The sequence below is a fragment of the Rhizobium sp. H4 genome, from assembly GCF_003013335.1.
In the GTDB taxonomy this organism is placed as follows: domain Bacteria; phylum Pseudomonadota; class Alphaproteobacteria; order Rhizobiales; family Rhizobiaceae; genus Rhizobium; species Rhizobium sophoriradicis.
The window spans coordinates 1-56,706 of record NZ_PSOW01000020.1 but is presented as its reverse complement, the minus strand read 5'-3'; the positions used below and the strand labels follow the sequence as shown (position 1 = coordinate 56,706).

At 62.6% G+C, this 56,706-nt stretch carries 54 protein-coding genes and 1 pseudogene (1 of these 55 only partly in view); 34 read left to right on the top strand and 21 right to left on the bottom strand.

Annotation, left to right across the window (positions count from 1 at the left end; translation table 11 throughout):
* The 4 genes from C4N04_RS26410 to C4N04_RS26395 all read right to left on the bottom strand — a co-directional run.
* Window positions 1-7, bottom strand: the start of a protein-coding gene (locus tag C4N04_RS26410; RefSeq protein WP_096762649.1) for a copper uptake system-associated protein. 446 nt of this gene lie to the left of the window's left edge; the window shows 7 of its 453 coding nt (coding positions 1-7); its start codon is at window positions 5-7; its stop codon lies beyond the left edge, outside the window.
* 13 nt (window positions 8-20) lie between these two features.
* Complete coding sequence (locus C4N04_RS26405; protein WP_106797423.1) at window positions 21-1,394, bottom strand: PepSY domain-containing protein; 1,374 nt, start codon at window positions 1,392-1,394, stop codon at window positions 21-23.
* An 85-nt stretch (window positions 1,395-1,479) separates the two neighbouring features.
* Window positions 1,480-1,887: a hypothetical protein gene (locus tag C4N04_RS26400; RefSeq protein WP_096762647.1), complete on the bottom strand. Its 408-nt coding sequence runs from the start codon at window positions 1,885-1,887 to the stop codon at window positions 1,480-1,482.
* A 91-nt stretch (window positions 1,888-1,978) separates the two neighbouring features.
* Window positions 1,979-3,793 (bottom strand): monovalent cation:proton antiporter-2 (CPA2) family protein, encoded by a 1,815-nt coding sequence (locus tag C4N04_RS26395; protein ID WP_106797422.1) that lies wholly within the window; start codon window positions 3,791-3,793, stop codon window positions 1,979-1,981.
* Window positions 3,794-3,911: 118 nt separating this feature from the next.
* Here C4N04_RS26395 and C4N04_RS26390 point away from each other — a divergent pair, with 118 nt between their 5' ends.
* From C4N04_RS26390 to lpxK, 6 genes are all read left to right on the top strand, one after another.
* Entirely contained in the window at window positions 3,912-5,258 is a 1,347-nt protein-coding gene (locus C4N04_RS26390) for a TldD/PmbA family protein (protein ID WP_077991081.1), read from the top strand.
* Window positions 5,259-5,287: 29 nt separating this feature from the next.
* Window positions 5,288-6,097: a 3'(2'),5'-bisphosphate nucleotidase CysQ gene (locus tag C4N04_RS26385; RefSeq protein WP_106797421.1), complete on the top strand. Its 810-nt coding sequence runs from the start codon at window positions 5,288-5,290 to the stop codon at window positions 6,095-6,097.
* 61 nt (window positions 6,098-6,158) lie between these two features.
* Window positions 6,159-6,407: a DUF4170 domain-containing protein gene (locus C4N04_RS26380; RefSeq protein ID WP_038687129.1), complete on the top strand. Its 249-nt coding sequence runs from the start codon at window positions 6,159-6,161 to the stop codon at window positions 6,405-6,407.
* Between the two features lie 180 nt (window positions 6,408-6,587).
* A complete protein-coding gene (gene waaA, locus C4N04_RS26375) occupies window positions 6,588-7,907 on the top strand; it encodes a lipid IV(A) 3-deoxy-D-manno-octulosonic acid transferase (protein ID WP_039618116.1) in 1,320 nt (439 codons plus the stop codon).
* 9 nt (window positions 7,908-7,916) lie between these two features.
* On the top strand, window positions 7,917-8,639 hold the full coding sequence (locus C4N04_RS26370; protein ID WP_106797420.1) for an HAD family hydrolase: 723 nt from the start codon (window positions 7,917-7,919) through the stop codon (window positions 8,637-8,639).
* Between the two features lie 115 nt (window positions 8,640-8,754).
* Window positions 8,755-9,801 (top strand): tetraacyldisaccharide 4'-kinase, encoded by a 1,047-nt coding sequence (lpxK, locus tag C4N04_RS26365; protein WP_039618119.1) that lies wholly within the window; start codon window positions 8,755-8,757, stop codon window positions 9,799-9,801.
* A 174-nt stretch (window positions 9,802-9,975) separates the two neighbouring features.
* Here the strand turns inward: lpxK and C4N04_RS26360 are convergent.
* The 3 genes and pseudogenes from C4N04_RS26360 to mutL form a co-directional block, all read right to left on the bottom strand.
* Window positions 9,976-10,856 (bottom strand): annotated as a pseudogene (locus C4N04_RS26360) (AraC family transcriptional regulator).
* A 135-nt stretch (window positions 10,857-10,991) separates the two neighbouring features.
* A complete protein-coding gene (locus C4N04_RS26355; RefSeq protein ID WP_010059623.1) occupies window positions 10,992-11,222 on the bottom strand; it encodes a DUF2093 domain-containing protein in 231 nt (76 codons plus the stop codon).
* Between the two features lie 67 nt (window positions 11,223-11,289).
* Entirely contained in the window at window positions 11,290-13,107 is a 1,818-nt protein-coding gene (gene mutL / locus C4N04_RS26350) for a DNA mismatch repair endonuclease MutL (protein ID WP_106797419.1), read from the bottom strand.
* Window positions 13,108-13,290: 183 nt separating this feature from the next.
* Between mutL and C4N04_RS26345 the strand changes: the two genes are divergently transcribed.
* Together C4N04_RS26345 and C4N04_RS26340 are read left to right on the top strand one after the other, a co-directional pair.
* Complete coding sequence (locus C4N04_RS26345; protein ID WP_106797418.1) at window positions 13,291-15,021, top strand: response regulator; 1,731 nt, start codon at window positions 13,291-13,293, stop codon at window positions 15,019-15,021.
* A gap of 167 nt (window positions 15,022-15,188) precedes the next feature.
* Window positions 15,189-16,553, top strand: a complete 1,365-nt coding sequence (locus C4N04_RS26340) for an EAL domain-containing protein (protein WP_106797417.1) — start codon at window positions 15,189-15,191, stop codon at window positions 16,551-16,553.
* Window positions 16,554-16,766: 213 nt separating this feature from the next.
* Here C4N04_RS26340 and C4N04_RS26335 read toward each other — a convergent pair whose 3' ends face one another.
* The 5 genes from C4N04_RS26335 to C4N04_RS26310 form a co-directional block, all read right to left on the bottom strand.
* On the bottom strand, window positions 16,767-17,372 hold the full coding sequence (locus tag C4N04_RS26335; protein WP_038687143.1) for a PRC-barrel domain-containing protein: 606 nt from the start codon (window positions 17,370-17,372) through the stop codon (window positions 16,767-16,769).
* A gap of 220 nt (window positions 17,373-17,592) precedes the next feature.
* Window positions 17,593-18,480, bottom strand: coding sequence for an SMP-30/gluconolactonase/LRE family protein (locus C4N04_RS26325; protein WP_096762637.1), 888 nt, complete (start codon window positions 18,478-18,480; stop codon window positions 17,593-17,595).
* A 4-nt stretch (window positions 18,481-18,484) separates the two neighbouring features.
* Entirely contained in the window at window positions 18,485-19,117 is a 633-nt protein-coding gene (locus C4N04_RS26320; protein WP_106797415.1) for a 2-dehydro-3-deoxy-6-phosphogalactonate aldolase, read from the bottom strand.
* Between the two features lie 13 nt (window positions 19,118-19,130).
* Window positions 19,131-20,045: a 2-dehydro-3-deoxygalactonokinase gene (locus C4N04_RS26315; protein WP_106797414.1), complete on the bottom strand. Its 915-nt coding sequence runs from the start codon at window positions 20,043-20,045 to the stop codon at window positions 19,131-19,133.
* A complete protein-coding gene (locus C4N04_RS26310) occupies window positions 20,045-20,815 on the bottom strand; it encodes an SDR family oxidoreductase (RefSeq protein ID WP_106797413.1) in 771 nt (256 codons plus the stop codon). Before C4N04_RS26310 ends, C4N04_RS26315 begins: the two co-directional genes overlap by 1 nt.
* Window positions 20,816-20,918: 103 nt before the next feature.
* On the opposite strand from C4N04_RS26310, the gene C4N04_RS26305 reads away from it, so the two are divergent.
* The 3 genes from C4N04_RS26305 (at window position 20,919) to C4N04_RS26295 (ending at window position 24,435) form a co-directional block, all read left to right on the top strand.
* Window positions 20,919-21,716 carry an IclR family transcriptional regulator gene (locus C4N04_RS26305; protein ID WP_106797460.1) on the top strand — a complete coding sequence of 266 codons (798 nt, stop codon included), beginning with the start codon at window positions 20,919-20,921 and terminating at the stop codon, window positions 21,714-21,716.
* A gap of 225 nt (window positions 21,717-21,941) precedes the next feature.
* The gene (locus C4N04_RS26300) at window positions 21,942-22,676 is read left to right on the top strand and encodes an autoinducer binding domain-containing protein (RefSeq protein WP_106797412.1); all 735 of its coding nucleotides are present in this window, start codon (window positions 21,942-21,944) and stop codon (window positions 22,674-22,676) included.
* A 574-nt stretch (window positions 22,677-23,250) separates the two neighbouring features.
* Window positions 23,251-24,435: an Mrp/NBP35 family ATP-binding protein gene (locus C4N04_RS26295; protein WP_106797459.1), complete on the top strand. Its 1,185-nt coding sequence runs from the start codon at window positions 23,251-23,253 to the stop codon at window positions 24,433-24,435.
* Window positions 24,436-24,500: 65 nt separating this feature from the next.
* On the opposite strand, the gene C4N04_RS32300 is transcribed toward C4N04_RS26295, so the two are convergent.
* Complete coding sequence (locus C4N04_RS32300; protein WP_225882569.1) at window positions 24,501-24,875, bottom strand: hypothetical protein; 375 nt, start codon at window positions 24,873-24,875, stop codon at window positions 24,501-24,503.
* Between the two features lie 14 nt (window positions 24,876-24,889).
* Here C4N04_RS32300 and C4N04_RS26285 point away from each other — a divergent pair, with 14 nt between their 5' ends.
* The 8 genes from C4N04_RS26285 to C4N04_RS26250 all read left to right on the top strand — a co-directional run bounded on the left by C4N04_RS26285 (window position 24,890) and on the right by C4N04_RS26250 (window position 32,198).
* Window positions 24,890-25,864, top strand: coding sequence for a magnesium transporter CorA family protein (locus tag C4N04_RS26285; RefSeq protein WP_106797411.1), 975 nt, complete (start codon window positions 24,890-24,892; stop codon window positions 25,862-25,864).
* A gap of 18 nt (window positions 25,865-25,882) precedes the next feature.
* On the top strand, window positions 25,883-27,781 hold the full coding sequence (locus C4N04_RS26280) for a potassium transporter Kup (protein ID WP_106797410.1): 1,899 nt from the start codon (window positions 25,883-25,885) through the stop codon (window positions 27,779-27,781).
* 264 nt (window positions 27,782-28,045) lie between these two features.
* The gene (locus tag C4N04_RS26275) at window positions 28,046-29,281 is read left to right on the top strand and encodes a cell wall hydrolase (RefSeq protein WP_106797409.1); all 1,236 of its coding nucleotides are present in this window, start codon (window positions 28,046-28,048) and stop codon (window positions 29,279-29,281) included.
* A 272-nt stretch (window positions 29,282-29,553) separates the two neighbouring features.
* Window positions 29,554-29,892 carry an AtpZ/AtpI family protein gene (locus tag C4N04_RS26270; protein WP_038687161.1) on the top strand — a complete coding sequence of 113 codons (339 nt, stop codon included), beginning with the start codon at window positions 29,554-29,556 and terminating at the stop codon, window positions 29,890-29,892.
* Window positions 29,893-29,954: 62 nt separating this feature from the next.
* On the top strand, window positions 29,955-30,707 hold the full coding sequence (locus C4N04_RS26265; RefSeq protein WP_038687163.1) for a F0F1 ATP synthase subunit A: 753 nt from the start codon (window positions 29,955-29,957) through the stop codon (window positions 30,705-30,707).
* Between the two features lie 67 nt (window positions 30,708-30,774).
* Window positions 30,775-31,002, top strand: coding sequence for a F0F1 ATP synthase subunit C (locus C4N04_RS26260; protein ID WP_010026583.1), 228 nt, complete (start codon window positions 30,775-30,777; stop codon window positions 31,000-31,002).
* A 77-nt stretch (window positions 31,003-31,079) separates the two neighbouring features.
* Entirely contained in the window at window positions 31,080-31,703 is a 624-nt protein-coding gene (locus C4N04_RS26255; RefSeq protein ID WP_038687167.1) for a F0F1 ATP synthase subunit B, read from the top strand.
* 3 nt (window positions 31,704-31,706) lie between these two features.
* Window positions 31,707-32,198, top strand: coding sequence for a F0F1 ATP synthase subunit B (locus C4N04_RS26250; RefSeq protein ID WP_038687169.1), 492 nt, complete (start codon window positions 31,707-31,709; stop codon window positions 32,196-32,198).
* Window positions 32,199-32,493: 295 nt separating this feature from the next.
* Here the strand turns inward: C4N04_RS26250 and C4N04_RS26245 are convergent, their stop codons facing one another.
* On the bottom strand, window positions 32,494-33,183 hold the full coding sequence (locus tag C4N04_RS26245) for a ribonuclease HII (RefSeq protein WP_096762629.1): 690 nt from the start codon (window positions 33,181-33,183) through the stop codon (window positions 32,494-32,496).
* A 166-nt stretch (window positions 33,184-33,349) separates the two neighbouring features.
* Complete coding sequence (locus C4N04_RS26240) at window positions 33,350-34,507, bottom strand: PA0069 family radical SAM protein (protein ID WP_106797408.1); 1,158 nt, start codon at window positions 34,505-34,507, stop codon at window positions 33,350-33,352.
* Between the two features lie 139 nt (window positions 34,508-34,646).
* On the opposite strand from C4N04_RS26240, the gene C4N04_RS26235 reads away from it, so the two are divergent.
* Together C4N04_RS26235 and C4N04_RS26230 are read left to right on the top strand one after the other, a co-directional pair.
* The gene (locus C4N04_RS26235; RefSeq protein ID WP_106797407.1) at window positions 34,647-35,165 is read left to right on the top strand and encodes a glycosyl transferase; all 519 of its coding nucleotides are present in this window, start codon (window positions 34,647-34,649) and stop codon (window positions 35,163-35,165) included.
* A gap of 358 nt (window positions 35,166-35,523) precedes the next feature.
* A complete protein-coding gene (locus C4N04_RS26230; RefSeq protein ID WP_038692270.1) occupies window positions 35,524-35,838 on the top strand; it encodes a hypothetical protein in 315 nt (104 codons plus the stop codon).
* A 26-nt stretch (window positions 35,839-35,864) separates the two neighbouring features.
* On the opposite strand, the gene moaB is transcribed toward C4N04_RS26230, so the two are convergent.
* The 4 genes from moaB to C4N04_RS26210 form a co-directional block, all read right to left on the bottom strand.
* Complete coding sequence (gene moaB / locus C4N04_RS26225; protein ID WP_038687175.1) at window positions 35,865-36,416, bottom strand: molybdenum cofactor biosynthesis protein B; 552 nt, start codon at window positions 36,414-36,416, stop codon at window positions 35,865-35,867.
* Window positions 36,416-37,309 carry a 4-(cytidine 5'-diphospho)-2-C-methyl-D-erythritol kinase gene (locus C4N04_RS26220; RefSeq protein ID WP_096762626.1) on the bottom strand — a complete coding sequence of 298 codons (894 nt, stop codon included), beginning with the start codon at window positions 37,307-37,309 and terminating at the stop codon, window positions 36,416-36,418. The genes moaB and C4N04_RS26220 overlap by 1 nt, the downstream gene beginning before the upstream one ends.
* A gap of 12 nt (window positions 37,310-37,321) precedes the next feature.
* Window positions 37,322-39,157 (bottom strand): tetratricopeptide repeat protein, encoded by a 1,836-nt coding sequence (locus C4N04_RS26215; RefSeq protein ID WP_096762625.1) that lies wholly within the window; start codon window positions 39,155-39,157, stop codon window positions 37,322-37,324.
* A gap of 131 nt (window positions 39,158-39,288) precedes the next feature.
* Window positions 39,289-40,305 carry a polyprenyl synthetase family protein gene (locus C4N04_RS26210; RefSeq protein ID WP_106797406.1) on the bottom strand — a complete coding sequence of 339 codons (1,017 nt, stop codon included), beginning with the start codon at window positions 40,303-40,305 and terminating at the stop codon, window positions 39,289-39,291.
* Between the two features lie 108 nt (window positions 40,306-40,413).
* Between C4N04_RS26210 and C4N04_RS26205 the strand changes: the two genes are divergently transcribed.
* Window positions 40,414-40,641 carry a DUF2007 domain-containing protein gene (locus C4N04_RS26205; RefSeq protein WP_004672609.1) on the top strand — a complete coding sequence of 76 codons (228 nt, stop codon included), beginning with the start codon at window positions 40,414-40,416 and terminating at the stop codon, window positions 40,639-40,641.
* A gap of 6 nt (window positions 40,642-40,647) precedes the next feature.
* Window positions 40,648-41,445: a methyltransferase gene (locus C4N04_RS26200; protein ID WP_106797405.1), complete on the top strand. Its 798-nt coding sequence runs from the start codon at window positions 40,648-40,650 to the stop codon at window positions 41,443-41,445.
* 102 nt (window positions 41,446-41,547) lie between these two features.
* On the opposite strand, the gene C4N04_RS26195 is transcribed toward C4N04_RS26200, so the two are convergent.
* Window positions 41,548-42,888 carry an Nramp family divalent metal transporter gene (locus C4N04_RS26195; RefSeq protein WP_106797404.1) on the bottom strand — a complete coding sequence of 447 codons (1,341 nt, stop codon included), beginning with the start codon at window positions 42,886-42,888 and terminating at the stop codon, window positions 41,548-41,550.
* Between the two features lie 185 nt (window positions 42,889-43,073).
* Here C4N04_RS26195 and C4N04_RS26190 point away from each other — a divergent pair, with 185 nt between their 5' ends.
* The 11 genes from C4N04_RS26190 (at window position 43,074) to C4N04_RS26140 (ending at window position 55,928) form a co-directional block, all read left to right on the top strand.
* Window positions 43,074-43,934, top strand: coding sequence for a S49 family peptidase (locus C4N04_RS26190; RefSeq protein WP_038687187.1), 861 nt, complete (start codon window positions 43,074-43,076; stop codon window positions 43,932-43,934).
* A gap of 18 nt (window positions 43,935-43,952) precedes the next feature.
* Entirely contained in the window at window positions 43,953-44,144 is a 192-nt protein-coding gene (locus C4N04_RS26185; protein ID WP_038687190.1) for a hypothetical protein, read from the top strand.
* A gap of 257 nt (window positions 44,145-44,401) precedes the next feature.
* Entirely contained in the window at window positions 44,402-45,358 is a 957-nt protein-coding gene (locus C4N04_RS26180) for a glycine--tRNA ligase subunit alpha (RefSeq protein WP_038687193.1), read from the top strand.
* Window positions 45,355-45,906, top strand: a complete 552-nt coding sequence (locus C4N04_RS26175) for an AAA family ATPase (RefSeq protein WP_106797403.1) — start codon at window positions 45,355-45,357, stop codon at window positions 45,904-45,906. Before C4N04_RS26180 ends, C4N04_RS26175 begins: the two co-directional genes overlap by 4 nt.
* Window positions 45,907-46,077: 171 nt before the next feature.
* On the top strand, window positions 46,078-47,823 hold the full coding sequence (locus tag C4N04_RS26170; RefSeq protein WP_106797402.1) for a DUF2207 domain-containing protein: 1,746 nt from the start codon (window positions 46,078-46,080) through the stop codon (window positions 47,821-47,823).
* A 114-nt stretch (window positions 47,824-47,937) separates the two neighbouring features.
* A complete protein-coding gene (locus C4N04_RS26165) occupies window positions 47,938-48,489 on the top strand; it encodes a LemA family protein (RefSeq protein WP_106797401.1) in 552 nt (183 codons plus the stop codon).
* 86 nt (window positions 48,490-48,575) lie between these two features.
* Entirely contained in the window at window positions 48,576-49,838 is a 1,263-nt protein-coding gene (locus C4N04_RS26160; RefSeq protein WP_096762622.1) for a 3-phosphoshikimate 1-carboxyvinyltransferase, read from the top strand.
* 39 nt (window positions 49,839-49,877) lie between these two features.
* Window positions 49,878-51,839: a DUF2207 domain-containing protein gene (locus tag C4N04_RS26155; protein ID WP_106797400.1), complete on the top strand. Its 1,962-nt coding sequence runs from the start codon at window positions 49,878-49,880 to the stop codon at window positions 51,837-51,839.
* Between the two features lie 66 nt (window positions 51,840-51,905).
* A complete protein-coding gene (purD, locus tag C4N04_RS26150) occupies window positions 51,906-53,177 on the top strand; it encodes a phosphoribosylamine--glycine ligase (protein ID WP_096771261.1) in 1,272 nt (423 codons plus the stop codon).
* A gap of 105 nt (window positions 53,178-53,282) precedes the next feature.
* Window positions 53,283-53,744, top strand: a complete 462-nt coding sequence (locus tag C4N04_RS26145) for a plant virulence effector HPE1-like domain-containing protein (protein WP_096762619.1) — start codon at window positions 53,283-53,285, stop codon at window positions 53,742-53,744.
* Window positions 53,745-54,104: 360 nt separating this feature from the next.
* Window positions 54,105-55,928, top strand: a complete 1,824-nt coding sequence (locus C4N04_RS26140; protein WP_106797399.1) for a methyl-accepting chemotaxis protein — start codon at window positions 54,105-54,107, stop codon at window positions 55,926-55,928.
* Window positions 55,929-56,010: 82 nt separating this feature from the next.
* On the opposite strand, the gene C4N04_RS26135 is transcribed toward C4N04_RS26140, so the two are convergent.
* The gene (locus C4N04_RS26135) at window positions 56,011-56,499 is read right to left on the bottom strand and encodes a DUF523 domain-containing protein (RefSeq protein ID WP_096771259.1); all 489 of its coding nucleotides are present in this window, start codon (window positions 56,497-56,499) and stop codon (window positions 56,011-56,013) included.
* Window positions 56,500-56,706 lie beyond the last annotated feature (207 nt).

The window sequence follows — 56,706 nt, the reverse complement described above, 5'->3', positions numbered from 1 at the left end:
TCTTCATCGAATGGTCTCCCTCAAGCGAGAACGCGTTTCAACACGGGTACGAAGCGCACGACGATCTGGTCGAAGGCGATCATGGCAACAATGGCGAGCCCGCTCATCGGGAAGGCGACTGCGAAGATGGTGGTAATCACCCACAGGCCGTAATAGACCGAGCGCTTCGGCGGCATGGGCGGCACGCCGAGTCGGCCGGCCGGGCGCCGTTTCCACCACATGATGACACCAGTCACGCAGCTGAGCACGATTGCCAGGCAGGTTGCGAGCATCAGCGACTGGTTGAAACGCCCCCATTCCTGTCCCTGGTGGACATTGATGCCCCATTCGATCATCTTTCCGAGGAACGGATATTGGTTGAAGCCGATATCGATCAGCGGTTTGCCGGAATACTGGTCGATATGGATGGTGCGTTCGTCGGCGAGATCGTCGGGAAAGAGCGAGGCGGTATAGACACCGGTCTCGTCGGAGGGGATCGCCATGTCGAAGCCCGGCGCCATGCCCAGGCGCCTGGCGATCTCCACGGCTTTGTCGAGACCGATTGGCTTGGCCGATTGCGCTCTGGCAATATCGGAAAGCGGAACCGGCGCCTTCTCGATGATCCAGCCGCTTTTCGGCAGGATGTCCTCGGTGACCTTCAGCGATTTCGGCACGTCATCCCAGAGCTGGACGGGATAGCCGAGGCCGTGTTCGGTCAGCCAGGCATTGGCGTTCGCGCCCCAGTAGCCCGACCACGGCATGCCTGTGATCGCCAGGAAGAAGATCAGCACACCGGCGAAGGCGCCCGTCACCGCATGCAGGTCGCGCCAGAAAACCCGGCGGCCCGGCGTTCCCCGCACACTGACGACACCACCCGTCTGGCGGCGCGGCCACCAGAGATAGATGCCGGTGACGACGAGCACCATGGCAAAGCCGCCGGTGATCTCAATCAGCCGGTTCGTTGTACCGCCGAAAAAGGCCAGGCTGTGGATGCGCTTGACGACATAATTGAACTCGTCGGTCGATCCGACCACATCGAGCACCTTGCCGTCATAGGGGTTGACGAAGACCAGCGTGGCGCCGGCATCGCTCGCGACGGTGACGATGGCCGATCGCTCGGGTCCGGCCGGGTCCTTGTAGGAGGTCGCCGTCGAGCCCGGCACGGCGGCGGCGGCGATCTCAGCAACCTGCTCCGCCGGCAGCGCCTGGCCGGCCGGCTGGACGATGTAGCGGTAGCCGAAGACGCTGTTGTTGATCTCCTCCTTAAAGAGATAGAGCGATCCGGTCACAGCCAGATTGAGCATGAAGGGGATGACGAGAAGCCCGGCAAAGAAATGCCAGCGCCAGATAGCGCGGTAGAGCGAAACGCCGCTGGCGGCGTCCTCCGCCGGTCCAGCGGCAGTAATGGTCGACATGAGGATGGATCCTATCCGCGGCTGACTGCGGGACGCAACTCGGCCGGCGTTGAAAGGCGTCACGGCGCCTGCCGCAACACGAGGTTCAGGCGAGGATAGGATCGGAAGGGGGAGCGCGCGGACCGCTATTGGGCGGGAAAAGCCGGCGAGGGAAGCTTTCGGCTCGGATCGGCAGTTCGACCGCGACCGCAAAGGGTATCGGAGCACCGGCGACATCGGCCGGCGCCGGCAGCAGGATCGAGGCGCCGATCCGGCAGGCCTCGCAACCATGCGTATGGCTCTTGTCGTGCCGGCCTTGATCGGACTTGTCGCTGACGGTGACGCAAAGCGTCGGCAGCGTTCCATCGGGAAGCACATATTGGGCGATTTCAGCCGGACCGGCCTCGCCGGCGGCTACGATGGGAGCCTGATGAGCGAGCCCGACAAACACCAGCGCGACGGCGCACAGGATGCGCAGTGCCCAGTGTTCCATCTGTCTCGCCCGTCTGATCAAGTCTGCCTCTTGGATTGCTCCGATCGCCCGGTTGATAGACGCCGGCGAGCGGATATTCAATGCGTCAATTTAACAAACCGGCCAGCGGCGATCAGGCCTCCGCCGTCGCATCCGCGGTGCCCGCCAGCGGATCATCCTCGAAGGGATCGGCGGCGCGTTTCGGCTTGACCAGCGGTTCGGGGCGAACCGGGTGGGAAAACAGCATGTCGCGCCCGGCTTGCAGCCCCTCCGAAACCTGCAGGGCGAGCCGCGCCTCGTCGCGTTTGCGGATATCCTCGCCGATCTCATGGGCGTCGACCTCGGGAACGCCGAGCGCTTCCAGCGTCCGCCGTCCGAAGAGCAGGCCGGATTCCAGCGTTTCGCGCAGCTCGTAATCGACGCCCTTGTTGCGCAGTTCGATCGAATGGATGCGGTCGTAGGAACGCACATAGAGCCTGGTGTGCGGATAATCCGCCTGCACCAGCTCAACCACCTTGTCGGTGACCTCCTTCTTCTGCGTGCAGACGAGCACGATCTTTGCCCGGTCGATGCCGGCGGAGCGCAGCACGTCCTTGCGGGTGCCGTCGCCGAAATAGATGCGGAAGCCGAAGGAGGAGGCCTGGCGGATGCGGTCCGCCGAAAACTCGATGACGGTGACGCTGCGCCCGCCGGCCAGCAGGATCTGCGCGGCAATCTGGCCGAAACGCGAGAAGCCGACCATCAGCACGTCGGCGCCGGCGCCCTCGAAGTCCTCGTCCAGCTCCTCATGTTCGTCGCCGTTGAGCAGCCGCTTCGACAGCGCCGCCCCGATCGGCGTCAGCGCCATGGAGAGCGTGACGATCGCCACCAGCAGCGATGCCGTGCTAGTCGACATCAGCCCGGCCGCACCCGCCGTTGTGAACAGCACGAAGCCGAATTCGCCGCCCTGCGGCAGCAGGAAGGCAATGCGGATTGCGTCATCGTGCGGCGAGCCGGAGATACGGCAGAGCCCATAGATGATGGTCGCCTTGACGGCCATGACGATCGGCACGGCGACGATGACGAAGAGCGCGTTGTCGAAGAGAACGTCGAGCTCCAGCGACAGGCCGACGGCGATGAAGAAGATGGCGAGCAGTACGCCGCGGAACGGCTCGATATCGGCCTCCAGCTCGTGCCGGTAGGAGGATTCGGCCAGCATCACGCCGGAGAGAAAGGCGCCCATCGCCATCGATAGTCCGGCAAGCTGCATCAGGCTCGCCGATCCCATGACGACGAAGAGGGCGGCGGCGATCATCGCCTCGCGGGCGCCGGTGCGGGCGATGACCTGGAAGAGCGGCGTCAGCAGGTAGCGTCCGGCAACCACCATTGCCGCCACGGCGCCGACGGCGACGGCAAAATCGGTGAGCGGCGCATTGCTGCCCTTGCCGCCGCCGTCGAGCACGGAGATCAGCGCCAAGAGCGGCACGATCGCCAGGTCCTGGAATAAGAGCATCGAGAAGGAGCGCTGCCCGTATCTCGTATTGACGTCGCCGTCGCCCTCGAGGATCTGCATGGCGAAGGCCGTCGATGACAGCGCCAGGCCGAAGCCGGCGACGATGCTGCCGCGCCAGTCGACAACGCCGGAGGTCCAGGCGAGCGCGGTCAGCGCCAGTCCCGTCACCACCACCTGGCCCGTGCCGAGGCCGAAAATGTCGCGCCGCATCTGCCAGAGGCGGCTGGGCTTCAACTCCAGCCCGATAATGAACAGCAGGAAGACGACACCGAGCTCGGCGACACCGAGGATCTGTTCGCCGTCGGTAATGCCGTGGAAAACAGGACCGATGACGATACCGGCGGCGAGATAGCCGAGGACGGTGCCTAGCCCGAGCTTCTTGAAGATCGGCGCGGCGACCACCGCGCCGCCGAGCAGCAGGATCGTTTCGGAAAAGAGGGCGTTGGGCGCTGACATGCTGACAATTCTTTCGGGTGGCGGGGGCACGCAGGCAGTCCCGATAAAGAATCGGCGGCGGCGGCCTTGATGCTTGGGAGAGTGCACAATAAATGGAAGCCGAAGGAAAGGCCAAATCATGTCCTCTGAAATTGATTCCTCGACACTTCTTTCCCGCGCAAGTCAATTGATCGATCTGGCAAGGAAGGCAGGGGCCGACGCCGCCGACGCCGTCGTCGTTCGCTCGCGTTCGCAATCGGTCAGCGTCCGTCTTGGCAAGGTCGAGGGAACGGAATCCTCCGAAAGCGACGATTTTTCGCTGCGGGTCTTCATCGGCAAGCGTGTCGCCAGCGTTTCGGCCAATCCCGGCTTCGATCTGCAGGCGCTTGCCGAACGTGCCGTCGCCATGGCCAAAGTCTCGCCGGAAGACCCCTTCGCCTGCCTCGCCGATGAGGCGAGCCTTGCGAAATCCTATCCCGACCTGCAATTGTTCGACGCCACCGAGGTCTCCTCCGAGATGCTGCGCGAGGCCGCTCTTGCCGCCGAGACGGCGGCCCTTGCGGTCAAGGGTGTGACCAATTCCTCCGGCGCCGGCGCATCCGGCGGCATGGGCGGCCTTGTTCTGGCCACCTCGCACGGTTTTGCGGGCAGCTACATGGGCTCCCGTTTCGGCCATTCCGTCAGCGTCATCGCTGGCGAAGGCACCGGCATGGAACGCGACTATGATTTCGACAGCCGCCTCTATTACGCCGAGCTCGACGATCCCGCCGAAATCGGCCGTCGTGCCGGCGAACGGGTGGTGAAGCGTATCAATCCGCGCCAGGTTCCGACCGGCAAGAACGTCACCGTCATCTTCGACCCGCGTGTCGCCCGCGGTTTCGTCGGCCATATTGCCGGCGCGATCAATGGCGCCGCCGTCGCCCGCAAGACCAGCTTCCTGCGCGACAGGATGGGTCAGCAGGTGCTGAAGTCGGGCTTGTCGATCACCGACGATCCGCTGATCGTGCGCGGCCCCGCCTCGCGGCCTTTCGACGGCGAGGGCGTGTCCGGCGAGCGGCTGGTGATGATCGAGGACGGTGTCCTGAAGCACTGGTTTCTTTCGACCTCGACAGGCCGCGAGCTCGGACTTCAGACCAACGGCCGCGGCGTGCGCGGCGGCACCGCCGTTTCGCCGTCCTCCACCAACCTTGCGCTGGAACCCGGCGACATCTCGCCGGAGGAACTGATCCGCAGCGTCGGCAACGGCTTTTACGTCACCGAACTGATCGGCCACGGCGTCAACATGCTCACCGGCGAATATAGCCGCGGCGCCACCGGCTTCTGGATCGAAAACGGCGAGCTCGCCTTCCCGGTATCGGAGGTGACGATCGCCTCGAACCTCAAGGACATGTTCATGCGCCTGACGCCGGCCAACGACATCGACCGCAAGTTCGGCGTCGCCGCGCCCACCTTCGCCATCGAAGGCATGACGCTCGCAGGTCAGTGAGAAACGAGCAGAAGGAAGTGATTGACGCGATGAGCGATAGCGAAGAGCTCCGCTGGCAGGGCGATCTCGCCCTGATCGCCGATGCTGCCAAGGAGGCCGGTGCGGTCGCCTTCGGTTTCTTCAACCAGTCTCCCGAGGTCTGGTGGAAGAACGATGACCGCTCTCCCGTCAGCGCCGCCGATTTCGCCGCCAACAAGACGCTGGAATCGATCCTGCGCAAGGCCCGGCCGGATTATGGCTGGCTGTCTGAGGAAACCGAGGACGATGCCGACCGCCTCGCCCGCGAGACGGTGTTCATCATCGATCCGATCGACGGCACACGCGCCTTCCTCGGCGGCCAGAAGGTCTGGTGCGTCAGCGTCGCGGTCGTCCATCGCGGCCGGCCGGTCGCCGGCGTGCTCTACGCCCCGGCGCTCGAAGAGCTCTACGAAGCCGTCGAGGGCGGTGTGGCGCTGAAGAACGGCGTGCCCTTCACCGTTTCGGCCGCCGGGCCGGAGGAGATGAGCCGGCTGGCGATCGGCGAAGATCTGTTGAAGACCTTTCCGCCGGCCTTCCGCGAGCGGGTCAGGCGCGAGAAATACATTCCCTCGCTTGCCTATCGCATTGCCATGGTGGCGGACGGACGGCTCGACGGCACGTTCGTCAAGGGCAATTCACACGATTGGGACCTTGCCGCCGCCGATCTGATCCTGGCCTGCGCCGGCGGCCGCCTCGTCGACCTCGACGGCGAACCGATCGTCTACAATCGCGCTGAAGTCACCCACAAGGTGCTGTGTGCGGCACCGGCGCCTCGCATGGATGAGTTCCTCGCGGCCTTTGCCGGGCGACGAGACAGTTGACGTTTCCGTCAAAATCCCGCAGATGGGGTGGCGGAGGAGAATAGGCAGAAAGAGAACAAGAATGACTGACTCCGGTGACAAGAAGCAGCTTTTGCATCTCGTTTTTGGCGGCGAACTGGAAAGCCTCGACGAGGTCCAGTTCCGTGATCTGAAGGATCTCGATATCGTCGGCATCTTTCCCGATTATGCCACGGCGCTGACGGCCTGGAAGGCGAAGGCGCAGCAGACGGTCGACAATGCGCATATGCGCTATTTCATCGTCCACATGCATCGTTTGCTCGATCCGCAGGAAAAGGCCGGAGGCCACTGACCTCGGCCGCCGATTCCGCGCCAAGTGCCGGCGGCCGCCATGGGTCCCGGGCTTGCAGCATCGGGCGCCGTCGACCCGGATCGTTTGACGCATTCTGAACAAATTGATCGGTCATTTCGGCCGCAACGATAATTGGGGAATGGGTTTGATGTCGATCGTCTTGGATCGGAGGCTGGCGCAATGAGCTCCCGGATGGCGCGGCTCGGTCTGAGCACATACCGTCTGGCGGGAACTGTGGCCTCTCCAGTCGTCGGTCTTTATCTCACCTACCGTACCGCCAAGGGCAAGGAAGACCGCGCGCGCCGCCTGGAGCGTTTCGGCTATCCGAGCGCCAACCGGCCGCAAGGGCCGCTCGTCTGGTTCCACGCCGCAAGTGTGGGCGAAACCAACGCCGTCATCCCATTGATCCGCGAGATCCGCCGCCGCGACATCCACGTCATTCTAACGACCGGCACCATCACCTCCGCGAAACTTGCTGCCGAGCGCCTCGGCCATGAAGCGATCCATCAATATGTGCCGCTCGATCTGAAGCCATCGGTCAGCCGCTTCCTCGATTACTGGCAGCCGGATTGCGCCATCATCGCCGAATCCGAAATCTGGCCGGCAACGGTGCTGGAGCTTGGCCGCCGCCGCATCCCGCAGATCCTGGTCAACGCCCGCATGTCGGACCGCTCCTTTGCCCGCTGGCGCCGCCGCCCATCGATTGCCGAAGCCCTGTTCGAAAATCTCGCCCTCGTCATCGCCCAGTCGGATGTCGATGCCGAACGTTTCCGCGATCTCGGCGTCGTCCCGGTCATCACCTCGGGCAATCTGAAGGTCGATACCGACGCCCCACCCTATGACAGCGCTGTCCTTTCGCGCTACAAGAAGCAGATCGGCGATCGCAAGACCTGGGCGGCGATTTCGACCTTCGACGGCGAGGAGAATGCGGCCGGCATCGTCCATCGCGCCCTGAAGGAGCGCGACCGGCAGTTGACGATCATCGTGCCGCGCCATCCCGAGCGCAGCGACGAGATCGAGGCGGCTCTGGTCAAGCAGGGCCTCAAGGTCGCCCGCCGCACTCGCGACGACGTCCTGTCCGCCGATATCGATGTTTTCCTCGGCGACACGATCGGCGAAATGGGTCTCTATCTTCGTTTGACGGAGATTGCCTTCGTTGGCCGTTCGCTGTTTGCCGAAGGTGGCCAAAACCCCCTGGAGCCGGCCATGCTCGGTTGCGCCATCCTCTCCGGCGGCAATGTGCAGAATTTTCGCGAGGCCTATCAGAGACTTGCCCGCAGCGGCAGCGCCCGCATGGTGCGCGATACCGAAATGCTGGCCAAGGGCGTGCATTACCTTTTGATCAACGACGAAGCCCGCCGCTCGATGATCGAAGCCGGCATTGCCACCGTGCACGAGATGCGCGGCGCGCTGACGGCGACGGTGAAGGGGCTGGAACCCTATATCAATCCGCTGACGGTCAAGGCGCGCCTGTTGCCCAAAGCCGTCGCCCAGCTCTGAGGAGGCGCGATGTCGGGCCCGGCGCGTATCAAAGGCATCCTCTTCGACAAGGACGGCACGCTGCTCGATTATGACGAGAGCTGGTTGCCGGTCAATCGCGAGCTTGCCCGCATCGCCGCCGAGGGCGATCCGCTTCTCGCAGACCGGTTGCTCTTGGCTTGCGGCATGGATCCTCAGACCGGCCATATCGTCCCCGACAGCCTGCTCGCCGCCGGCAATACCCGTCAGATCGCCGAGGGGCTCGTCGCCGCCGGCTCGATGGTCGAAGTCGGCGAACTGACGGTCCGTCTCGACGATCTCTTTTCCGGCGCCGCCGAATTTTCGGTGCCGGTGACCGATCTTGCCGGCTTCTTCGCCAGACTGCATCGGCGCGGCTTCAAGCTCGGCGTCGCCTCCAGCGACAATGAACGCTCCATCCGCCAGACCGCCGAACGTTTCGGTTTTGCCCCTTATGTCGATTACATCGCGGGTTATGACAGCGGCTTCGGCGTCAAGCCGGAACCCGGCATGGTGCTCGGCTTCTGCGCCGCGACCGGTCTTTTGCCGGAAGAGGTCGCGATCGTCGGCGACAACAATCATGATCTGCACATGGGCCTGAATGCCGGCACCGGGCTCAGGATCGCGGTGCTGACCGGCACCGGCTCGCGGGCTTCGCTTGCCGCCGCTGCCGATCATGTGCTCGACGATATCACCGCCATCGAGACATTGCTGCCGGACCTGCAGCCGGCCTAAACCGCATCGCGATCTTTGCAAGGACTTGCATTTTCACCGGTTTTGGCTTCTCAATCCGGCCGGTCGAAAAGCAAGGGGCCGGTTCTGAGACCGGGCAGGGGAGCGGGACGGCAAGATGATATCCGAAGCGCCGCCGTTCTGGTGGAGGAAAGCCGACTGGCGGGCCTGGATGCTGGCGCCGCTTTCCTTTCTCTACGGCCGTGTCGCCGGCCACCGAATGGCCCATGCGCGCCGCGCCTCCGTTTCCGTTCCCGTCATCTGCGTCGGCAATTTCACCGTCGGCGGCGCCGGCAAGACGCCGACGGCGCTGACGATCGCCCGCGCCGCCAAGGCGAAGGGGCTGAAACCCGGCTTCCTCAGCCGAGGTTACGGCGGCTCGCTCGACGTGACGACGGTGGTCGATCCCCATCATCACCGGGCCGTCGCCGTCGGCGACGAGCCGCTGCTGCTTGCCCAAGAGGCGCTGACGGTGATTTCCAGGCGCCGCGTCGACGGCGCGAGACGTCTGGTAGCGGAAGGCGCCGACCTCATCATCATGGATGACGGGTTCCAGAGCGCCCGGCTGGCGATCGATTATGCTCTGCTCGTCATCGACGCGACGCGCGGCCTCGGCAACGGCCATATCGTGCCGGCCGGCCCTGTGCGCGCGCCGATCGGCCAGCAACTGCGCTCGGCGACGGCTCTGCTGAAGGTCGGCGGCGGCCATGCCGCCGACAGGATCGTCCGCATGGCGGCGCGCGCGGCAAAGCCCTATTTCACCGCATCGCTCAAGGTGCGCGGCGACGATAGGCTCGCCGGCATCAGGGTGTTGGCATTTGCCGGCATCGCCGATCCCGCCAAATTCTTCCGTACCGTCGAATCGCGCGGCGCCGAAATCGCCGTCGCCAAGACCTTCGGCGACCACGAGCACCTGACCGAGGACGAGATCGGCGATATCCTGACGACCGCCGAGCACCAGGATCTTCTGATCGTCACCACCTCGAAGGATTTCGTCCGCCTCTCCGGCCACCACGGCAAGGCGGAAGAGCTGGCGCAAAAGTGCCGGGTGATCGAGGTCGACATGATCTTCGATGATCATCTCGCTCCAAGCCTCATCATCGACCGGGCGATCGTCGCCTGCCGCGAACGCCGCCTGCGGGAGATGAAGGCCGCAAACGCGTAAAGCGCGTCGCGTCAAATATGATTCATGCGACGCGCTTAAGCCCTTTATTTTGATGCATGTCGTTATCCCGGAACCGCTGCACACTTCCGGGCGACATGCATTAAACCGGGATTGGGCGGATAGCGGCCTGTCCGTCCCCTGCGTGCGGAAGCGGCAGGCCGCCGTCGAAGGGCGCTAGTTCAGCGGCAAAAACAGTTCCGCGACCGCCTCATGCTCCGCCACTTCAGGGAAGAAGCGCAGCCGCTGGCAATAGATCGGGAAGTCGCGCGCTTCTTCGCCGCTGGCCGGCAGCCATTCGCGATAGAGGTAGAGCGCGGCGGGTTCCAGATTGTCGGTGTTGCCGACGACGCGCAGCACCGCGCATCGTCCGCCGGGAATCTCGCCGGCTTTGATCTCACCGCTGTCCGCCTCGATTGGTTTGTCGATCCCGACACAAAGGTCCACGCTATAGTCGGCGGGCGACGCGGGACGCCGCTCGGAGCGCCAGATATTGAAGGTCGGATTTGTCTTGGGGTGCAGACCTGCCCCTGGCGCCAGGCGATGAAGCGCTGGATGGTGGCGCCGAGCGTTGCGGGATCGCCCCGATGCTTCATGATCGCCACCGGCGTGGGAGGCACATCGCGAATCGTCACGTCGTCAATGGTAAAAGTCTTCTGCATGAGCTTGCTCCTGGCGTTGTCGAGAGGCCCAAAGGCCACAAGCCACGGCTCCCAGTCGGGAGACTTCCGGAAAGACGAAGGCGATTGCCCGAACCGTTGCCGAAAAGCGCGGGCAAAGGCATCAGGACCGTCGTAACCGGCTTCCATCGCTATATCGGTGACGCTTTGGGCATCCCTGTAGGCTAGCTGGTATGAAGCGCGCTTCATTCTGGCGAGCTGGATATAGCGATGCACGGATAGACCGAAGGTCGCCGTGAACTGCCGATGGAAATGATATTTCGAGTAGGCTGCGACATTGCTCAGCGCATCGAGGTCCAGATCATCGTCCAGATGCCGGTCTATGTGATCCAGCACCCGCTGCATGCGGGCATGGTAGTTTTGAAGCGCCGCCTTCATCGTCCCGTCCTCCGTGGCGGCACAAGCTAAACGTTGGTGGACATGACGCGCTCGACCGATCTTGCGGTTTTGTCACGGGTCGCAGATTAGCCAAAGCCGTTTAGGGTCACTAAAGGAGGAACGGCGAGAATTGCTCTAACGTCGCTGGTTCGGCAGCACGCCGGCGCGTTTGTCAGCTTCGATCGCCGAGATCACGTCGGAATAGGGCTCCTGGCGGGCGACGCTCCAATAGCGCAGCTCGTCGAGCGGAATATGTTTTCCCGTCATCGCACAGACGACGTAGGAGCCGGGCGAGACAATCTGGAAATCGCCGTCGAGATAGCGGATCTTCGCCTCGCGGTTTCCGTGCCCTTCGAACAAATTCATGCGCTCCGTTCCCTGCAGTCTGTCATGTGTCTGCCATACTCCCGCGACGGCGGCTTTGCCAGCTTTTTTAGCTTCTGCCGAAAAGCCGCTCGATATCGCTGAGTTTCAATTCGATATAGGTCGGCCGACCGTGATTGCACTGGCCGGAACCCGGCGTCACTTCCATTTCTCTCAGCAGCGCGTTCATTTCCTCCGGCCGCAGCCGCCGTCCGGAGCGCACCGATCCATGGCAGGCCATGGTCGCCGCCACATATTCGAGCTTGGCCGATAGGCCCGACGCCGTGTCCCACTCGGCGATCTCGTCGGCAAGCTGGCGGACGAGGCCATGGGCGTCGACCTCGCCGAGCATCGCCGGCGTCTCGCGCACGGCAATCGCCCCGGGGCCGAAACGCTCGATCGCCAGGCCGAGTTCGGAAAGCTCGCCCGCATGCTGCATCAGCCGGTCGCAATCCTCCTCCGGAAGGTCGATGATCTCAGGGATGAGCAGCACCTGCGAGGCCAGCCGCTTCGAATGCAGCGCCTTGCGCATCGCCTCAAAGACCAGCCGCTCATGCGCTGCATGCTGATCGACGATGACCAGCCCGTCCTCGGTCTGGGCGACGATATAGTTGGCGTGGATTTGCGCCCGTGCCGCGCCGAGCGGATAGCGCCCGGTTGTTTCGGGAGAGGCCGGTTCGGGTGCACCCGGCTGGGGCGAAGGCGGCGGCTCGGCTCGCGCTGTCGGCGCCGACAATCCGTCGAAAGTGGCCTGCGTCCGCTCGGCGAAACCGCCTGCCGGCTGGTAGGGCCGGAAGGGCGAGGTCTCGGCCGACCATGGCGCCTGCGGCCGCTGCGCATTGGGCTGGAAGCCGGGGCGAAAGGCGCGCAGCATGTCGCTCGCCCCTGTTGTCGCCGCCCGGCTGCCGTCGCGCGCCAGGGCCTCGCGGATGGCGCCGACGATCAGGCCGCGCACCAGGCCCGGGTCGCGGAAGCGCACGTCGGATTTTGCCGGATGCACGTTGACGTCGACGAGAGCTGGATCAAGGGTGATCGACAGCACCGCCACCGGATAACGTCCTGACGGAATTGTCTCGGCATAGGCGCCGCGGATCGCCGAGAGGATCAGCTTGTCCTGCACCGGCCGGCCGTTGACGAAGGCATATTGATGGGCGGAGTTGCCGCGGTTGAAGGTCGGCACGCCGGCGAATCCGGTGAGCGCGATATCCTCACGCATGGCGTCGAGGGGAATGGCGTTGTCTCGGAAGTCCTTGCCGAGCACCTGCGCCATGCGCGCCAGATGGTCGTCGCCGGTCGCCGCAAATTCCAGCGTCGTGCGGTCCGAACCAGACAGGACGAAGCGCACGGCAGGAAAAGCAATCGCCATGCGCTTGACGATCTCGGTAATGGCGCCCGCCTCCGCCTTTTCGCTCTTCAGAAATTTCAGCCGGGCCGGCGTGGCGAAAAACAGGTCGCGCACTTCGACGATGGTGCCGGGATTGGCGGCGGCCGGCCTGATATGCACGATCTTGCCGCCGGCAACGGCGATCTCGTGGCCGCCGGCGCTGTCACGCCTGCGGCTGGCGATGCTGAGCCTGGCGACGGAACCGATCGACGGCAGCGCCTCGCCGCGGAAACCGAGCGTGCGGATATCCTCGAGCGTCTCGGAGATCTTCGAGGTGCAGTGGCGCCGGACCGCCAGTTCCAGATCGGCCGCCTCCATTCCGGAACCGTTGTCGCTGACCCGCAGCAGCGCCTTGCCGCCGCCTGCCGTGGCGATCTCGATGCGCGTCGCCCCGGCGTCGAGCGCATTTTCGATCAGTTCCTTGGCAGCACTCGCCGGCCGTTCGATGACCTCGCCGGCGGCGATCTGGTTGATGAGCGTTTCGGAAAGCTGTCTGATGGCCATGGGCTATTTTCGGGGATTCGCGGGCTGGAGGGAAGAAGATTCCATAGGCTTTACAGAAGCGTGATCTGCGGCTCCCCAGTTTCGACGATCGGCAGTGTTAAGCCGGTTTTAACAGAAAAATGGCATTTTTATTCATATACCTCCGGAAGCTGCGAAAATCGATCAGATGTGGGACGCAACAGAATGAGTGCCGGCTTCGAAAAGGCGGACACGGCATCGGGAATCGACGGGACTCCCGCCGAGGCCGATCTGCAGACGGCGCTTTTCGATGTCGTGTGCGACAGCCTTTCGGCAGCGTTCATCATCTACGACAAGAACGATCATCTGATCTTCGCAAGCCGCCAGATCCTCGAATTCTTCCCATTGCCGGCCGAGATGCTGAAGCCGGGCACGCGGCTGCGCGATTTCCTGGGTGCGGTCTACGATACCGGCGTTCGTCAGCAATATGACGTGAGGCAGGGCGGCTCGCTCAGCCGCGAGGACTGGCTGTCGCAGAGGATCGCCTCGCATTGGCGCGAACGCTTCGAATCCGTCGAGCGCCACGGCGCCGACAGCTGGGTCCGCTTCGTCAAGCGCAGGCTGCCGGGTGGTTACGGCGTCACCATCGTTTCCGACATCTCCGAGGACAAGAAACGCGAGGAGCAGTGGCGCTCGGACCTGGAGAGGGTGCAGCTCACGGAAGACATTCTCGACAATCTGCCGTTCCCGCTGTTCGTCAAGGATCGCAACCTGACCTATGTCGCGGTGAACCTCGCCTTCTGCGAGAAATACCAGACCACCGCCGACGAGGTGCTCGGGCGCAAGAGCGGCGAGCTCTTTTCGCCGGAGATTGCAAAACGCTTCGAAGAAAGCGACCGTCACGTGCTGGAGACCGGCGAAATGTCGATCTCCCGCCAGCGGCAGATCTCCCGCGACGGCATCGAGCGCGACATCGTCAGCCGCAAGCACCGCATCGGCAAGCCAGGCCGCTATTTCCTGGTGTCGACGACGCAGGACCTGCCGCGCGACGGCACCGATCTCGAGGAGTTCGACCGGGCCTCGGCGATCACCACCTCCGCCAACCAGAGCTATCGCCGCGCCTATGTGCCGCTGCAGAGCGCGGTGGAGCGCCGCGAGCCGGCGGCGATGGAAGCGATCGTTCCGGAGAATTTCTCCGGCCGCAAGATCCTCGTCGTCACCGCCGACCTCGCCGCCGAGACCGCCGCGCTGCGCACGCTGTCGAAATACGGTTTCGAATCCTGCACGGTGCGCGGAGAGGATGAAGAGGAGCAGTTCCTGGAAATTGCCACCTCTTCCGGCATCTCGCTCGACCTGCTGATCATCGACAACCAGATGGGTATGCGCTGCCTGGAGCTTGCCGAGCAATACGGCATTCCGGCCCTGGTCATGGACGGCTTCCAGATCGCCAACGAACTCACCTTCCAGATCGCCCGCCATTTCAACCGCAACAGCCGCAACAACGGCGCCGGCGCAGAGGTGGACTGGGAAATCAGCATTTCCGACGATAGGGTCAGCCTGCAGGTTCTCGTTGCCGAAGACAATGATATCAACCAGATCGTATTTTCGCAGATCCTTGAAGGCCTCGGCTATCGCCATATGATTGCTGCGACCGGCGACGAGGTCGTGCGCCTCTGGGCCGAACACAGGCCGCAGGTGGTGCTGATGGACATATCCCTGCCGGGCTTCAACGGCTTCGAGGCCGCGCGGCTGATCCGCCAGATGGAAGAAGCCGGCGCTGCCGCCCGCACCCCGATCATCGGCGTGCTCACCCAGGCCTTCGAGCGCGATCGGGCCGAATGCGCCAAATCGGGCATGGATGACGTCATCATGAAACCCGTCAGTCCTGACATGCTCGAGACGATATTTCAGAAATACCTGGTGGAAGAGGGCGCGCGAGTTCGAACGCGCGCCTGATGTTTTAAAGATATGGCCGTCGTTTCGCGACGGGGTCCGCTCTCGCCGATAGCGTCAACCCCTGAGAATTCGGGGCGGTCAGGCTGCGAAGGCGGCTGATTTACTAGCGAATTGTTAAGAAATGCCGGTCATTCTTTGCTCGGCTGCGGAGGAAAGCTCGGGTTTGCATGATGAAATCGGCGGAAATGGCTTCCCTGACCGTGAGTCACGGTGAGCTCCAGGCGATGGCTTATACCGATCCGCTGACCGGGTTGGGTAACCGCAATCGCATTCGCGAGAAGGTTCTGCAGATTTCCGCCGAGCGCGCCAGCGATCCGGCTCCCTTCACCATCGGCATTGCCAATCTCGACAGCTTCAAACCGATCAACGATCTTTTCGGCTCCTCGGCCGGTGATGAAATCCTTTGCCAGGTCGCCCATCGCCTGAAGGCCTGCATTCCGGACGGCGCGCTGGTCACCCGTCACGACGGCGACGAATTCGCCTTCGTGCTGCCATTGATTTTCGAGCGGGCGAGTGCGGAGAAGTTCGGCCAGATGATCCGCGAGGTGCTTTCGGCGCCCTATGATCTCGGCGACCGCAACGTCCGTCTCTCCGCCTCCTTCGGCTTTTCCATCTATCCTTTTGCCGGAGAGGACTGCGAGGAACTGCTGAAGAGCGCCGAAACGGCGCTCTATCGCTCCAAGCGCCGCGGCCGCGGCCAGATCACCGTCTATTCGCGTGAGATCGCCCAGGAGATGAAGCGCGCCACACAGCTGGAGCAGGCGCTCAGAAACGCCATCATCTCCGATGCGATCGACGTGCATTTCCAGCCGATCGTTTCGCTCGCCAACAATCAGGTGGTCGGCTTCGAGGCGCTTGCCCGCTGGAACGATCCCGATCTCGGCTTCGTTTCGCCCGGCGTCTTCGTGCCGCTCGCCGAAGAGCGCGGTTTCATTGATGCCCTGTCGGAAACGCTGCTGCGCAAGGCCGCGGAAGCAGCACTTTCCTGGCCGCGCGAACTCTTCCTGTCGTTCAATCTTTCTTCGGCGCAGCTGATGGATCCCGGCACGAGCGGCAGCATCCTGTCGATCCTCGGCCGCGTCGGCTTCGATCCGCATCGCCTGGAATTGGAAATCACCGAGACGGCGGTGATGGGTTCGGCCGATACCGCTCACCGCATCATCGCCGATCTGCGCGCCGCCGGCGTGCGCATCTCGCTCGACGATTTCGGCACCGGCCAGTCGAGCCTCGGGCGCCTGCGCGACTTCATCTTCGACAAGATCAAGATCGACCGTGCCTTTGTCTCACGCATCAATTCCGACCGCGCCTCCGAACACATCATCAAGGCGATCCTTGCCATGTGCGATGGCCTGGAACTGGAAGTCGTGGCCGAGGGCATAGAGGATTACGCCGAGGCGGTGAAACTGCGCACGCTCGGCTGCGGCATGGGCCAGGGCTATCATTTCGGCCGCCCGGCCGATGGCATCGCCACGCTGCGCTTCCTGCACGAGAACTACTATGACGCGGCGATCGCCGAGCGCGTCAGCGCATAAGCAATTCCAGCAAAAGTGCGCCGCGGTTTTGCGTCCGGGATTGCGTGCAAACAAAGCAATTCCAGCAAAAGTGCGCCGCGGTTTTGCGTCCGAAATTGCGTGCAAAACAAACCAATTCCAGCAAAAGTGTGCCGCAAGGGGAACTCAGATCAGCAGACAAAGCAATGGCGCCCCTAAGAGCGCCATCACCTACGCTATACTACCACGCGCGGTTTACTTAGGCGTGGTCGAGCCGGTTGCCGTCGTATCGGTACCAGGTGCGACCGGAGCCTTCTCTGCAGACTGCATTGCCAGCGTCTTGAACTCAGGCGCAGCCTTCAGCGATTCGGCGGTTTCGCTGGTCGTCAGCTTGACGCTGCCGTCCTGGGTGTTCTGAGCTATGGTGATCGTTTCTATCGGAACGGCGACATCCTTTTCGCCGATGCCGAGGAAGCCGCCAACGCCGACGATTGCGGCGACAATGCCGCCGTCCTTTTTCATGATCAGGTCGTTGACGCTGCCGATGCTTTCATTGTTGGCATTATAGACCGACTGGCCGATATAGGTATTGGCGCTGATCTGGTCCGGAGCCTGCTCCGTCAGATAGGTGCCCTGAGCCATATCCGTGCTCGGGGTTGCGGCGGGAGCCTGTGCAGCATCGCCTGCGGGTTTGGTGACATCAGGTGTCACCGGCTTCGGTGCAGCCGGATCAGCCGGCGCTGCTTCGGTCGGAGCGGCGGGATCTGCAGGCTGCGGCGCGGTCTGCGAGAATGCCGCCGGTGCGAAAGCCGTGGCAAACAGCGCGCCAGCGGCAACGGTCGTCAAAAGTTTGCTTGTCATTTCGAACCTACTTTCATTTCTCTAGAGTGATCGCTGACCCGGCAATGCATCATCCTTGCCGCGCCGGTTCGTAGGGAAAATGAGCGGTGCGCGTATTGGTTCCGGTTGAAAACACGGAAAATTTCACCATTCTCACGGAACTTTTATCGGCGACTGGGGTCGAAACGAAAAGGCGCCCCGCTTGGGGGCGCCTCGGGATCGCGGCTATGGAAACCGGCGTTCAGAGCACGTATAGAGGATCAAACACGCCCTTGACCGTGATGCCGAGTTCCAGCAGCGCGCCGGCGGAAGGCTGAGCCGAGCGGGCATCCTCGTCGAGCCCCTCCCAGGCGGTCGTCACCGCCAACCGGTTGGCATCGACGCCGATGAAGGCCGGGCAGGAGGGCTGGACGGCGGGAACCTTGTAGCGCGAGATGCGCAATCCATCGGGATTGTAGCGGTCGACGACGCCCGCACCCCAGCGGGCATTCCAGATATAGCCGTCGGAATCGACCACCGAGCCGTCGATGTCGCCGGGCTCGTTCATGCTGTCGACGAGCACGATCGGCTCGCCCGCCGGCAGGCCGGTATGCGGATCGACCATGACGCGCATCAGCCGGTTGATCCGGGAATCCGTATAATAGCCGATCGTGCCGTCGGGCGAGAAGCAGATCGAATTCGGAATGCTGATGCCGTTGAAGATCTTCGTCACCTTGCCGCTTGCGACGTGATAGATGGCGCCGGCCTGGTTTTCCGCCCGCTTGCTCATTGTGCCGATCCAGAGCGCGCCGGAGGGATGGGTGCGGCCGTCATTGGAGCGGTTTTCCGGCCGGTCATTTTCGAGCGCTGCGTAGAAGGTGAGGTTGCCGCTTGCCACATCGCGTACGAAAAGCCCTTCCTCCGTCGCGATCAACTGCCGTCCGGCATCGATGCGGGCCAGCACGCTTGCCATCGCAGGCAGCGGATGCACCTTTTTCTCCCCCGTCGCCAGTCTGAGTTCGTGCAGCTCCTTGCCGAGGATGTTGAACCACCAGACCGTATTGCTGTCTGGATCATAGGTCGGCCCTTCGCCGAGGACGGAATTGGTGTTGCAAAGGGTCTTGCCTTCGAACTCGTAAATGTCGGTCATCCGCTCACGCTCCCATGGCTGCATCATAGGCGTAAATGGTTGCTTTCGCACGCTCGGCAACCTCTGCCGCGCTCATTCCCGGCTTGTAGAGGCTAGTGCCGAGGCCGAAGGCGAAGATGCCGGCCTTGGTGTAATCGGCGAAATTCTTGTCCGATACGCCGCCGACGGCAGCAATCGTCAGTTCCGGCGGCAGGATCGCCCGGATCGCCGTGATTCCGGAAGGACCGAGCACGCTCGCCGGAAAGAATTTGAGCCCGGTGGCGCCGGCCCGCGCCGCAGCCAGCGCCTCGGTCGGCGTGAAGACGCCCGGCATCGTCACCATGCCATGGTCGCGCGCCCGGATGATGACCTCGGGTTCGACATTCGGCGTCACCAGCAGCTTGCCGCCGGCCGCGTTCAGGCTGTCGACCGCCTCGACCGTCAGCACCGTGCCGGCGCCGATCAGCACCTCCGCTGGCGCCATCTTGGCGGCGATCTCGATCGATTTGAACGGCTCCGGCGAATTGAGCGGGATTTCGATCGCCGTCAGGCCGTTGTCGATCAAGGCGCCGACGACGCTTTCGGTCGCGTCGGGCCGGATGCCGCGCAGGATGGCGATCAGCGGGCGCTTCATGTCGGGGAAGGGGATACGGTTCATCGTGTCAGCTTTCTCAATTCGGCCAGATGGCTTCGGCGGCGGCCGATAGCCCGCGGCGCACAGCCTCGTCCGCATCGATAGCGGTGAAGGCAAGGGAGAGGGTTTTGAAGGCCTGTTCGTAAAGCGCCTGCAGGCGTCCGGAGGCGACGAGGGTGATGCCTGAGTTGGCGGCATCCTGCAGCGCACCGGCGATTTCGAGGCCGATCAGCGTGCCGGAGAGCCGGGCTTGCGCGGCAGCAGCGGAGATCCCGTGCAGGAGCTGGCCGGAGCGCGCGGTAAAGAGCAGGTTGGAGGCAAGGGCCGGCCGGGCGAAAGCGGCCGAGACCGCCGCTTCGAAGGCCGCCGCATCGGCCGGCTGCTCCTGCGCCCCCGCAACGGCATGCGACAGGATCGTGTGTTTGCTGATCGCGTCGAAGAGTTCGCCGGTCATGAAGGTGGAAAAGCCGGTGACGGTAGCATCCGTCACATGCACCCACTTCGAATGCGTGCCGGGCATGCAGACCGCCTGGGCGGCGACGCTCGTGCCGCCGAGCGCGCCGAGAAGCTGGGTTTCTTCGCCGCGCATGACATCCGGCGTCGCCGCCTGCCGCTGGGCGAGGCCCGGCAGGATGCGGATGTCGCGGCTTTCGCCGGCCACGCGGACGGCGGCAGTCAAGATCGAGGCGAGCGGTGCAGGCACGTCGATATAGCCGGCCTCGACCCAGCCCTGCCTTGCGCCGGCCATGCCGCAGACCACCACCGGCAGGTTTTCCGGCGCTTCGATGGCGGCAAGATGGCTTGATAGCACGGTGGAAAAGCCGGTCTTTGCCGCGCTGGTCATGCCTTCGCCGCTGCGGCGTTCGGCAAGCACGCTGCCGTCCCGGGCCATCAGCCACAGCCGGAAGCTGCTGGTGCCCCAGTCCACCGCGACATAAGACGGATTTGTCATTACAGAATGCCTCCATCGACAATCAGGGACTGGGCGGTCATTCCGGCCGCGCAGTCGGATGCAAGAAACAGGCAGGGACCGACGATCGCATCGGCTTTGAGCGCGACTTTCAGGCATTGCTGCTCGACCGAGCGAGCGATGCTCTCTTCGGTCAGCCACAACTGCATCTGCCGTTCGGTGACGACCATACCCGGCAGGATGCAGTTGACCCGGATATTCTCCGGGCCGAGCCGGCCTGCCATGCTCTTCGTCAGGCCTACGACCGCAGCCTTCGCCGCCGCATAGGCGGGAAAACCGCCCATGTTGAGCTTGAAGGCGATCGACGACATATTGACGATCGCCCCGCCGCCGGCCGCCCGCATCGATGGCGCCGCCGCCTGCGAGGTAAAGAACACATGCCGCAGATTGACCGCCTGGTTGTTGTCCCAATAGGCCTCGGTGACCGCATCGAATTCATGGCGATCGTCCCAGGCGGCATTGTTGACGAGCACGCGGATCGGCCCGGACGCGGCAACGACGCTGTCGACCGTGCGCCGGATCGCGTCGATGTCGCGCAGATCGGCATGGTAGAAGGTGACAGGATGCGCGGTGTGACCCGACAGCTGCTCGGCAAGCGCGTGGCCGGCGGCCTCGGCGATGTCGATGAAGGAAACCTTGGCGCCCTGGCGCGCGAAACCTTCGACGATTGCAGCGCCGATGCCCGAGCCGCCGCCGGTCACGAGCACGGTTCGGTCTCTGAACTCCGGAAATTGGGCTGCTGTCGCGGCCATCGTCTTCTCCCGACGAGGTGAACTGTTCCATTATTTGGAACTGAATTTGACTATATGGAATTATCGGTTTATGCTGGCCCTTCTGTCAAGGGCGGATGAGACGATGAATGCTTACGGCGGCGGCATAGCGCAGGCACGCGAGACCGGCACACTCGGCAAGCTGATGGTGCTGCTCGATCTCGTCACCCATGCGGATGCGCCGTTGCGGTTCACCGACATCCTGTCGCTCGCCGGCCAGCCGCGCGGCACCCTGCATCGCCAGCTCAGCCACCTGGTGGAGGAGGGGCTGCTCGAACTCGACGGTGACGGCCGCTATGCGCCGGGCCTGCGCCTGCTCGATTTCGCCGCCCGCAGCTGGGCGCGCAACGAATTCCGCCTGATTGCCGAACCGCACCTTGCCGATCTGCAGCAGGCGACCGGGGAGACCGTGCATCTCGGCGTTCTCAGAGGGCAGTCGATCATCTACCTCGACAAGGTCGAAGGCCGTCAGCCGGTGCGCATGTATTCGCAGATCGGCAATGCTTCGCCCTGTTACTGCACCGGCGTCGGCAAGGTGGCGCTATCGCTGCTTCCGGCCGAAAGCCTGGTCGATCTCCTTGCCGGCGTGAATTTCACCCGCTTTACCGCCGCCACCCATGCTTCGCCGGCAAGTCTGCTCGCCGAAATCCATGAGATCGCCGATCAGGGCTATGCTTTCGACCGTGAGGAGCATGAGGCCGGCATCCGTTGCGTCGCCGCACCCATCTGGTCGGAAGATCGGACCTTTCTCGGCGGCGTTTCGATCACCGGCCCGGCCTATCGCCTGTCGATGGAACTTCTCGCCCAATGGGCCGTTCCGGTTCGGCAGGCAGCCGGGAGGATCATGGAAGGCATGCGCATCCGCCTCGGCCCGCGTCGCTAGATGAGGCGATGATCAGCGGTCGGTGATTGCGGGTATAAGACAAAAGACTGAAACGGAAAAAATTGAGATTTGCCGGCGAATCACGACAACTGGAAATAGTCCGCGAAGTCGACAACAATTGTCGGCCGAACACTTGATGTCGCGGTCGACAGCACTTGATACAGAAGCAATCGTCATTCCCTGATGCAAGCAACCGGGCCGCGGCGCCGAAGATGAAGAAATGTGATGGAACCTTTGTCGCAAACATCCGCGGAAGAAGACGATTACATCAAGGAAATTGCCGGGCTGAAGACCCAGTTCGACATTTTCCGGTTTTTGAAACGCGTGACCGAAGCCTATCGCTGCCGCGCCTTCATGGTGCTCAATCTGCCGCCGATCACCTCCCTCGATCTTCAGGGCAGCACCGTCCTCACCAGCTGGCCGGCCGAGCTTCTGGCGCTTTATGACCAGGAGGGCTTGATGGTGGACAGCCCGGTTCTGCGGCGGCTGAGAACATCGGCGCGGCCCTTCTTCTACGACATGTCGCGACAGAGCTGGCCACGCGACGACGGCAAGTCCGCTCTGGTCGTTGGGCTATTCGAACGTTTCAGGATGATGCGTTGCGCCTATTTCCCGACGCATGAGGCCTCCGGCCTGCGCGGAGCCGTCTCCTTTGCCGGCGATCGCGAACCCTTCAGCCCGGCCGAGATGCGCGAGCTTTGTTATATCGCCATCCATGTCTTCGACAGGCTTGCCGAGATTCGCAATCTCGATACCCGCGTGACCGATGCGCTGACCGACCGCGAGATCGATTGCCTGAACTGGACGGCGGCCGGCAAGACCAGCGCCGAGATCGCCGAAATCCTGTCGCTGTCCGAGCATACGGTCAATCATTACCTCAACCGCGCCACCAAGAAGCTCGACACCGTCAACCGCACCCAGGCCGTCGCCAAGGCGCTGCGGATCGGCCTGATCAAATAAGTTGCAAAGCTGGCGATCGGCTCCTGCCTGCCGCTTAGCGCGTAGGCAGATCGGAGCGTCGTTTCGCCGCTTTTCCTAGCTTTTCCATCTGGCACGCTTTCTGCATCTCTTCTGCTAGAGGTCCAGAGGGGACTTTGCTGACCAGCGCCAGGAAATGGCGCGGCCGACACACCACCGCCAGACGCCGATGCCGCTTCTCTCCCGGCCTTCGGGGTCGGCGGCGGTTGTTGCCTTTCGGCACCGCTTCTTGCGCAGCTGCTCACGATTTCGTCTTGCTGGTCACTTTTTTCTGGCATTTTTTTCGGCTTGCGCTAGTTCGCCCCGCATTGCGCCGGTTCTCGGGGAGAGAGACCGTTGCGGCCATCAGGGCGAAAGCCCGGCGGACTTGATGGCCGCAACGGATTTCGAATCCCGGCCGGCGTTTTTCAAAGCCGGCAAATCGATTTTCCTCCCGATGATTTTGTTTGGCGAAGACGTGCGCCTCCACTATCTCTACCGCATGCAAGGTGCCATGGCGTCCTTTCTCGTCCTGAAAGACACGCCGTGGTCTGCAAGAAGAAGCAGTGAGGGTGGAATGACCGACGTCACCAAGGAACAGGTTCTCGAAACGCTGAAGACCGTGCGCGGACCGGATCTCGAGCACGATATCGTTGCGCTCGGCATGGTCTCCGATGTGTTCATTTCCGACGGCAAGGTCTATTTCTCCATCACCGTCCCAGCCGAGCGCGCCAAGGAGCTGGAGCCGATGCGGCTCGCCGCCGAGCGCGTCATCAAGGAAATGCCCGGCGTCAAGGGTGCGCTCGTCACGCTGACGGCGGACAGGAAGGCGACGGCCGCAGCACCTGCTGCCCGCCCGGCGCCGAACCCGCCGCACGGCCATGGCGGTCATGATCATGGGGCCCACGATCATCAGCATCACGCCCATGCGCCCCAGCAACAGCCGCCGCGGGCCGGCAAGATCGGCGTGCCCGGCATCGGCGCCATCATCGCCGTCGCCTCCGGCAAGGGCGGGGTCGGCAAATCAACCACCGCCGTCAACCTGGCGCTCGGCCTGCTCGCCAACGGCCTTCGCGTCGGCATTCTCGATGCCGATATCTACGGCCCTTCGATGCCGCGGCTCCTGAAGATATCCGGCCGCCCGACGCAGATCGACGGCCGCATCATCAATCCGATGGAGAATTACGGCCTCAAGGTCATGTCGATGGGCTTCCTCGTCGACGAGGAGACGGCGATGATCTGGCGCGGGCCGATGGTTCAGTCGGCGCTGTTGCAGATGCTGCGCGAAGTCGCCTGGGGCGAGCTCGACGTCCTCGTCGTCGACATGCCGCCCGGCACCGGCGATGCGCAGTTGACCATGGCCCAGCAGGTGCCGCTTGCCGGCGCCGTCATCGTTTCCACGCCGCAGGATCTCGCTTTGATCGATGCCCGCAAGGGCCTCAACATGTTCCGCAAGGTCGAGGTGCCGGTGCTCGGCATCGTCGAGAACATGAGCTATTTCATCGCGCCCGATACCGGCACCCGTTACGACATCTTCGGTCACGGCGGCGCCCGCAAGGAGGCCGAGCGCATCGGCGTGCCCTTCCTCGGCGAAGTGCCGCTGACGATGAATATCCGTGAAACCTCCGATGCCGGCACCCCGCTCGTCGCCTCCGATCCGAACGGCGTCGTCGCCGGCATCTATCGCGGCATCGCCGCCAAGGTCTGGGAGCAGCTCGCCGGCCAGTCCTGGCGACCGGCTCCGGCGATCGTCTTCGAATAGCGCTGGCCTGCCGGAACCCCACGGCGGCGCCGGCATAAGGACATACCGGAAGGCCAAGCGCCGAATCACCGCCTGCGATCACCCCGATTGTGGGGGAAACGTGGTGAAAAGCCGCGCTTCACGGAAGATGTCTTGATTATTTCACGGCTTTGCTGCATATGCCGCGGCGCCATGATGGCGTTGCTGCAGATGCTCAATGTCGGCCGCCCTTCGTTTCGAAGGTTCTGGCCCGCCTGCAAGATCGAAGGATTGGTAACTGCGATGCGGTGGAGCACAATGCGCATGGTGGCCTTGAAGGCCGGATGCAGCCGGAGTTTTATGAACTTTCTTGATCCGCTTCCGTTTGGACCTGGGACGAGCGACCTTCGCGCCGCCGCGATGGCGGCGGCATGGAAAGGCTTCCGATGAAAATGGCGATGGCCACCAAGCGTCGTGAGCATCGGAGACACTGCCGGTGATCACCGCTTACTGCTCCAATTGCAAATCGGTCGAGATCCGCGATCTCTCGCAGCCGGCATCCTTTCCCGAGGATGTCGTCTGGATCGACATGGTCGAGCCGAGCCGCGAGGAGGAGCTTTATGTCGAGAAGGTTCTCGGCATCGAAGTTCCGACCCGCGAGGATCTCAAGGATATCGAACCTTCGGCTCGCCTTTACATCGAAAACGACGCCGTCTTCATGACCGCTTCGCTCGTCTGGAAGGCGGAGACCGACGCGCCGACGCTGACCGATGTCGCCTTCATTCTGGCCGGAAACCGTCTGGTCACCATCCGTTACGCCCATCCAAAATCCTTCGCGCTGTTCATCGCCGCCCTTCACCGGCTGCCGGAAAACTGGCGCAGTGGTTCTGCCCTTCTCGCCAAGCTCTTGGAGACGATCGTCGACCGCACCGCCGAAATCCTCGAAACCTCCGTCTCGCGCATCGACATTTTGTCGACGCATGTCTTCGGCCGGGCGAAAAAGGTGCGCAAGCCTTCGAACTATCTCGAGCAAAAACTGCGCGATATTGCCGGTCATCACCGCATGATCAGCAAGCTGCGCGATAGTCTCGGCTCGCTTTCCCGGCTTCTGACATTCTTTCACACGATCCCGGCGATCCAGCAGGACCACGAGGCGAAGGAGCTCTGCCGCACCATCTCGCGCGACATCCAGTCGCTGTCGGAGCATGCCGCCTTTGTCGCCGCCAACATCACCTTCCTGCTCGACGCCTCGCTCGGCCTGATCAACATCGAACAGAACTCGATCATCAAGATCTTCTCGATCGCCTCGGTCGTGTTCCTGCCGCCGACATTGGTCGCATCCGTCTATGGCATGAACTTTCAGGTCATGCCGGAGCTGGCTTGGACGGCGGGTTACCCCTTCTCACTGGCTTTGATGGTGATATCAGCCGTGATCCCCTTTTTCTTCTTTCGCTGGAAAGGCTGGCTCTGAGAAGCCTGTTGAAATTTCATGTCCGAAGAGAGCCATCCGCACGAACGCCAAATGACGCCGCGCAAGCTTTTTTATCTCGCGCTCGGTTCCGTCGGCGTCGTCTACGGCGATATCGGCACCAGCCCGCTCTATGCTTTTCGCGAGGCGCTGAAGCCTGTCGCCCATGACGGTGTCACCCGCTTCGAGGTGATCAGCCTGATCTCGCTGATGATCTGGGCGCTTACGATCATCGTCACCATCAAATATGTGCTCTTCCTGCTGCGCGCCGATAACGAAGGCGAGGGCGGCACGCTGTCGCTGCTTGCCCTTCTGATGAAGACCGCCAACGGCCACACCGCCATACTGATGCTGCTCGGCCTGATGGGGGCTGCCCTCTTTCTCGGCGATGCGATGATCACGCCGGCGCTGTCGGTGCTGTCGGCGGTCGAGGGCCTGAAGCTCGTCACACCAAGGCTGTCGGAGTATATCGTGCCGATTTCGGTGGTGATCCTGGCGCTGCTCTTCGTCGTGCAATCGCGCGGCACCGGCGCGGTGGCGAAATTCTTCGGCCCGATCACCGCCGTCTGGTTCCTGGTCATGGCGGCCGCCGGCATTTCCCATATCTCCGATGACTACGGCATCCTTGCCGCCTTCAATCCCTATTATGCCGTCGCCTTCCTGCTGCATGAGGGCTTTTACGGAATCGTCGTGCTCGGCGCCGTCTTCCTGACGGTAACGGGTGCGGAGGCGCTGTATGCCGATCTCGGCCATTTCGGCCGCCGCCCGATCCAGTGGGCCTGGTTCCTGCTGGTCTTCCCGGCACTGACGCTGAACTATCTCGGGCAAGGCGCTCTCGTTCTCGGCAATCCGATGACGATGTCCGATCCCTTCTATCTGATGTATCCGAAATGGGCGCTGCTGCCGGTCGTCATCCTGGCGACCGCCGCGACGATCATCGCCAGTCAGGCGGTTATCACCGGCGCGTTCTCGATGGTGCGCCAGGGCATCAACCTCGGCTTCCTGCCGCGCATGGAAATCCTCTTCACCTCGGAAACCAATACCGGGCAGATCTTCGTGCCGTCGGTCAATGCCGTGCTGTTCTTCGGTGTCATCTTCCTGGTACTGGGCTTCAAGACCTCGGACGCGCTGGCGACCGCCTACGGCATTTCCGTCACCGGCGCCATGGTCGTCACCTCGATCATGGCCTTCGAATTCGTCCGCGCCCGCTGGAACTGGTCGTTCCCCCTCGCGGTGGCCGCGCTTGCGCCGCTGGTCGTGCTCGAATTGATCTTCCTTGGCGCCAACCTTCTGAAGATCCACGATGGCGGCTATATCCCGATCCTGATCGCCACCGCCTTTACCATCGTCATGTGGACATGGCGCCGCGGCACCGCGATCCTCTTGGAAAAGACCCGGCATACAGATATTCCGCTCGCCTCGTTCGTCAGTTCCATCGAGCGCAAGAGCGAGCATTCGCCGGCCCAGGTTCCGGGCACTGCGATCTTCCTGACCAGCGATCCGGAATCGGCCCCGGCCGCCCTCTTGCACAATCTCAAGCACAATCACGTGCTGCACGACCGCAACGTCATCCTAACGATCCGCACCGTCAACAAGCCGCGCGTGCCGAGCCACGACCGTTACAAGGTCGAGCCGATCTCCGAGCGGTTCTCCCGCGTCGAACTGCTGTTCGGCTTCATGGAATCGCAGAATGTCTCGCAGGCCCTGGCGACGCTGCGCAAGACCGGGTTGAAGTTCGACATCATGTCGACCTCCTTCTATCTCGGCCGCCGCAAGCTGGTGCCGGACGCCAAGTCCGGCATGCCCTATTGGCAGGACCGGCTCTACATCGCGCTTGCCAACGCCGCCACCAACCCTTCGGACTACTTCCGCCTGCCGGCAAACCGCGTGGTCGAACTGGGGTCGCACGTCATTATTTGACGGGTGCGGGCGACAGCCCTGACGCGGGTCTCCCCGCTGTCTTGCACTTCCGTCACCTCGTCCTCCGTCATGCTCGGCCTTGAGCCGAGCATCCACACGGCACCCACCATAAGCAGCGGCATGGATCCTCGGCTCAAGGCCGAGGATGACGGAGCTTGGGGATGCGTCCCGTCAAACCAGCCAAATCGGAATATCCAAAACCGCCGATGGTCACATTCCGGCACGACCCGTTAACCGGACGTCAAGGTTAATGAGAGATTTTCGATGGAATGTTCCCGCGTTCCATGCCCGGAGTTCGTGTTGCGTCGAAAGAGTCCCTCCCGTAGCAAGCTGCTTCCCGAGAACTGGGTGTCACCTGTCATCTTCGGTCTTGCCGGCTGGCTGATCTTCCCGAGCGTCGCCTCCCACGCCGACCTCGCCACCATGCTCGCCGGTCTCGATCGTGACGGCGAGAGCTGGCGTATGGTTCTGACCAATTCTCCGGCCGGCTCCATTCATCAGGCTGAACTCGCCTTTGCCGATCCTGATGTGACGGGTTCGATCGCGTCGGGCGCCGGCATGGTGCTGCCGGATGGCCGCAAGGTCGCTTTCTCTGCCCCGGACAAGGGCGCTGCCAAGGACAAGGGCGCGGCCAAGGGCCACGAGGACACGCCGGACGAGGATCGCGTCAATCGCGGCATGAAGAAGGGCCGCATCGTCGCCGTCGAAAAGATGCAGCCGCCGAAGGATTTTTCCGCCGGCTCCATTCTCGAGCGCACCAGGATGCTGTTCACCCCGAGCTTCGACCTCAAGGACCGATCGGCCTTCGTCAAGCCGAAGATCCAGGGCAAGGAAATCGAGATCGCCACTTCTTTCTATAAGAAGCAGGCGGTGGTGACCGACAACGGCGTGCCGGCGGTGCTGGCAAACCTCGTCACCAGCAACAAGGCCGACGTGCTGGCGACGGCCTATGCGCCGGCAACACCCGACTATGCCAGCCAGTCGCCCTTCGATTCGATCCTGACCGATCAGGACAGCGGCCGCTTCGTCCCCGAGATCGGCCCGCGTGATCACGCCTGGGCCGCTAGCGTGCTGCCGCCGAGCGTCTTTTCCGCCCGCGAGCAGCAATGTCTTGCCTCCGGCATCTATTTCGAGGCGCGCGGAGAATCGGTGAAGGGGCAGGCGGCCGTTGCTCAGGTCATTCTCAATCGCGTCCGCAATCCTGCCTATCCGAAGACCATCTGCGGCGTCGTCTATCAGAACGAGGATTGGCGCAACCGCTGCCAGTTTTCCTTCGCCTGCGACGCCATCAAGGACAGGGTGAACTCGGAATATCACTGGCGGATGGCCCGCGATGTGGCGATGGCGGTGACAGCAGGCAAAATCTGGCTGCCGCAGGTGGGCTCGGCGACTCATTACCACGCCGTCTACGTCCGGCCGAAATGGGCAAAGACCATGGAAAAGGTCGGCCGCATCGGTCTCCACGTCTTCTACCGCACCTATGGCGGCGGCTGGAGCTGAGATAAATCGTCCGGGTCCGGCCGATTTCCGGCCCCGAAAAGCGGATTCTTTCCGTCGAATTTGTGCGATCGACCCGCGATCGCTTTATCTCATTGATTCCATGTGACTATTTTCTCGCTGGACAGAAGCTGTCTACGCCTTGACTATACTAATCCCTAAAACTATGTTGCGCGCGACTTCAGAACGGGCCGGAAGGGTCTCAACCTTCGCGTCCGGGGTCCGAATGACCGGGGTAGCGGGAGTGCGGGCGACGGGCAGGCGAGGATAGATCCATGGCGGACGACCGCGAAGAAAGTCTTGAGAAGCGCCGTGCGCAACTGGAAGCGAAACTCGCGACCAAGCGCGTCGAGGCGAAAATGGACGAGGCGAACGAAGCCCGCGCCGAGGTAAGCCGCAAAGGTTATGCCCAGGCGATGAAGCTTTCCAGCGAGTTCATTGCCGCCATCATCGTCGGTGCCGTTCTTGGCTATGTCTTCGACCGTTTTGTTGGCACGGCGCCTTGGGGAATGATTGTTCTTCTGCTTCTCGGATTCTGTGCCGGCGTTCTGAACGTGCTGCGTTCTGCGGGGGTGGTGGCCCATCCCCTGGACGACAAGGACGACAAGAAATAAGGACCGGTCCCGGTCCAGTGCAATGACCCCGCGTCCTGCGGGCCAAAGAGAGAGAACAAGCGGTGTCTAACGATCCGACTCATCAGTTCCTGATCCAGAAGATTGTCCCGATCGAAATCGGCGGAATTGATTTTTCGTTCACCAACGCATCGCTGTTCATGGCCGCTTCGGCTGCCGTTGCCGCAGGCTTTCTCTATTTCGCGACCTCGAACCGCGCCATCGTGCCGGGCCGTTCGCAGTCGGTCGCGGAAATGTCCTATGAATTCATCGCCAATATGCTGAAAGAAGGCGCAGGCAAGCAGGGAATGAAGTTCTTCCCGCTGGTCTTCTCGCTCTTCATGTTCGTCCTGACGGCGAACCTGCTCGGCATGTTCCCCTATTTCTTCACGGTGACGAGCCAGATCATCGTCACCTTCGCGCTGGCGCTCCTCGTCATCGGCACGGTCCTGGTCTACGGTTTCTATAAGCACGGCTTTCACTTCCTGAACGTCTTCGTGCCCTCGGGCGTGCCCGGCCTTCTGCTGCCGCTGGTCGTCCTGATCGAAATCATTTCCTTCCTGTCCCGTCCGATTTCGCTCTCCGTTCGTCTATTTGCAAACATGCTCGCCGGTCACATCACGCTGAAGGTGTTCGCAGGCTTCGTTGCCTCGCTTGGAGCCCTCGGTGCAGTCGGTATCGGCGGAGCCGTTCTTCCCCTCATCATGACCGTCGCCCTGACCGGTCTCGAGTTCCTCGTTGCCTTCCTTCAGGCTTACGTCTTTGCGGTGCTGACTTGCATGTACCTCAACGACGCGATCCATCCGGGCGGGCACTAAGGATAACGACATCGACGTCAAAGGGCGTCAGTCATTCGCCGCAACAACCATTTCAAAGGAGTTCAACATGGAAGCGGAAGCAGCAAAGTTCATCGGTGCAGGTCTGGCTTGCTTTGGTATGGCCGGTACGGCTCTCGGCCTCGGCAACATCTTCGGCAACTACCTCTCCGGCGCTCTGCGCAATCCGTCTGCCGCTGACAGCCAGTTCGGCCGTCTGGTATTCGGCTTCGCCGTTACGGAAGCTCTGGGCATCTTCTCGCTGCTCGTCGCTCTCCTCCTCCTCTTCGCCGTCTGATTTCGGCGGATAGATGGATCACGGCCTGCGACCGCAAGCCGTGATCCTTTGCATTTGCAGTCCACCTGGAGGTGAGCATGTTTTTTGTGACCCCGGCTTACGCTGAAGAAGCACCGGCGGCAGCGACCGGCACGGATGCGCATGGCGCTCCGGCCGCAGGCGAGGTCCATACCGAGACCGGCGTAGCCGAAGGCGAACACGCCCGTGGCCCGTTCCCGCCCTTCGATTCGACGACCTTCTCGTCCCAGCTGCTGTGGCTGGTGATTACGTTCGGCGTCTTCTACCTCCTTATGCAAAAGGTCATCGCGCCGCGCATCGGGGCCATCCTCGATCAGCGCCACACGCGCATCTCCCAGGACCTGGAAGAAGCAGGCCGGCTGAAGGCGGAAGCCGACGCCGCCGTCCAGACCTATGAAGGCGAATTGGCCGCAGCACGCGCCAAGTCGAATGCGATCGGCTCCGCCGCGCGCGACGCCGCCAAGGCCAAGGCCGAAGAGGAACGCCGCACTGTCGAGGCGAGCCTGTCGGAAAAGATCAAGGCTGCCGAAGTCCGCATCGCCGACATCAAGGCGAAGGCTTTCGCCGATGTTGGCACCATTGCCGAGGAAACGGCGGCTGCCGTCGTCGAACAGCTGATTGGCGGCAATGCTGCCCAGGCTGATGTCGCCGCTGCCGTCGCGGCCGCCAAGAAGGAGGCTTGATCGATGGAATTTCACCTTGACGCGACTTTCTTCGCCTTTGTCGGCCTCGTCCTTTTCCTGGCGCTGGTTGTCTACCTGAAGGTCCCCGGAATGATGGCGCGCTCGCTCGACGACCGCGCCGATCAGATCCGCAACGAGCTGGCCGAAGCCAAGCGTCTGCGCGAGGAGGCCCAGCACCTGCTCGCCGAATACCAGCGCAAGCGCAAGGAAGCGGAAGCCGAGGCGGCGCACATCGTTGCTGCCGCTGAGCGCGAAGCTGAGATGCTGACTGCCGAAGCGAAGAAGAAGACGGAAGAATTCGTCGCCAATCGCACGGCGCTCTCCGAGCAGAAGATACTGCAGGCCGAGGCCGAAGCGATGAAGGCGGTCCGTTCCGCCGCCGTCGATCTGGCGATCGCGGCCGCTGAAACGGTGCTCGCCAAGAAGGCGGATGGCAAGGTCCAGTCCGAACTCTTCGGCAATGCCGTTGGCCAGGTCAAGACGCGGCTCAACTGAGCGGTATCGAATGGAATGAGGGAAAAGGCCGGGCATGTCCCGGCCTTTTCTTGTTATGACGCTTCTCTCGGAGCCATCCCGGGTGTGTGATGCTGTTGTTTTGATTGGCGCGTATGGCTGCCCCTCACCCTAACCCTCTCCCCGTTTTACGGGGAGAGGGGACGTGCCACACGAGAGGCGAGCGGGGGACGGAGAGCGTGCGGCATATCCCCTTCGCCCCGCGCGCGGGGAGAAGGTGCCGGCAGGCGGATGAGGGGCAGCCCTCGACAATTCACGGCGTTCTATTTGAGCCGACCTATTCCGGTATCAACTCATCCGTCTCGGGTCCGTCCTCGCCCTTGCGCAACGGCCGGAAGCTCATTCGGTGCAGGGAGCAGGGGCCGTGTTTCTCGATGCCGGCGCGGTGCTGCGCCGTGCCGTAGCCGACATGCGCGGCGAAGCCGTAATCCGGAAAGACATTGTGGGCACGCGCCATCATCCGGTCGCGCGTCACCTTGGCGACGATCGAGGCGGCGGCGATCGAGACCGAGCGGGCATCGCCCTTGACCACGGCCTGCCCGGGGCAATCGAGGCCGGGCGGCACGTCGAGCCCGTCGGTCAGCACGTAGCTGGCAGGAACGGCGAGGCTGCAGATGGCGCGGCGCATGGCGTCGAGGCTTGCCTTGCGGATATCCGTCTCGTCGATGCGCGTCGAGCTGGAAGAGGCGATCGAGACGGTCGCGGTCGCGAGAATCTGCACGAACAATTCCTCGCGCCGCTGCGCCGAAAGCTGCTTGGAATCGTTGAGGCCCTCGGGGATGCGCTTCGGATCGAGGATGACGGCGGCGGCGACGACCGGCCCGGCAAGCGGCCCGCGGCCGGCCTCGTCGGCGCCCGCAACCGGCCAGTGGCCGGCCTTGCGGGCTTTGAGCTCCAGGCGGAAATCCGGCACGAGCGGAGCCGTGTCGAAAAGCAGGGGAGAATCGGGTGGCGTGCGAGGTCTCATGCGGCTGAACCTCGCACGCCAACCCGATTTCCCGCAAGTCCCCGGATCAGGGCGGCGGGCCGGGGACGGTCCGGCGGATGGTGGCGGTCAGGGCCATCCGCTGGAATTGCGCTCGGGGCTCGAAAACAGGGCGGTTTTTCGAAGGCCGATGCGCAAATTCTTTAAATCAGAGCAGCGACAGCTGTACGCCGCTGCCATCAGGCGGCACGAACAGGTCGTCGCGCAGCGGCATACCGCGTCGCGTCAGGCCAAAACGCCTCGCCGCCATTTCGAAGCGCCGGGCGATCTGCCACGCATAGGGACCGGCGCCCTTCATGCGCTTGCCGAATTCTGCATCGTAATCCTTGCCGCCGCGCATTGAGCGCACCAGCGACATCACATGCCGGTAGCGATCGGGATAATGCTGCAGCAGCCAGTCGCGGAAGAGCGGGCTGACCTCGAGCGGCAGCCTCAGGATGACATAGCTCGCCTCGACGGCGCCGGCCGCGTTGGCCGATTCGAGGATGCGCTCCAGCTCGTGATCGTTCAGCGCCGGGATCAGCGGGGCGGCCATCACGGCCGTTTGGATACCCGCTTCCGACAGCGTGTGAATGGTCTCCAGCCGACGCGGCGGCGTGGCGGCGCGCGGCTCCATCGTCCGGGCAAGCTTGCGGTCGAGCGTCGTCACGGAGATGCCGACGCGCACCAGGTTCTTCGCCGCCATCTCCTGCAGAATGTCGAGATCCCTGAGGATCATCGCTGACTTGGTGACGATCGAAACCGGATGGTTCGCCTTGTTCAAAACCTCGAGAATGCCGCGCATGATGCGCCATTCCTTCTCGACCGGCTGATAGGGGTCGGTATTGGTGCCGATCGCGATCGCCCGCACCTTGTAGCCCGGCTTGGCGAGCTCCCGCTCCAGCAGCTTTGCCGCATCCGGTTTGGCGAACAGCTTGGTTTCGAAATCGAGCCCCGCCGAAAGTCCCATATAGGCGTGTGTCGGCCGGGCGAAACAATAGATGCAGCCATGCTCACAGCCGCGATAGGGATTGATCGAGCGATCGAAAGCGACGTCGGGCGATTCGTTGCGGGTGATGGCCGTGCGCGGCTTTTCGATCTGGACCTCGGTCTTGAACGGCGGCAGCTCTTCCAGCGTCTGCCAGCCGTCGTCAAAGGTCTCGCGCTGCAGCGCCTCGAAGCGACCGGTCGGGTTCAGCCCGGCCCCGCGCCCGCGGCGCCGGTCGACCTCGACCCTCAGCCCGGAGGATACGATCATCGCATCGGCAATATCTGCCGTATTGGCAGGCGCGAATGCGGCCTGCCCTGCCAGGGACTGCTCTCTCATCGGATTCTCCCGCGGCGGGAAGCGATCGCCTCCGCCCGTTTTGCTGATTAAATTCCTATCGGCAAAACGAGAACAATGCAAGAACAAAATACTGAATACGCCTCTGGCAAAAATTTGTGCGGCGCATTATGACTAGACAATGTTGACGGTTGTTCTCGAATGTCAGGATCAGGAATCCGAGCTGGCCCAGACCTTATCGGTCTTGGTGGCGGGTGCGGTGGAGGGTCTTATCAGCGATGTGGTGGTGCTCGATCACGGTTCGCGCGACGGCACTTCGCGGGTCGCCGACGCCGCCGGCTGCCGGGTTCATTCGCAGTGGGATATCAAGGACATCGTCGGTTCCGCCCGCGGCGACTGGCTGCTTTTCGTCGAACCGGGTGCACGCCCGCAGGCCGGCTGGATCGACGAGATTGCCGAATATATCGCGCTCAACAAGCTGCCGGCCCGCTTCACCGCCTCGCGCGGTTACCGGCGCCCGTTTTTCGAGCGCATCGGCCGCGCTGCGCCGCCGCTGGAGCTTGGTCTGCTGATGCCGAAGAGCAAGGCGCTGGCCGCGGCCAGGAGCGGCATGCGCCTTGCCGACTTCGTCAAGGGTCAAAAGCCGCGCAAGCTCGCGTGTGAATTGATACCTTCCTGGGTGGCGCGCGCTGCGCGGTAGCATACCAGAAGCTGCCCCTCACCCTAACCCTCTCCCCGTAAAAACGGGGCGAGGGGACGTGCCCTGCGAGACGTCAGCGGGGAACGGAGAGGTTGCGACATGTCCCCTTCGCCCCGTTTACGGGGAGAAGGTGCCGGCAGGCGGATGAGGGGCCAGTCTAGGAACGACGGCGGCGATCGCACTCTCCCACCGATCGCGCAGAAGATAGCCCCCAATAAGTTTTCGCGCTATAATCCTCCCATGGCGCCGCCGAAGACGCCTCGCTTCGCAACGGATGGCCATGGAATGCCGGTGGACGGCGGAACAGGTCAGCGAAAATCTCCTCTTCTGCCGGGTTCCCGGCGAGAGGAGGTGCGTCGTGGTACGCGGTATGGTTTACGGCCTGGCGGCCGTCATATTGCCGACATTGATAATCGCGCATCCGCATTCGGCAGCGTCGCAGACGATGCTCAGTTGCGCAGGCCGATCCGACGTCGTCAAATTCCTTGATAGGAATTTCACTGAAAAGCTCACCGCAGTCGGATTGATAAACCAGAACTCCGTTCTTGAGGTTTATGCTGCCAAAAGCGGAACCTGGACGCTCGTCGTCACCGATGTCCACGGCATAAGCTGCATCCTGCTGTCAGGGGACAGCTGGGATTCGATGCCCGCCTTGCCTGGCCTTGCCACATAAAAGCCGTCCGCTCTTTTGCCGGCAGTCTACTTCGTTGCGCCGCGTTTCAGGTGCTCGTCGAGCCGCGGCATGATTTCGACGAAGTTGCAGGGCGTGCTGCGGTAGTCGAGCTGCCCCTTCAGAATACCGTCCCAGGCATCCCGGCAGGCGCCGGGCGAGCCCGGCAGGGCGAAGATGAAGGTGGCATTGGCGACACCCGCCGTGGCGCGCGACTGGATCGTCGCCGTGCCGATTTTCTCGTAGGAAATGCGGTGAAAGACCGCGGAAAAGCCGTCCATACGCTTTTCGAACAAGGGCTCCAGCGCCTCGGGCGTCACATCGCGACCGGTAAAGCCGGTGCCGCCTGAGGTGATGACGACATCGATGTCGTCCCGTTCGGTCCAGGCCTTGACCTGCGCGGCGATTTTGTCCCGGTCGTCAGGCACGATCGCCCGGTCGACCAGCCGGTGCCCCGCTTCGGTGATCCGCGCCGCCAGCGTGTCGCCGGATTTGTCGGTTTCCGGCGTGCGGCTATCCGAGACCGTGAGGACAGCGATGCCGACGGCGATAAACGGCCGCTTTTCGTCCAGACCTGCCATTACATGCCTCCCGAAACCGTTTCCGTCGCCTGGACATACCAGTCGGGCCGATCGCCGTGAAGAGCTGCAGCCGCCTCTTGCGCAGCCGCCATTGTCGAAAAGATCCCGAAACAGGTGGCGCCGGAGCCGGACATGCGGGTGATGAGCGCGCCCTGGGCCTGCAGCATCTGCGAGATCACGGTAATCTCCGGCACCAGTTCGCGCGCCGGCGGTTCCAGATCGTTGCGGGCCGCGCCGATCGCCGTAAGCCAGCCGTCAGTCCCGGACAGACCGCGGGCGAGATGCAGAGCCGGATTGTTCTTGCCCGCCAGCCGGCGGAAGACCTCGGGCGTCGATACGCCCTTCAGGGGATTGGCGAGCACCATGGCAAAGGCCGGCAGATCAGGCACGACTTCGATTCTTTCGCCGATCCCACGGGCAATCAGCGGTCGGCTCTCAAGGCACATCGGCACATCGGCGCCGAGCTTCAGCGCAAGGCTGGCAAGGGTCTCCACCGGCAAGTCCATGCCCCAGAGCCGCATCAGCCCGCGCAACGTCGCGGCCGCATCGGCCGAGCCGCCGCCGATGCCGGAAGCGATCGGCAGGTTCTTTTGAAGGTGAATATGCACAGGAAAGGCGAGGGCACCGAGCTGCTCGCGCAGGAGATCGCGTGTCCGCAGCACCAGGTTGGTGCCGTCGCCGGCAAGCGTCTCGCCGAAAGGGCCCGACAGCGTGAAAGCGTCGGCCTGCGCAGGCAGAAAGCCCAGCCGGTCGCCGCAATCGGCGAAAGTCACCAGCATGTCGAGCAGATGATAGCCATCTGCTCGCTGGCCGGTCACATGCAAAGCGAGATTGATCTTCGCGCGCGCCATTTCGGTGACGCCGAAAGCCTCGGCCAAGCCCTCTTCAGGCATGCTCCGCGCCCGTCAGGATTTCTTGTCGACCGGCGGCGGGGTGACGGGCGCCGGATCCGGCTGCTTCTTGTCGGCCGCCTTGGCATCGTCGCTCGCAGGAGGCAGGCCGTTGGCGACCTTGTCCTTGATCTTCGGAATTTCGGCGGCTTCCGGCTCGGAGGCTAGCGCCCGGTTCCACTGATAGACGGCCTCGAGCTTGCGGCCGACGCGCCAGTAGGCGTCGCCGAGATGGTCGTTGATCGTCGCGTCGCCGGCCTTGATCTGTGCGGCCCGCTCCAGCTCGTCGACGGCATCGTCGAAGCGGTTGAGGCGGAAATAGGCCCAGCCGAGCGAATCGATGATGTAGCCATCGTCGGGGCGAAGCTCGACGGCCTTCTTGATCATGCCGAGGCCTTCGTCGAGGTTCCGGTTCATGTCGATCCAGGAATAGCCGAGATAGTTCAGCACCTGCGGCTGATCGGGATTGAGCTCCAGCGCCTTGCGGAAATTCGGCTCCGCCTGGTCCCACTTCTTCAGCCGCTCATAGGCGATGCCGCGCTGGAAGAAAACGCTCCAGTTGGCGCGGCCGGGAATCGGGCCGATCACTTGGACGGCCTTGTCGTAATTGGCGGCCATCGCCTCGTAGTCCTTGGCGTCGGAGAGCACGCTGCCATAGGCGAGGTAGCTGCGGATGTCCTTCGGGTCGGAGGCGATCAGCGCCTGCAGGTGCTTGCGCGCCTCGTCCACCTTGCCGCCCTGGGCAAGGGCAAGGCCGAGCTGAAGCTCGGAGATGCGCCGCATCGGTGAATTCTCCGGCACCTTCTTGTAGAGCGCGATGGCGCGGTCCATCTGGTTCTGTTTCTCGGCGATGCCGCCGAGCAGCACCAGCGTATCGGCGCTGTTCGGGTCGAGCGCTTTGGCCGTCTGCAGGTAGAGCGAAACGATATCCTCGGCGCCGTCGCGATTCAGCGCGCCGCCGACCGAGAACAGCACGCCGGCGGCCCCTTCTGCGGCGGTCTTGACCTGCTGTTCCTGCTTCTCGCCCTTCTCGATACTGTCGCGCAGCGCGTTCAGCGGCGCGTAATTCGGCAGCAGGTTGTCGCCGACGGAAACGGCGTCGAGCGCCTTCTGCTTGTTGCCCTGTGTTGCTTCGAGGCGGGCAAGCGCCATGACAGCCCGCATGAAGGTATCGGGCGCGGTCGCACCGCCCTCCTTGTCGAGCACGGCGTCGTTCAGATGCTTTCGGGCGGATTTCACGTCGCCGGTGGCAATGGCGATCGCGCCGGCATTGTAATTCTGGAAGATGCGGAACCAGTCCGGCCCCTTCATCTTCTCGACCATGGTGAGTGCTTCCTTGCCGCGGCCGGCGCCGACGCGAGCCCAGGCGAGCAACAGATCGTTCATCATCCGGTCGAGATCGTTCGGACCCTTGTATTTCAGGATAGCTTCGGCGCTCTTGTAGTCATCGCGGCGCACGGCATCCATGCCGCGCACGATCGTGGTGATGCGCTCGACCGAGGGATCGCCCTTCAGGTCGTTGGCATATTTGACGCCTTCCTTGATGTCGCCGTTGAGCAGCAGTGAGATCATCAGCCGCTGGCGAATCTCCGGATTGCCGGGCTCGATCGCAAGCGCCTTCTTGTAGAGTGCGATCGCCGTTTCATAATCGTGATCGACATCGGCCGTGCGTGCGGCGAGGAAGGCACCGGAGAAGGTGGTGACGCTATCGGCATTGAAGGTCTCGGTGTTGCCGGCATCGCCCGCCGTCTTGGCCGCATCCTCGGCATTCACGCCGGCGACGACGCCGAGCGAAAGAACAGCCGCCAATGCTGCGCTCGTAAGAAGACGGATGGCAATTCTCTGCCGCATAAGGAAACCTTTCTTCGAGAGCGTCCGGCCATAAGGCCGGCCGCAAATCAGTTGCGATCACTGATTCATAACAGGATGGCTTTTTTGAAGCGGCGCCGCAAGAAAATCAGGCTGCGATCGAGGATGTGTGATCAGTTGACGCGCTCGATGCAGAAGTCGATCACTTCCATCAGGGCAGATTTCCACATCGTATCGGGAAGCGGCGCCAGCGCGTCGCGGGCGATCGTGCCGTAATGGACCGCCCGACCGATCGTGTCGCTGAGCGTGCCATATTTGGTGATCAGCCCCAGCGCTTTTTCGAGGTTGGCGTCTGTGCTGTTGCCGGCCTCGATCGCATCGCGCCAGAAGGCGCGTTCGTCCTGCGTGCCGCGGCGATAGGCAAGGATGACCGGCAGCGTGATTTTGCCTTCGCGGAAATCGTCACCGACATTCTTGCCGAGATCGGCGGCCTTGCCGCCGTAATCGAGCGCGTCGTCGACGAGCTGGAAGGCGAGCCCGAGATTCATGCCGTAGGATTTCAGTGCGTTGCGACCGGACCGGCCGGCTTCGGCGACGATTGGCCCGACCTCGGCGGCGGCGGCAAACAGGGCGGCCGTTTTGGCGCGAATGACGGAGAGGTAATCGTCCTCGGTCGTCTCCATGTTCTTGGCGACGGAAAGCTGCAGCACCTCGCCTTCGGCGATCACGCAAGCGGCGGAAGACAAGACGTCGAGCGCGTCGAGCGAGCCGACTTCGACCATCATGCGGAACGCCTGGCCGAGCAGGAAATCGCCGACCAGCACGCTTGCCTGGTTGCCCCAAATCATCCGTGCCGTCGATCTGCCGCGGCGCAGGTCGCTTTCGTCGACGACGTCGTCATGCAGCAGTGTCGCCGTGTGCATGAACTCGACCGAAGTCGCGAGCTTGACGTGATTTTCGCCGCGGTAGTCGAACAGCGAGGCGGCGGCAAGAGTCAGCATCGGCCGCAGCCGCTTGCCGCCGGACGAGATCAGATGGTTGGCCACTTCGGGGATCATCTGCACGTCGGAGCCGGCCTTGGCCAGAATGAGCTGGTTCACCCGCTCCATATCGGCCCTGGTAAGATCGACCAACGGCTTTATGGATGCCAGTTTGTTTTTGCTTTCTTCAAGCGGTATGACCACGCCCAACGACCCGGACTCCTGTTCATTCATTGCAGCTGACAATAGAAAGGGGCGATGGACGCGGCAAGAGGTGAATTGTCGCGCAGGGCGAAATTGGAAGGAAAATGACGGCAAATGCATGAGCTTATCCGCGCCAACGACCCCGTTCTGCTCTCCTATGCCGAGAGCTTGATGAAGGATGCCGGCATTCATTGCTTCATCGCCGATCAGGGCATGAGCGTGCTGGAAGGCTCGCTCGGCATGCTGCCGCGCCGCCTGCTGGTGGATGAGGAGATGGCCGATCAGGCCCGCCGCATCCTCATCGATGCCGGTCTCGGCGGCGAATTGCGCGACAGGAAGTGAGCGGGGATGACCGGCGAGCCTGCCCAAACAATCGATGCCTTCCATCGCGGCGCCTTCCACCTGGTGCAACCGCAGGGCAGGGGGCACCGCGCCGGCATGGATGCGATGCTGCTGGCCGCACTCGTCGCCGATAACCGTCCTATCCGGGTTGCCGATCTCGGCGCCGGCGCCGGTGCGGCCGGCCTTGCCGTCGCCTCGCGGCTTGCCGAGGCCGAGGTGGTGCTGTTCGAGCGGTCGGCTGAGATGGCCGATTATGCCCGCCGCAGCGTGCTCCTGCCCGGCAACGCCCATCTCGCCGGCCGCGTCAGCGTCGTCGAGGCCGACGTGACGCTGGCCGCAAAGGCGCGCAACGATGCCGGCCTCACCGATGAGAGTTTCCACCACGTCATCATGAACCCGCCCTTCAACGATGCCGGCGACCGGCGCACGCCCGATGCGCTGAAGGCCGAAGCCCATGCGATGACCGACGGCCTGTTCGAAAGCTGGATCCGCACGGCCGGTGCCATCATGATCCCGGGCGGGCAATTGTCGCTGATCGCCAGGCCCCAGTCGATCGCGGAGATCATCGACGGCTGCGGCCGGCGCTTCGGCGGCATCGAAATGACAGCCATTCATCCGCGCCCCGGTGAAAATGCCGTGCGCATCCTGGTGACGGCTATCAAGGGCTCGCGGGCGCGGCTGTCGCTGCGCGCGCCGCTCATCATGCACGAGGAGGGGAGCCACAAGTTCTCCCCTCTCGTCGATGATTTTAACAATGGCAGGGCGGCCTATGCCAGGCTTCGATCCTCGGCAGCTAGAGCATGATGCCGAAAAGTGTGAGCGGTTTTCGGACGACATCATGCTCTAACTCTTTAATTTAGAAGAGGATTCAGATTTTGGGCCGACCGGGCCTAAAATTATCCTGTTCTAGCCGGTGACGAAGTCGAGCAACAGCTTGACGTTCAGCCCTGCGATCACGACCGCGATCACATAGGAGATGCCGCTCAGCCAGCGCGGCGCCACCAGTTCGCCCATCTTGGCCTTGCTGGCGGTGAACATCACGAGCGGGAAGACGGCAAAGGAAAGCTGCAGGCTGAGCACCACCTGGGTGAGGATCAGAAGCTCCGCCGTGCCCTGGTCGCCGTACCAGATGGTGACGACCGCCGCCGGCACGATGGCGATGGCGCGGGTGATCAGCCGGCGCACCCAGGGTTTCAGCCGGATCTTGAGGAAACCTTCCATGACGATCTGGCCGGCAAGGGTCGCCGTCACCGTCGAGTTGAGGCCGCAGCAGAGCAGCGCGACGCCGAACAGCGTCGGCGCGATCGCGAGACCGAGCAGCGGCGACAACAGCGAATGCGCTTCGCCGAGCTCGACGACGTCGGTCCTGCCATGCGCATTGAAGGCGGCTGCAGCCAGGATCAGGATCGAGGCGTTGATCAGCAGCGCGAAACAGAGCGCGACCGTCGAGTCGATCGTCGCATAGGTCAGCGCCTCCTTCTTTTCGGGAACCGTATGGCCATAGGCCCGCGTCTGCACGATGCCGGAATGAAGATAGAGATTGTGCGGCATGACGGTCGCACCGAGAATGCCGAGCGCCAGATAAAGCATCTCCGGATTGGTGACGATCTCGGTGGTCGGGAAGAAGCCGGTGATGACGGCGCCCCATTGCGGGTCCGCGAGCAGGATCTGCACGCCGAAGCAGAGCGCGATGACACCGAGCAGCGCGATGATGAAGGCCTCGACCCAGCGGAAACCGAGTTTCTGCAGGAAGAGGATCACGAAGACGTCGAGCGCGGTAATGAGAACGCCGAGCTCGAGCGGAATGCCCATCAGCAGGTTGAGGCCGATCGCCGTGCCGATCACCTCGGCGATGTCGGTGGCGATGATGGCAATTTCGGCAAAGGCCCAGAGCGGCACCGAAACCCATTTCGGATAGGCGTCGCGGCAGGCCTGCGCCAGGTCGCGGCCCGAGGCGATCGCCAGGCGGGCGCAGAGCGATTGCAGCACGATCGCCATCAGGTTGGAAAGCAGTGCGACGGTCAGCAGCGCATAGCCGAATTTCGAGCCGCCGGCGAGCGAAGTCGCCCAATTGCCGGGGTCCATATAGCCGACCGCGACCATATAGCCCGGCCCGGCAAAGGCCGCAGCCCTGCGCCACCTCGAGCTGTGTCGCCCGGTTCCGACGCTACGGTAGACATCCGACAGCGACGCCTCGCCGCGTTCGTGCCGCCAGCCGCCTTTTACATTGGAATTGAGGGCATCCATGCGATTTCCAAACCTGTTTTATCGTGAGGGCACTATGACGAATCGGAATGATAATGCAAGTCATTCGCAACAAGAAAGCCAATCCGGTGTTTTTCAGGAACGCGGCCATTGCGTTTGTCGTTCCAACGCATACATGGATGCGATCGCGAAATGACGATCGTGCGACCCGAAGCGAAGGATGAGAGATGGCCGGATTGTTGAGAAAGCTGCTGCCGAAACGGTTCCGCAAGGATGGCCTCACCATCCCGGTCGTCCGGCTGCAGGGGGCGATCATCAGCGGCGGCGGCCAGTTCCGGCCGACCCTCAATCTCGCCAATGTCGCGCCGGTGCTGGAAAAGGCCTTCGCCATGAAGGGGGCGCCGGCGGTTGCCATAGCAATCAATTCGCCGGGCGGCTCGCCCGTCCAGTCGCGGCTGATCTTCACCCGCATCCGCGAGCTCGCCCGCGAGAAGCAGAAGAAGGTTCTGGTCTTCGTTGAGGATGTCGCCGCCTCCGGCGGCTACATGATCGCGCTGGCCGGCGACGAGATCATCGCCGACGCCACCTCGATCGTCGGCTCGATCGGCGTCGTCTCCGGCGGTTTCGGCTTCCCTGAACTCTTGAAGAAGATCGGCGTCGAGCGCCGCGTTTATACGGCGGGCGAAAACAAGGTGATCCTCGATCCGTTCCAGCCGGAAAAGGAAAAGGACATCGAATATCTGAAGAGCCTGCAGCTCGAAATCCATCAGGTCTTCATCTCGATGGTGCGCGAGCGCCGCGCCGGCAAGCTGACGGACGATGCGACGGTGTTTTCCGGCCTGTTCTGGAGCGGCACCCGCGGCCTCGAACTCGGCCTCATCGACGGCCTCGGCGACATGCGCCAGGAGCTGAAGCGGCGCTACGGCCAGAAGACGAAGCTGGAGCTCGTCACCGCCAGCCGCGGCCTGCTCGGCCGCCGCATTCCCGGCATATCGCCGGTCTCGCTCGAAGGTGCTGCATCCGGCCTCGCGACAGGGCTTGTCGAAGCGGCCGAAGAGAGAGCATTGTGGAGCCGCTTCGGGCTTTAGGAGGAGCAGGAGAGGGACATGGCGCAGCTTATCACCATCCTGGTGCTGGTATTTTCGGCCTGGTGGCTCTACCGCCGCTTCGTCTCTGACGCCCGCAGGCTCGCCGAAAAATCCCGCCGCGCCGAAAAGGAGCGCCAGACCGGCGCGATCGGCACGCTGGTCAAGGATCCCGTGACCGGGGAATATCGGCTGAAACAGGATGAAGAGTAAGGTTCGGTTCTCCCGCCCCTCATCCGCCTGCCGGCACCTTCTCCCCGCTTGCGGGGCGAAGGGGACAAGCCGCGACCTCTCCGTCCCCACCGACCTCTCGCGGGGCACGTCCCCTCTCCCCGTCAGAACGGGGAGAGGGTTAGGGTGAGGGGCAGGCTCTCTCCATACGGGCCGGCCCACTCTTGCAAAACCCTTGACCCCTGCCGCCCTCCATGGCACCTGTCGCGCCGATAATCCCCAAGCAATCGGTGCCGTCGATGTCAGCTATCCCAGACCATATGAACCCGAAGCGTTCCTTCCAGGCGCTGATCCTGACCCTGCATAATTACTGGGCGGACAAGGGTTGCGCGGTGCTGCAGCCCTACGACATGGAAGTCGGCGCCGGCACCTTCCACCCGGCCACGACGCTGCGCGCCCTCGGGCCGAAGCCGTGGAAGGCGGCTTACGTCCAGCCCTCCCGCCGCCCGTCCGACGGCCGCTATGGCGAAAACCCGAACCGCCTGCAGCATTATTACCAATACCAGGTCATCCTGAAGCCGAACCCACCGAACCTGCAGGAGCTCTATCTCGGCTCGCTCGCGGCAATCGGCCTCGATCCGCTGCTGCACGACATCCGCTTCGTCGAGGATGATTGGGAAAGCCCGACGCTCGGCGCCTGGGGCCTCGGCTGGGAATGCTGGTGCGATGGCATGGAGGTCTCGCAGTTCACCTATTTTCAGCAGGTCTGCGGCATCGAATGCGCGCCCGTCGCCGGCGAACTGACCTATGGTCTCGAGCGCCTGGCCATGTATGTCCAGGGCGTCGACAATGTCTACGACCTGAACTTCAACGGCCGCGAGGGCGACGAGAAGATCAGCTATGGCGACGTCTTCCTGCAGGCCGAGCAGGAATATTCGCGGCACAATTTCGAATTCGCCAATACCGAAATGCTGCATCGTCACTTTGTCGATGCCGAGAAGGAATGCCGGGCGCTGCTCGACGCCGGCGCACCCGACGACAGCGCCAACCAGCGCCTGCACAAATGCGTCTTTCCGGCCTACGACCAGTGCATCAAGGCCAGCCACGTCTTCAACCTGCTCGATGCCCGCGGAGTCATCTCGGTGACCGAGCGCCAGAGCTATATCCTGCGGGTGCGCACCCTCGCCAAAGCCTGCGGCGAAGCCTTCCTGCTGACCGATGCCGGCGGCGTCAACCTGTCGAAAGAGGCGGCGTGACGCAAAAGCCTGCCAGCCGTATCGTCCACATCAACGGCTGGCCAGGCACCGGCAAGCTGACGGTCGGTCGCTTGCTGGCGAAAGGGCTTGGCGCGCGGCTCATCGATAATCACATGCTGCTAAATCCAGCAGAGGCTCTTTTCGCTCGCGGCAACCCTCTGCATGCATCACTGCGCGAGCAGATTCGCCGAGCGGTTTTCGACCACGCTGCGCGCGCCGATCCGGCTGAAAGCTTCGTCTTTACCGATGCCCTTTCGGACGACGCGGATGATAGTGCGATGTTCTCCTGGTATCTCGATCTGGCTGCCGCCAGAGGCGCGGATCTGGTCGCGGTTCTCCTCGACTGCGCGCCGGAGGAGAATGCCAGGCGCCTCATCTCGCCGGGCCGGTCCGAGGCGCTCAAGCTGACGGATACGGCGAAGCTGCAACAGCTCCGGGCAAACTATAGATTGTTGCGCGGGCTGGCTGAACACACAGTCGAAATTGATGCGACGGATTTTTCGCCGGAGCAGACTGCGGCCCGAATTCTCGCGCATATCGGTGTTTGACGAGCGAGGCACATCCAAAAAAAGTCCTGCGCTCCAGGGACAGGCTTCTTTTGTATTGCGCAAACCATCGCTACGTTATCATCTGGTGTTGCGACAACGTAAGCTTCGGTATCTCTTTTGAAGAGCGATATTTTTTACTTTAAAATTTCATATGTAAATTCCGTCGCCAGTATGTTGCGCCTTTTATCATGGCCGATCTTATGCGCCATGCTGCTCGCGCTGACCTCGTGCAGCAATTTCGACCGAGAGTTCACTGTCCAATCGGCAAACAGTACGGTTGAGGTCTACACCGACGGCACTGCCTTTGTGTCGGAGTTCTTCGACATCGAGGTCAAAAGGGCGGAAAATTACGGCGGCGTTTACGTTGATATCCCTCAACGTTTCACGGATGCGTCAGGTGGTGTTCACTGGCGCAATTTCCAACTGGCCGCAGCTCGGCGCGGCGGACTCGATGAATATTTTTCCATGGAAAACAATGTGCCGGGCTATTCGATTTATATAGGAATGGAGCACTGCAAAAGTTGCTCTGCAGATCTGCCCAAGGTTCCTACAAAGATCCAGATCGCTTACTGGCTCGGACGCCTGGTTCGCCAGGAAGGCGATCGCGAGATTCTCTTCCTGCCGGCCTATATGGGCCGCGTCCATGGCCAGGGAGCCAAAAAAACGCTGACCCTGAAGCTGCCGCCGGGCGGAACGTTACGCCCTTCGCAACAGGATCGGGCGGCCTATGACGTCACGCGCAGCGCGCCGAATGAGCTCTTGGTGTCTATTGCAGCAGGCAAGGGGGATAGAGTCCTGCCTGATATCGAGATCGAATATCCCGCAGGCACGTTTGTGATTGTAACAACCGGCCAGCGCGTACAATGGTGGCTTTCCGATCATTTTCTCCCCTTCATTAGCATTTTAGGGCCGCTGATCGTCGCTCTGGTCGCTATCCTCAAATTTCGACCGTCCTGGCTTGTGCCTGCACCATTGATAACTGTCGACACCAAAATAACGCAAAGCATATCCCCCGCTCTAGCGGCCTATCTGTTCCGGAATTGGAAGGCAGATGCAGCAAAAGCGGCTTTCATGGCGTCGGTCTGCCATCTCGCGGTCAAGCGAACGCTGCGCATTTCCAGCCTGGGAGAGGATGCCGAGGCCTCGGACTTACTGGCAAAGCAAGACCGAAGGAAGAGCAAGGCGGGTCGCGCCAAATGGTATGATCTTCCGGCTGCGACGCGCTTGGTATTCGGCGGCATTGCAAAGCAGCCATCTGCCGGCGATCGGCGCAGAGTTAAAAATGCCCGGCCTGATGTGAGAGATGAATTGCACAGAACAGTCACTGAGGAATATCAGAAAATCAGAGGCAAAGATCGCTGGAGCTTGGCGGCTGCAGCATCGATTTTGGCTCTCGGCATTGCCGTCGCATCTTTTTCGGGCCTTTTGATCTTTTCCGCGGCCATCTGCGGGATATTGTTGGTTCTCTTGATCGTTGTAACAATGTTTCGTCATCCGGAGCGGTTTCCCGTGGCCACCGGCACTTCCGAGCAGTTCAAACAGGCGACTTTTTTGTTTGTGGGGCTTCCGGCGATTGTGATTGCTGCGCTTTCCTATATCGGCACGACCGAGGTGATCAGCGAACAGTGGCCATATCTGACGGCGATCTTGCTGCACATCGCCGGCATTATCGCGGTTTTGGCGATGCTGCGCATGCCCACGCCGAAGCAGCGGCAGATCCGCAACAACATCCTCGATTTGAATCGTTATATCAGCGGCGAGATAAACGGCCCCGCAATGTCGGTCGAATGCTACGAGCACTATCTGCCGTTCGCAGTCGCGCTCAACGTCGAGCAGCGCTGGACCGAGCGCTTCAATCTCTGGCGAGAGAGCCAGAAGATGAATGCCTATGCTCCGGATTGGCTGATAACCTCTTAGTCAGCAGGGTATCCATCAAAGTCTCGTCCAAACCGGCTGGAGAATTGTTTCGCCAAGATGACTTTCCACGGCCGAATCACTAACGTGCGATCATCGAATCGGGAGCCCATCTGCATGTATGTCATACTCGCTATTGTCGTTGTGATCGCGCTTTACATCGTCTTCATCTACAACGGCCTGGTTCGCTCCCGGCAGATGGCGCAAGAGGCCTGGTCGGGCATCGATGTGCAACTGAAGCGCCGCGCCGATCTGATCCCGAACCTGATCGAGACGGTCAAGGGTTATGCCGCCCACGAAAAGTCGACGCTCGAGGAGGTGGTTTCGCTCCGCAACAAGGCGCAGGCCGTGCCATCAGGCGATGTCGCCGGCAGGGCGCAGGTGGAAGGGCTGCTCGGCCAGGCGCTCGGGCGCGTCATCGCGCTCGCCGAGGCCTATCCGGACCTCAAGGCCAACCAGAATTTTGCCGAGCTGCAGGATTCGCTGGAAACCATGGAAGGCGAGCTGCAGATGTCGCGGCGTTATTACAATGGTGCGGCCCGCGATCTGAACGTCAAGGTCGAAAGCTTCCCCTCCAATCTCGTCGCCGGCCAGTTCGGTTTTGCCAAGCGGGAATATTTCGAAATCACCAATGAGTCCGATCGTGCCGTCCCCAGCGTGAAATTCTGACGGTCCGGCATTTTGCCTTTGCCAGAAAGCGATTAAGAGCAAGGGCAGATTGCGGCCGGCAATGGCCGCTCCATGGAAGAAACAACATGACACGCACAGCCAAACTCACGATCATCCCGCCTGCCGGGCCGCTTTCGGGCCGCGCCATGCCGCCGGGTTCGAAGTCGATCACCAATCGCGCACTGCTGCTCGCCGGCCTTGCCAAGGGCACGAGCCGGCTGACCGGCGCGCTGAAGAGCGACGACACGCGTTATATGGCCGATGCGCTGCGGGCCATGGGCGTTGCGATCGACGAGCCCGACGACACCACCTTCGTCGTCACCGGCAGCGGCAGGCTCGCGCCGCCGAAGGCGCCGCTCTTCCTCGGCAATGCCGGCACCGCGACACGCTTCCTGACGGCCGCCGCCGCCCTGGTCGACGGCACCGTCATCGTGGATGGCGACGAACACATGCGCAAGCGCCCGATCGGCCCGCTGGTCGAGGCGATGCGCACGCTCGGCATCGATGTGAGCGCCGAAACCGGCTGCCCGCCGGTCACCGTCCGGGGCACCGGCCGCTTCGAGGCCGACCGCATCCTGATCGATGGCGGGCTGTCCAGCCAATATGTTTCGGCGCTGCTGATGATGGCGGCCGGCGGCGACCGTCCGGTCGACATCGAACTGGTGGGCGAGGACATCGGCGCGCTTGGCTATATCGATCTCACCACGGCGGCGATGCAGGCCTTCGGCGCCAAGGTCGAAAAGACCAGCCCTGTCACCTGGCGCGTCGAGCCGACCGGCTACCGCGCCGCCGATTTCGTCATCGAGCCGGATGCGTCCGCTGCGACCTATCTCTGGGCGGCTGAAGTTCTGAGCGACGGCAAGATCGATCTCGGCGTGCCGAACGATGCCTTCACCCAGCCGGATGCCAAGGCCTACGAGACGATCGCCAGGTTCCCGCACCTGCCGGCTGTAATCGATGGTTCGCAAATGCAGGATGCCGTTCCGACGATTGCCGTGCTTGCCGCCTTCAACGAGACGCCGGTCCGCTTCGTCGGCATCGCCAATCTGCGCGTCAAGGAATGCGACCGTATCCGCGCCCTGTCTACGGGGCTCAACAATATTCGCGAAGGCCTGGCCGTTGAGGAGGGTGACGATCTGGTCGTCCATTCCGATCCTGCTCTCGCCGGTCAGACGCTGCCGGCCGAGATCGACACTTTCGCCGATCACCGTATTGCGATGAGCTTTGCGCTCGCCGGCCTCAAGATCGATGGCATCACCATTCTCGATCCCGATTGTGTCGGCAAGACCTTCCCCGCCTATTGGCGCACGCTCGCCGCACTCGGCGTGGCATATCGGGACAAGGATTGACGGAAAGCGCAGCCGAGGCTGCCGGCCGGGGGGATGGGAATGGGGCGTCGGTTTTTCGGTATTTGTTTGGCGCTCATCTTGTTGGTGGCCGCCCCGGCGGCCTTTGCCACGGAGCTGATCGACAGTTTCGTTTCCGACATTGCGCTCGAAAGAAGCGGTGCGATGACGGTGACGGAAACTGTCACCGTCAATGCCGAGGGCTATCGGATCAAGCACGGCATCTTCCGTGACTTCCCGCTCTATTTCACCAACGCCGGCGGCCGTCGCCGCAGCGTCGACTTCGATGTCGTCTCGGTTAAGCGTGACGGTAAGGATGAGCCCTGGCACACGGAAAAGATAACAGGTGGCATCCGCATCTATACGGGCATGGCCGAGTTGACCGTGAGCCCGGGCCTTCGCCGCTACGTCTTCACCTACAGGACCAATCGCCAGATCCGTTATTTCGACGATCATGACGAACTCTACTGGAATGTCACCGGCAATGGCTGGCTCTTCCCGATCCGCTCGGTCACCGCGACGGTGAAGCTGCCGCCAGGTGTCGCAGCCACCGGGACGACTTTTTTCACCGGCCCGAAGGGCGCCACGGAAAAGAATGCCCGCGTCAGCCAAACCGCAGCCGGCCTCGTTTTTTCCACCACCGCGCCGCTCAATCCCAGTGACGGCCTGACTTTCGCGATCCGCATGCCGAAAGGGTCGATCGATCCGCCGAGCAAGGATATGGAGAGCACATGGTGGCTGAAGGATAACCGCGATTATTTCATCGGCTTCGGCGGCCTGACCCTGGTTTTCGCCTATTATGCGAGATCATGGCTGAAGGTCGGCCGCGATCCCGCCCGCGGTGTCGTCGTGCCGCGCTGGGATGCGCCGGAGGGCATCTCGCCGGCCTTGGTCAACTATATCGACAACAAGGGCTTCTCCGGTGGGGGCTGGACCGCGCTTGCCGCAACCGCCCTCGATCTGGCTGTCCGCGGTTACGTCAAGCTCGAAGATCTCAAGAACTCGATCACCATACGCAGCACCGGCAGACCGCTCGACAGGCAAAAATTGCAGGCCGGCGAGACCGAGCTCCTGAAAGCCGCCGGCGCCGCAGGCAGGACTCTGACGATCGACAAGGCCAATGGCGAACATGTGAAATCGGTGGGTCAAGCCTTCCGCTCGGCGATCGAGAAAGAGCACCGCGGCAAATATTACAATTCCAACATCGGCTACACTATCGGCGGCATCGCGCTCAGTGCCGTCTTCCTGGCGGCGCCGTTCATTATCGGGTCGCTGGAGCCCGATACGGTCGTGCTGATGCTGATTCCGGTCGCCATCTCGGCCTTCATTGCCGTCTTCGTCGCCAGGTTCACCCGGCCGCTTTATCGCGGCAGGTCGCTGTTCGGCAGGATCGTCGCACTCGTGGTGACATCAATTATTGTTTTCGCCGGGGTCAGCATCCTTCTGCTCAGCGTACTCTCCTTTGCCTCGTCGCTCGTGGAGTTGCACGAGACTCCGATGCTCTTTGCGATCGGCGGCATCGTGCTGCTCAACATCCTCTATTTCTTCATTATGGGCGCGCCGACCCCGCTCGGCGCCAGGATGATGGACGGCATTGACGGCCTGCGGCAATATCTGACGCTTGCCGAGAAGGACCGCATGAACATGGCGGGCGCGCCTGAAATGTCGCCGCAGCATTTCGAGACGCTGCTGCCCTACGCCGTGGCTTTGGGCGTCGAAAAACCGTGGTCGCGCACTTTTGAGACCTGGCTTGCGGCCGCTGCCGCCGGCGCGGCCGCGGCCTATGATCCGTCCTGGTACTCCGGCGATTTCGACAGCGGCAGCTTCTCCGACCACGTCGGCGGCTTCTCCTCGTCGATGGCCTCGACCATTGCTTCGACGATACCCTCGCCGCCGTCGAGTTCATCCTCCGGTTTTTCCAGTGGCGGCTTCTCCGGCGGCGGCTTCTCCGGCGGCGGCTTCTCCGGCGGCGGTGGCGGAGGCGGGGGTGGCGGCGGCTGGTAAGCTTTCTCGCTTGACCTTTCCGCCCTTGGCCCTTAACCGCCTGACGGAACAGGAAAGGGGTCGCGCATGAAGGTTCTGTTGATCGGATCGGGCGGACGCGAGCACGCGCTCGCCTGGAAGCTGGCGCAATCGCCGTTGATGAGCGAGTTCTACGCCGCCCCCGGCAATCCCGGCATCGGCGAACACGCTGTCCTCGTGCCGGTCGATGTCGAGGATCATGAAGCTGTGGCTGCCTTCTGCAGGGAGAAGGCGATCGATTTCGTCGTCGTCGGGCCAGAAGCGCCGCTCGTTGCCGGCCTCGCCGACCGGCTGCGCGCCGATGGACTGGCGGTCTTCGGTCCCTCCGCCGCCGCCGCCCAGCTCGAAGGCTCCAAGGGCTTCACCAAGGATATTTGCGCCCGCTACGGCATCCCCACCGGAGCCTATCAGCGCTTCAACAATGCGCCGAAGGCCAAAGCCTATATCCGCGCTCAGGGCGCGCCGATCGTCGTCAAGGCAGACGGTCTGGCCGCCGGCAAGGGTGTGACTGTTGCGATGACCCTGGACGAGGCATTTGCTGCCGTCGACGACTGTTTCGAGGGCGCTTTTGGTGCTGCCGGCGCCGAAGTCGTCGTCGAAGCCTATCTCGATGGCGAGGAGGCAAGCTTCTTCTGCCTCTGCGACGGCAAGAACGCTCTGCCGCTTGCTACCGCCCAGGATCACAAGCGGGTGGGCGAGGGCGATACCGGCATCAATACCGGCGGCATGGGCGCCTATTCGCCGGCACCCGTGATGACCACCGAAATGGTCGAGCGCACCATGAAGGAGATCATCGAGCCGACGATGCGCGGCATGGCCGAGAGTGGTCATCCCTTCTCCGGCGTGTTCTTTGCCGGATTGATGATCACCGACAAGGGACCGGAGCTCATCGAATACAATGTCCGTTTCGGTGATCCGGAATGCCAGGTGCTGATGATGCGGCTGAAGAGCGATCTGCTGCCGCTGCTGCTCGCCACCGCCAACGGCACGCTTGATCAGGTCAGAGCCGAATGGAGCAACGATCCGGCCCTGACCGTGGTCATGGCCTCGAAGGGCTATCCCGGCGCTTACGAGAAGAACACGCCGATCCTGGCGCTGCCCGAGGCAGCCGACGGCGAGAAAGTGTTTCATGCCGGCACGGGCCTGAAGGACGGTGCACTGGTGGCAACCGGCGGCCGCGTGCTGAACGTCACCGCGACCGGCGGCACGGTCGCCGAAGCGAGCACACGCGCCTACGCCCTGCTCGACAAGGTCCGCTGGGATAACGGCTTCTGCCGCCGCGACATCGGCTGGCGGGCGATCGAGCGGGAAAAGGCCTGATATCACGTATAAACCGGCGCCTTCGTTAAATTTTTACCCTTTCCCCTGACGGGATGGAAACAAAGCTGCGTTATACCGCTGTCATAGTGAGACGGAGCAGCCTTCATGCGTCAGATTTTCCTCGGTGCGGCAATCCTGCTGATGGCGGGTTCGGCAATGGCCTCCTCGATCGAGGTGATCGGCCAGGCTGCGCCGCGCGCTGCCGAGGGCAGCATCGTCACCGAAAGCTGCGCCGACTGCCCGCCGCTGCAGGCGGAGGTTACCAAAAAGGATTACACGGTGCCGGAGCTTAAGCCCGGCGCCGTGCAGGCGACCGAGATTCGCGATGTCGGCGGCGAAAAGAAGATCTATCGCACCGAAAGCTGGATGGGCGGCTCGCCCGTGGTCTTCGTCAGCAAGGCGACCCCGGAAGCGATGATGGCCGCCGCGCCGCCGGCTCCGCCTGCCGAAGGCGTCGATATGAATGCGACGACTGCGGCCGTCATCGGCGGCGACGCCAAGCCTGTTGCCGCCGGCATGGCGGAACAACCGGCCCTCAACGTTTCCGATTTCAAGCTGCGTTTCTGAAACAATTCCCGTTTTGCGTCCGGCTTGAAGACAAAGTTCCCTGCCCCGCCTGATCAAGGTTTCGATCGTTTGGGGTTCCACCACCGGTGGACCGAATGCACCCTCGATGAGCAGCGAGGGTGCATTCATGTTTTGACGGCAGGTAAAATCGAATGCAATTTTACCCCTGGATTTTTAGGGAAAACCCTATCGAGAACAGCTAAATTAAAGATTTCTTATGGGGTGAGCATTAATGGTTACTTACCCGGTCGCAGCATGTTGTTTTTAGCAGCGGTAGACGCGTCGTCTTGTTTGGCGCGCTCGCACAGGCGGTAGAAGACCGCACCGGAATGAATCCCACCATTCCCGTTGCGAGGCGTCATGAAAAATCTGAAAATATCCAAACAGCTCATAGTGCTGGTCGCCGGACTGATGATCGCCTTCGCGGTCGCCACGTCGCTGCAGATCCGCTCCTCGGTCGATGCGATATACAAGGAGCGTTACGACATGCTCCGCGCCGAGGTTCAGTCGGCGATCTCCATTCTCAAGCTCTACCATGCCAAGGTGACGGCAGGCGAGATGACTCTGGAAGACGCCCAGAAGCAGGCCTACACCACCGTCAACGGCATGAAATACGACCCGGACGGCTATTTTTTCGGTTATAGCTACGACGTCAAGATGATGTTCCACTACGACGCCGCGAAAGTCGGGCAGAACCTGAAGGGCCAGCCGGACAGCAAGGGCAAGCTCTATCGCGAAGAGTTGGTGAAGCTCGGGCAGCAAGGCGGCGGTCTCGTCGAATTTTATTCCACCAGCAAACCGGGCCAGCCCGCCGGTGATTTCCGCAAGACGGCCTATGGACAGGCCTTCGAACCCTGGAAGGTCGTCGTCGTCACCGGCGTCTACATGGATGATCTCGATGCTCAGATAAACAGCACGATCCTGACCGCATTGACCGGCAGTATCGTTCTGTTCTTTCTTGCCATGACGGCCGCCTACATCGTCATCCGCGGCATTTCCGGCCCCCTCAACAACGTCCATGCCGCCCTGAAGGCAGTGGCCGAGGAGGACGTTTCCATCGCCATTCCGCACACCGCCATGAACAATGAAGTCGGCATGATGGCCAAGGCGACGTTGTCGCTGCAGGAAAAGATCAGGGAGCGCCATCAGATGTCGGATCGCGAGGCGGCCCAGCAGCTGGCGCTCGAAAACGAGCGCGAAAACAACCTTCGCCAGCAGCAGGACGAGGCGGCCCTCCAGGCCCGCGTGGTGACGACGATCGGCCAGGCTCTGGAACTGATCGCCCGCGGCGATCTCACCGTCCGCTGCGCCGAACTTGGCCAGAAATACGCCGCCCTTCGCGACAATTTTAACGATGCGCTGTCGCATCTCGAAGCCGCCATGGCCAAGGTCAGCGCCAAGGGCGTGGATATCGGCACGAGCAAGGAAGAGATCCGCCGCGCCTCCAACGAGCTGTCGCAGCGCACCGAGCGCCAGGCCGCCAGCCTGGAAGAGACGTCTGCCGCCCTCGACGAGCTCACCGTCGCCGTCCGCCAGACGGCCGATGGCGCTCATGAGGCAAGCAAGCGCGTCCACGCCGTCAGCACCGAGGCCACCCATAGCGATGCGATCGTCGGCCAGGCGATCGAGGCGATGAGCGGGATTGAGAAGTCATCGTCGGAGATCACCAAGATTATTGGCGTCATCGACGAGATCGCCTTCCAGACCAACCTGCTGGCGCTGAATGCCGGCGTCGAGGCCGCTCGTGCCGGTGAAAGCGGCAAGGGGTTTGCGGTCGTAGCCCAGGAAGTGCGCGAGCTCGCCCAGCGCTCGGCCGCCGCGGCAAAGGAGATCAAGGACCAGATCGCCCGCTCCTCCAGCCAGGTCGACCATGGCGTCCGGCTGGTCGGCGAGGCAGGCGCGGCGCTGAAACGCATCTCCGACCAGGTCAAGGCGGCCAACGAGATTGTGGCCAAGATCGCCCACAGCGCCTCCGAACAGGACACGACGCTGCGCTCGATCTCCTCGTCGATGAACCAGCTCGACGCCGCCACCCAGCAGAATGCCGCCATGGCCGAAGAGACCACGGCCTCGGCCGAGACGCTCGCCAGCGACACCGACGAACTGATCGACCTGATTCGCGGCTTCCGGGTCAATGACCAAAGCGCTGCCCCGACAATGCATCAGGGCCGCCGCGCCGCCTGAACCGCGCGCGGGCGACCGGGTTTTTTCATCAGCAAAGCCTTAGCGGCCGTCAGGTTTCCGGCGGCCGTGCCTTTTTGGATGATCACTCGGAAACGAGCTCGACCAGTCGCTCGATTTCGCGATCGGAAAAGACCTCGATACCGGCCGCCTTCAGCGCGGCGGCCGTCACGCCATTGCCGGCCTGCTTACGGCCGGAAAAACTGCCGTCATAGATGAAGTCCGAGCCACAGGACGGGCTGCCGTCGATGAGCAGGGCATAGCGGCAGCCGGTTTGCCGTGCGAGCGCCACGGCATTTTCCGCCGCCTGCAGAAACTCTGCCGTCACATCGCCGCCGGTCAGCTCGACGACCCGAGCTGTGCCGGCCAGCACCTCTTCGCCCGTTGCCGCGCCGGCGATCTCCGCCGGCGGCCGCGGCACCGGCATGCCCGCCGACATTTCCGGACAGATCGTCACCAGCCGCCCCTCGGCGCGCCAGCGCTCGATCGCGGGATGAAGCAACGGCTTCGCCCGCCCGTCATAGCGGACGGCGTGGCCCATAAGACAGGCGCTGACGAGAATCCTGTTTTGCATGCCTGTTTGATAACGCCACGGCGGAGATAATGCCAGTGTCGGGGTGGGCGGGTTGTTCAATAGGTAGCGAACCGTATCCGCCCCTTGCATGTTCAATTTGCGCTGATTGTTGGATGATCGGTGCGCACTCCGGCGGATGGCCATCCGCCGGAGTGCGGACGGCCGGGACCGCAGGCCCCTTGGCTTGAACCGGGGATGAGATTGGTC

Coding starts and splice junctions, on each gene's coding strand:
- C4N04_RS26405 (WP_106797423.1), bottom strand. CDS start 1,394: ATGTCGACCATTACTGCCGCTGGACCGGCGGAGGACGCCGCCAGCGGC.
- C4N04_RS26395 (WP_106797422.1), bottom strand. CDS start 3,793: ATGTCAGCGCCCAACGCCCTCTTTTCCGAAACGATCCTGCTGCTCGGC.
- C4N04_RS26390 (WP_077991081.1), top strand. CDS start 3,912: ATGTCCTCTGAAATTGATTCCTCGACACTTCTTTCCCGCGCAAGTCAA.
- C4N04_RS26385 (WP_106797421.1), top strand. CDS start 5,288: ATGAGCGATAGCGAAGAGCTCCGCTGGCAGGGCGATCTCGCCCTGATC.
- C4N04_RS26380 (WP_038687129.1), top strand. CDS start 6,159: ATGACTGACTCCGGTGACAAGAAGCAGCTTTTGCATCTCGTTTTTGGC.
- waaA (WP_039618116.1), top strand. CDS start 6,588: ATGAGCTCCCGGATGGCGCGGCTCGGTCTGAGCACATACCGTCTGGCG.
- C4N04_RS26370 (WP_106797420.1), top strand. CDS start 7,917: ATGTCGGGCCCGGCGCGTATCAAAGGCATCCTCTTCGACAAGGACGGC.
- lpxK (WP_039618119.1), top strand. CDS start 8,755: ATGATATCCGAAGCGCCGCCGTTCTGGTGGAGGAAAGCCGACTGGCGG.
- C4N04_RS26355 (WP_010059623.1), bottom strand. CDS start 11,222: ATGAATTTGTTCGAAGGGCACGGAAACCGCGAGGCGAAGATCCGCTAT.
- mutL (WP_106797419.1), bottom strand. CDS start 13,107: ATGGCCATCAGACAGCTTTCCGAAACGCTCATCAACCAGATCGCCGCC.
- C4N04_RS26345 (WP_106797418.1), top strand. CDS start 13,291: ATGAGTGCCGGCTTCGAAAAGGCGGACACGGCATCGGGAATCGACGGG.
- C4N04_RS26340 (WP_106797417.1), top strand. CDS start 15,189: ATGATGAAATCGGCGGAAATGGCTTCCCTGACCGTGAGTCACGGTGAG.
- C4N04_RS26335 (WP_038687143.1), bottom strand. CDS start 17,372: ATGACAAGCAAACTTTTGACGACCGTTGCCGCTGGCGCGCTGTTTGCC.
- C4N04_RS26325 (WP_096762637.1), bottom strand. CDS start 18,480: ATGACCGACATTTACGAGTTCGAAGGCAAGACCCTTTGCAACACCAAT.
- C4N04_RS26320 (WP_106797415.1), bottom strand. CDS start 19,117: ATGAACCGTATCCCCTTCCCCGACATGAAGCGCCCGCTGATCGCCATC.
- C4N04_RS26315 (WP_106797414.1), bottom strand. CDS start 20,045: ATGACAAATCCGTCTTATGTCGCGGTGGACTGGGGCACCAGCAGCTTC.
- C4N04_RS26310 (WP_106797413.1), bottom strand. CDS start 20,815: ATGGCCGCGACAGCAGCCCAATTTCCGGAGTTCAGAGACCGAACCGTG.
- C4N04_RS26305 (WP_106797460.1), top strand. CDS start 20,919: ATGAATGCTTACGGCGGCGGCATAGCGCAGGCACGCGAGACCGGCACA.
- C4N04_RS26300 (WP_106797412.1), top strand. CDS start 21,942: ATGGAACCTTTGTCGCAAACATCCGCGGAAGAAGACGATTACATCAAG.
- C4N04_RS26295 (WP_106797459.1), top strand. CDS start 23,251: ATGACCGACGTCACCAAGGAACAGGTTCTCGAAACGCTGAAGACCGTG.
- C4N04_RS32300 (WP_225882569.1), bottom strand. CDS start 24,875: ATGCTCACGACGCTTGGTGGCCATCGCCATTTTCATCGGAAGCCTTTC.
- C4N04_RS26280 (WP_106797410.1), top strand. CDS start 25,883: ATGTCCGAAGAGAGCCATCCGCACGAACGCCAAATGACGCCGCGCAAG.
- C4N04_RS26275 (WP_106797409.1), top strand. CDS start 28,046: ATGGAATGTTCCCGCGTTCCATGCCCGGAGTTCGTGTTGCGTCGAAAG.
- C4N04_RS26270 (WP_038687161.1), top strand. CDS start 29,554: ATGGCGGACGACCGCGAAGAAAGTCTTGAGAAGCGCCGTGCGCAACTG.
- C4N04_RS26260 (WP_010026583.1), top strand. CDS start 30,775: ATGGAAGCGGAAGCAGCAAAGTTCATCGGTGCAGGTCTGGCTTGCTTT.
- C4N04_RS26255 (WP_038687167.1), top strand. CDS start 31,080: ATGTTTTTTGTGACCCCGGCTTACGCTGAAGAAGCACCGGCGGCAGCG.
- C4N04_RS26250 (WP_038687169.1), top strand. CDS start 31,707: ATGGAATTTCACCTTGACGCGACTTTCTTCGCCTTTGTCGGCCTCGTC.
- C4N04_RS26245 (WP_096762629.1), bottom strand. CDS start 33,183: ATGAGACCTCGCACGCCACCCGATTCTCCCCTGCTTTTCGACACGGCT.
- C4N04_RS26240 (WP_106797408.1), bottom strand. CDS start 34,507: ATGAGAGAGCAGTCCCTGGCAGGGCAGGCCGCATTCGCGCCTGCCAAT.
- C4N04_RS26235 (WP_106797407.1), top strand. CDS start 34,647: ATGTTGACGGTTGTTCTCGAATGTCAGGATCAGGAATCCGAGCTGGCC.
- moaB (WP_038687175.1), bottom strand. CDS start 36,416: ATGGCAGGTCTGGACGAAAAGCGGCCGTTTATCGCCGTCGGCATCGCT.
- C4N04_RS26220 (WP_096762626.1), bottom strand. CDS start 37,309: ATGCCTGAAGAGGGCTTGGCCGAGGCTTTCGGCGTCACCGAAATGGCG.
- C4N04_RS26215 (WP_096762625.1), bottom strand. CDS start 39,157: ATGCGGCAGAGAATTGCCATCCGTCTTCTTACGAGCGCAGCATTGGCG.
- C4N04_RS26205 (WP_004672609.1), top strand. CDS start 40,414: ATGCATGAGCTTATCCGCGCCAACGACCCCGTTCTGCTCTCCTATGCC.
- C4N04_RS26200 (WP_106797405.1), top strand. CDS start 40,648: ATGACCGGCGAGCCTGCCCAAACAATCGATGCCTTCCATCGCGGCGCC.
- C4N04_RS26195 (WP_106797404.1), bottom strand. CDS start 42,888: ATGGATGCCCTCAATTCCAATGTAAAAGGCGGCTGGCGGCACGAACGC.
- C4N04_RS26190 (WP_038687187.1), top strand. CDS start 43,074: ATGGCCGGATTGTTGAGAAAGCTGCTGCCGAAACGGTTCCGCAAGGAT.
- C4N04_RS26185 (WP_038687190.1), top strand. CDS start 43,953: ATGGCGCAGCTTATCACCATCCTGGTGCTGGTATTTTCGGCCTGGTGG.
- C4N04_RS26180 (WP_038687193.1), top strand. CDS start 44,402: ATGTCAGCTATCCCAGACCATATGAACCCGAAGCGTTCCTTCCAGGCG.
- C4N04_RS26170 (WP_106797402.1), top strand. CDS start 46,078: ATGTTGCGCCTTTTATCATGGCCGATCTTATGCGCCATGCTGCTCGCG.
- C4N04_RS26165 (WP_106797401.1), top strand. CDS start 47,938: ATGTATGTCATACTCGCTATTGTCGTTGTGATCGCGCTTTACATCGTC.
- C4N04_RS26160 (WP_096762622.1), top strand. CDS start 48,576: ATGACACGCACAGCCAAACTCACGATCATCCCGCCTGCCGGGCCGCTT.
- C4N04_RS26155 (WP_106797400.1), top strand. CDS start 49,878: ATGGGGCGTCGGTTTTTCGGTATTTGTTTGGCGCTCATCTTGTTGGTG.
- purD (WP_096771261.1), top strand. CDS start 51,906: ATGAAGGTTCTGTTGATCGGATCGGGCGGACGCGAGCACGCGCTCGCC.
- C4N04_RS26145 (WP_096762619.1), top strand. CDS start 53,283: ATGCGTCAGATTTTCCTCGGTGCGGCAATCCTGCTGATGGCGGGTTCG.
- C4N04_RS26140 (WP_106797399.1), top strand. CDS start 54,105: ATGAAAAATCTGAAAATATCCAAACAGCTCATAGTGCTGGTCGCCGGA.
- C4N04_RS26135 (WP_096771259.1), bottom strand. CDS start 56,499: ATGCAAAACAGGATTCTCGTCAGCGCCTGTCTTATGGGCCACGCCGTC.